Origin of the sequence: Sinosporangium siamense (assembly GCF_016863435.1) — a bacterium.
Taxonomy (GTDB): domain Bacteria; phylum Actinomycetota; class Actinomycetes; order Streptosporangiales; family Streptosporangiaceae; genus Sinosporangium; species Sinosporangium siamense.
On record NZ_BOOW01000028.1, the window covers coordinates 1 to 53,982 of the forward strand.

At 69.7% G+C, this 53,982-nt stretch carries 58 protein-coding genes and 4 pseudogenes (1 of these 62 only partly in view); 29 read left to right on the forward strand and 33 right to left on the reverse strand.

What is annotated here, in order from left to right:
* Positions 1-164: 164 nt before the first annotated feature.
* Entirely contained in the window at positions 165-1,304 is a 1,140-nt protein-coding gene (locus Ssi02_RS20835; protein ID WP_204027949.1) for a cytochrome P450 family protein, read from the reverse strand.
* 111 nt (positions 1,305-1,415) lie between these two features.
* Here Ssi02_RS20835 and Ssi02_RS20840 point away from each other — a divergent pair, with 111 nt between their 5' ends.
* Positions 1,416-1,892: a MarR family winged helix-turn-helix transcriptional regulator gene (locus Ssi02_RS20840; protein WP_204027951.1), complete on the forward strand. Its 477-nt coding sequence runs from the start codon at positions 1,416-1,418 to the stop codon at positions 1,890-1,892.
* Between the two features lie 15 nt (positions 1,893-1,907).
* On the opposite strand, the gene Ssi02_RS20845 is transcribed toward Ssi02_RS20840, so the two are convergent.
* Complete coding sequence (locus Ssi02_RS20845; protein ID WP_204027952.1) at positions 1,908-3,230, reverse strand: erythromycin esterase family protein; 1,323 nt, start codon at positions 3,228-3,230, stop codon at positions 1,908-1,910.
* A gap of 61 nt (positions 3,231-3,291) precedes the next feature.
* Here Ssi02_RS20845 and Ssi02_RS20850 point away from each other — a divergent pair, with 61 nt between their 5' ends.
* A complete protein-coding gene (locus Ssi02_RS20850; RefSeq protein ID WP_239129233.1) occupies positions 3,292-3,873 on the forward strand; it encodes a helix-turn-helix domain-containing protein in 582 nt (193 codons plus the stop codon).
* Between the two features lie 214 nt (positions 3,874-4,087).
* On the opposite strand, the gene Ssi02_RS39845 is transcribed toward Ssi02_RS20850, so the two are convergent.
* Positions 4,088-4,300 (reverse strand): ABATE domain-containing protein, encoded by a 213-nt coding sequence (locus tag Ssi02_RS39845; RefSeq protein ID WP_204027955.1) that lies wholly within the window; start codon positions 4,298-4,300, stop codon positions 4,088-4,090.
* A 40-nt stretch (positions 4,301-4,340) separates the two neighbouring features.
* On the opposite strand from Ssi02_RS39845, the gene Ssi02_RS39370 reads away from it, so the two are divergent.
* The 5 genes from Ssi02_RS39370 to Ssi02_RS20880 all read left to right on the forward strand — a co-directional run bounded on the left by Ssi02_RS39370 (position 4,341) and on the right by Ssi02_RS20880 (position 8,806).
* On the forward strand, positions 4,341-5,006 hold the full coding sequence (locus tag Ssi02_RS39370; protein WP_204027957.1) for a TetR/AcrR family transcriptional regulator: 666 nt from the start codon (positions 4,341-4,343) through the stop codon (positions 5,004-5,006).
* On the forward strand, positions 4,999-5,922 hold the full coding sequence (locus tag Ssi02_RS20865) for an ABC transporter ATP-binding protein (RefSeq protein ID WP_204027959.1): 924 nt from the start codon (positions 4,999-5,001) through the stop codon (positions 5,920-5,922). The genes Ssi02_RS39370 and Ssi02_RS20865 overlap by 8 nt, the downstream gene beginning before the upstream one ends.
* Positions 5,919-7,520 (forward strand): ABC transporter permease, encoded by a 1,602-nt coding sequence (locus Ssi02_RS20870; protein ID WP_204027961.1) that lies wholly within the window; start codon positions 5,919-5,921, stop codon positions 7,518-7,520. Before Ssi02_RS20865 ends, Ssi02_RS20870 begins: the two co-directional genes overlap by 4 nt.
* Before the next feature lie 85 nt (positions 7,521-7,605).
* Positions 7,606-8,091, forward strand: coding sequence for a class I SAM-dependent methyltransferase (locus Ssi02_RS20875; protein WP_239129236.1), 486 nt, complete (start codon positions 7,606-7,608; stop codon positions 8,089-8,091).
* A 409-nt stretch (positions 8,092-8,500) separates the two neighbouring features.
* Positions 8,501-8,806 (forward strand): hypothetical protein, encoded by a 306-nt coding sequence (locus Ssi02_RS20880; RefSeq protein WP_204027963.1) that lies wholly within the window; start codon positions 8,501-8,503, stop codon positions 8,804-8,806.
* A gap of 648 nt (positions 8,807-9,454) precedes the next feature.
* Here the strand turns inward: Ssi02_RS20880 and Ssi02_RS20885 are convergent.
* Both Ssi02_RS20885 and Ssi02_RS20890 read right to left on the reverse strand, forming a co-directional pair.
* The gene (locus tag Ssi02_RS20885; protein WP_239129237.1) at positions 9,455-9,907 is read right to left on the reverse strand and encodes a DUF6640 family protein; all 453 of its coding nucleotides are present in this window, start codon (positions 9,905-9,907) and stop codon (positions 9,455-9,457) included.
* A gap of 19 nt (positions 9,908-9,926) precedes the next feature.
* Complete coding sequence (locus Ssi02_RS20890) at positions 9,927-10,670, reverse strand: siderophore-interacting protein (protein WP_204027965.1); 744 nt, start codon at positions 10,668-10,670, stop codon at positions 9,927-9,929.
* 187 nt (positions 10,671-10,857) lie between these two features.
* Here Ssi02_RS20890 and Ssi02_RS20895 point away from each other — a divergent pair, with 187 nt between their 5' ends.
* Positions 10,858-11,580: a TetR/AcrR family transcriptional regulator gene (locus Ssi02_RS20895; RefSeq protein WP_204027967.1), complete on the forward strand. Its 723-nt coding sequence runs from the start codon at positions 10,858-10,860 to the stop codon at positions 11,578-11,580.
* 130 nt (positions 11,581-11,710) lie between these two features.
* On the opposite strand, the gene Ssi02_RS20900 is transcribed toward Ssi02_RS20895, so the two are convergent.
* Complete coding sequence (locus Ssi02_RS20900; protein WP_204027969.1) at positions 11,711-12,253, reverse strand: TetR family transcriptional regulator; 543 nt, start codon at positions 12,251-12,253, stop codon at positions 11,711-11,713.
* A 514-nt stretch (positions 12,254-12,767) separates the two neighbouring features.
* On the opposite strand from Ssi02_RS20900, the gene rsgA reads away from it, so the two are divergent.
* Entirely contained in the window at positions 12,768-13,853 is a 1,086-nt protein-coding gene (gene rsgA / locus Ssi02_RS20905) for a ribosome small subunit-dependent GTPase A (RefSeq protein ID WP_204027971.1), read from the forward strand.
* A 53-nt stretch (positions 13,854-13,906) separates the two neighbouring features.
* Positions 13,907-14,413 carry a GNAT family N-acetyltransferase gene (locus Ssi02_RS20910; RefSeq protein ID WP_204028568.1) on the forward strand — a complete coding sequence of 169 codons (507 nt, stop codon included), beginning with the start codon at positions 13,907-13,909 and terminating at the stop codon, positions 14,411-14,413.
* Between the two features lie 87 nt (positions 14,414-14,500).
* Here Ssi02_RS20910 and Ssi02_RS20915 read toward each other — a convergent pair.
* Positions 14,501-14,767 (reverse strand): annotated as a pseudogene (locus Ssi02_RS20915) (imine reductase family protein); the annotation flags it as partial.
* Between the two features lie 320 nt (positions 14,768-15,087).
* On the opposite strand from Ssi02_RS20915, the gene Ssi02_RS20920 reads away from it, so the two are divergent.
* Positions 15,088-15,780: a DNA alkylation repair protein gene (locus tag Ssi02_RS20920; RefSeq protein ID WP_204027975.1), complete on the forward strand. Its 693-nt coding sequence runs from the start codon at positions 15,088-15,090 to the stop codon at positions 15,778-15,780.
* Between the two features lie 181 nt (positions 15,781-15,961).
* On the opposite strand, the gene Ssi02_RS20925 is transcribed toward Ssi02_RS20920, so the two are convergent.
* The gene (locus tag Ssi02_RS20925) at positions 15,962-16,120 is read right to left on the reverse strand and encodes a hypothetical protein (RefSeq protein WP_204027978.1); all 159 of its coding nucleotides are present in this window, start codon (positions 16,118-16,120) and stop codon (positions 15,962-15,964) included.
* 97 nt (positions 16,121-16,217) lie between these two features.
* On the opposite strand from Ssi02_RS20925, the pseudogene Ssi02_RS20930 reads away from it, so the two are divergent.
* Positions 16,218-16,433, forward strand: a pseudogene (locus Ssi02_RS20930) (response regulator transcription factor); the annotation flags it as partial.
* An 18-nt stretch (positions 16,434-16,451) separates the two neighbouring features.
* On the opposite strand, the gene Ssi02_RS20935 reads toward Ssi02_RS20930, so the two are convergent.
* The 4 genes from Ssi02_RS20935 to Ssi02_RS20950 all read right to left on the reverse strand — a co-directional run bounded on the left by Ssi02_RS20935 (position 16,452) and on the right by Ssi02_RS20950 (position 19,451).
* Positions 16,452-16,808 carry an STAS domain-containing protein gene (locus Ssi02_RS20935; protein ID WP_204027981.1) on the reverse strand — a complete coding sequence of 119 codons (357 nt, stop codon included), beginning with the start codon at positions 16,806-16,808 and terminating at the stop codon, positions 16,452-16,454.
* The gene (locus Ssi02_RS20940) at positions 16,805-18,082 is read right to left on the reverse strand and encodes a PP2C family protein-serine/threonine phosphatase (RefSeq protein ID WP_239129240.1); all 1,278 of its coding nucleotides are present in this window, start codon (positions 18,080-18,082) and stop codon (positions 16,805-16,807) included. The genes Ssi02_RS20935 and Ssi02_RS20940 overlap by 4 nt, the downstream gene beginning before the upstream one ends.
* Complete coding sequence (locus tag Ssi02_RS20945) at positions 18,082-18,915, reverse strand: alpha/beta fold hydrolase (protein ID WP_204027985.1); 834 nt, start codon at positions 18,913-18,915, stop codon at positions 18,082-18,084. Before Ssi02_RS20945 ends, Ssi02_RS20940 begins: the two co-directional genes overlap by 1 nt.
* A 107-nt stretch (positions 18,916-19,022) precedes the next feature.
* Positions 19,023-19,451 carry an MFS transporter gene (locus tag Ssi02_RS20950; protein ID WP_204027987.1) on the reverse strand — a complete coding sequence of 143 codons (429 nt, stop codon included), beginning with the start codon at positions 19,449-19,451 and terminating at the stop codon, positions 19,023-19,025.
* A gap of 17 nt (positions 19,452-19,468) precedes the next feature.
* Here Ssi02_RS20950 and Ssi02_RS20955 point away from each other — a divergent pair, with 17 nt between their 5' ends.
* Positions 19,469-20,023: an Lrp/AsnC family transcriptional regulator gene (locus Ssi02_RS20955; protein ID WP_204027989.1), complete on the forward strand. Its 555-nt coding sequence runs from the start codon at positions 19,469-19,471 to the stop codon at positions 20,021-20,023.
* A gap of 7 nt (positions 20,024-20,030) precedes the next feature.
* Here Ssi02_RS20955 and Ssi02_RS20960 read toward each other — a convergent pair whose 3' ends face one another.
* Genes Ssi02_RS20960 through Ssi02_RS20975 form a run of 4 tightly spaced genes read right to left on the reverse strand, consistent with a single transcriptional unit; the run spans position 20,031 to position 23,551 of the window.
* Entirely contained in the window at positions 20,031-20,894 is an 864-nt protein-coding gene (locus Ssi02_RS20960; RefSeq protein WP_204027992.1) for an ABC transporter permease, read from the reverse strand.
* On the reverse strand, positions 20,891-21,877 hold the full coding sequence (locus tag Ssi02_RS20965; protein ID WP_204027994.1) for an ABC transporter ATP-binding protein: 987 nt from the start codon (positions 21,875-21,877) through the stop codon (positions 20,891-20,893). The genes Ssi02_RS20960 and Ssi02_RS20965 overlap by 4 nt, the downstream gene beginning before the upstream one ends.
* On the reverse strand, positions 21,874-22,953 hold the full coding sequence (locus Ssi02_RS20970; protein ID WP_204027996.1) for a hypothetical protein: 1,080 nt from the start codon (positions 22,951-22,953) through the stop codon (positions 21,874-21,876). The genes Ssi02_RS20965 and Ssi02_RS20970 overlap by 4 nt, the downstream gene beginning before the upstream one ends.
* The gene (locus Ssi02_RS20975; RefSeq protein WP_204027998.1) at positions 22,937-23,551 is read right to left on the reverse strand and encodes a sigma-70 family RNA polymerase sigma factor; all 615 of its coding nucleotides are present in this window, start codon (positions 23,549-23,551) and stop codon (positions 22,937-22,939) included. The genes Ssi02_RS20970 and Ssi02_RS20975 overlap by 17 nt, the downstream gene beginning before the upstream one ends.
* 109 nt (positions 23,552-23,660) lie before the next feature.
* Between Ssi02_RS20975 and Ssi02_RS20980 the strand changes: the two genes are divergently transcribed.
* On the forward strand, positions 23,661-24,413 hold the full coding sequence (locus Ssi02_RS20980) for a class I SAM-dependent methyltransferase (protein WP_239129243.1): 753 nt from the start codon (positions 23,661-23,663) through the stop codon (positions 24,411-24,413).
* Between the two features lie 3 nt (positions 24,414-24,416).
* Here Ssi02_RS20980 and Ssi02_RS20985 read toward each other — a convergent pair whose 3' ends face one another.
* Positions 24,417-25,196: a class I SAM-dependent methyltransferase gene (locus Ssi02_RS20985; protein WP_239129247.1), complete on the reverse strand. Its 780-nt coding sequence runs from the start codon at positions 25,194-25,196 to the stop codon at positions 24,417-24,419.
* A 62-nt stretch (positions 25,197-25,258) separates the two neighbouring features.
* Here Ssi02_RS20985 and Ssi02_RS20990 point away from each other — a divergent pair, with 62 nt between their 5' ends.
* Positions 25,259-25,858 (forward strand): TetR/AcrR family transcriptional regulator, encoded by a 600-nt coding sequence (locus tag Ssi02_RS20990; protein ID WP_204028000.1) that lies wholly within the window; start codon positions 25,259-25,261, stop codon positions 25,856-25,858.
* Positions 25,859-26,085: 227 nt separating this feature from the next.
* On the opposite strand, the gene Ssi02_RS20995 is transcribed toward Ssi02_RS20990, so the two are convergent.
* Positions 26,086-26,628 (reverse strand): FAD/NAD(P)-binding protein, encoded by a 543-nt coding sequence (locus Ssi02_RS20995; protein ID WP_204028002.1) that lies wholly within the window; start codon positions 26,626-26,628, stop codon positions 26,086-26,088.
* A 103-nt stretch (positions 26,629-26,731) separates the two neighbouring features.
* Here Ssi02_RS20995 and Ssi02_RS21000 point away from each other — a divergent pair, with 103 nt between their 5' ends.
* Together Ssi02_RS21000 and Ssi02_RS21005 are read left to right on the forward strand one after the other, a co-directional pair.
* Entirely contained in the window at positions 26,732-26,959 is a 228-nt protein-coding gene (locus tag Ssi02_RS21000) for a response regulator transcription factor (protein ID WP_239129250.1), read from the forward strand.
* Between the two features lie 483 nt (positions 26,960-27,442).
* Positions 27,443-29,050 (forward strand): N-acyl-D-amino-acid deacylase family protein, encoded by a 1,608-nt coding sequence (locus Ssi02_RS21005; RefSeq protein ID WP_204028004.1) that lies wholly within the window; start codon positions 27,443-27,445, stop codon positions 29,048-29,050.
* A 200-nt stretch (positions 29,051-29,250) separates the two neighbouring features.
* Here the strand turns inward: Ssi02_RS21005 and Ssi02_RS21010 are convergent, their stop codons facing one another.
* On the reverse strand, positions 29,251-31,398 hold the full coding sequence (locus tag Ssi02_RS21010; RefSeq protein ID WP_204028006.1) for a TerD family protein: 2,148 nt from the start codon (positions 31,396-31,398) through the stop codon (positions 29,251-29,253).
* A 79-nt stretch (positions 31,399-31,477) separates the two neighbouring features.
* On the reverse strand, positions 31,478-32,485 hold the full coding sequence (locus tag Ssi02_RS21015; protein ID WP_204028008.1) for a helix-turn-helix transcriptional regulator: 1,008 nt from the start codon (positions 32,483-32,485) through the stop codon (positions 31,478-31,480).
* A 62-nt stretch (positions 32,486-32,547) separates the two neighbouring features.
* Here Ssi02_RS21015 and Ssi02_RS21020 point away from each other — a divergent pair, with 62 nt between their 5' ends.
* Positions 32,548-33,696 (forward strand): epoxide hydrolase family protein, encoded by a 1,149-nt coding sequence (locus Ssi02_RS21020; RefSeq protein WP_204028010.1) that lies wholly within the window; start codon positions 32,548-32,550, stop codon positions 33,694-33,696.
* On the opposite strand, the gene Ssi02_RS21025 is transcribed toward Ssi02_RS21020, so the two are convergent.
* The gene (locus Ssi02_RS21025; RefSeq protein ID WP_239129253.1) at positions 33,693-33,836 is read right to left on the reverse strand and encodes a hypothetical protein; all 144 of its coding nucleotides are present in this window, start codon (positions 33,834-33,836) and stop codon (positions 33,693-33,695) included. The genes Ssi02_RS21020 and Ssi02_RS21025 overlap by 4 nt on opposite strands.
* 238 nt (positions 33,837-34,074) lie before the next feature.
* On the opposite strand from Ssi02_RS21025, the gene Ssi02_RS21030 reads away from it, so the two are divergent.
* The 5 genes from Ssi02_RS21030 (at position 34,075) to Ssi02_RS38815 (ending at position 38,804) form a co-directional block, all read left to right on the forward strand.
* Positions 34,075-34,839 carry an ABC transporter ATP-binding protein gene (locus Ssi02_RS21030; protein WP_204028012.1) on the forward strand — a complete coding sequence of 255 codons (765 nt, stop codon included), beginning with the start codon at positions 34,075-34,077 and terminating at the stop codon, positions 34,837-34,839.
* Between the two features lie 2 nt (positions 34,840-34,841).
* Entirely contained in the window at positions 34,842-36,263 is a 1,422-nt protein-coding gene (locus Ssi02_RS21035) for an FtsX-like permease family protein (protein ID WP_204028013.1), read from the forward strand.
* 76 nt (positions 36,264-36,339) lie between these two features.
* The gene (locus Ssi02_RS21040; protein WP_204028015.1) at positions 36,340-37,725 is read left to right on the forward strand and encodes a sensor histidine kinase; all 1,386 of its coding nucleotides are present in this window, start codon (positions 36,340-36,342) and stop codon (positions 37,723-37,725) included.
* Positions 37,722-38,420 (forward strand): response regulator transcription factor, encoded by a 699-nt coding sequence (locus tag Ssi02_RS21045; protein ID WP_239129255.1) that lies wholly within the window; start codon positions 37,722-37,724, stop codon positions 38,418-38,420. The genes Ssi02_RS21040 and Ssi02_RS21045 overlap by 4 nt, the downstream gene beginning before the upstream one ends.
* A 171-nt stretch (positions 38,421-38,591) precedes the next feature.
* Positions 38,592-38,804, forward strand: a complete 213-nt coding sequence (locus Ssi02_RS38815) for a multicopper oxidase domain-containing protein (RefSeq protein ID WP_239129258.1) — start codon at positions 38,592-38,594, stop codon at positions 38,802-38,804.
* Between the two features lie 92 nt (positions 38,805-38,896).
* Here the strand turns inward: Ssi02_RS38815 and Ssi02_RS21055 are convergent, their stop codons facing one another.
* The gene (locus Ssi02_RS21055; protein WP_204028017.1) at positions 38,897-39,172 is read right to left on the reverse strand and encodes a multicopper oxidase domain-containing protein; all 276 of its coding nucleotides are present in this window, start codon (positions 39,170-39,172) and stop codon (positions 38,897-38,899) included.
* A 55-nt stretch (positions 39,173-39,227) separates the two neighbouring features.
* Here Ssi02_RS21055 and Ssi02_RS21060 point away from each other — a divergent pair, with 55 nt between their 5' ends.
* The gene (locus Ssi02_RS21060) at positions 39,228-39,533 is read left to right on the forward strand and encodes a type 2 periplasmic-binding domain-containing protein (RefSeq protein WP_204028019.1); all 306 of its coding nucleotides are present in this window, start codon (positions 39,228-39,230) and stop codon (positions 39,531-39,533) included.
* A gap of 310 nt (positions 39,534-39,843) precedes the next feature.
* Here the strand turns inward: Ssi02_RS21060 and Ssi02_RS21065 are convergent, their stop codons facing one another.
* The 7 genes and pseudogenes from Ssi02_RS21065 to Ssi02_RS21090 all read right to left on the reverse strand — a co-directional run bounded on the left by Ssi02_RS21065 (position 39,844) and on the right by Ssi02_RS21090 (position 46,264).
* Positions 39,844-40,437, reverse strand: coding sequence for a YdeI/OmpD-associated family protein (locus Ssi02_RS21065; protein ID WP_204028021.1), 594 nt, complete (start codon positions 40,435-40,437; stop codon positions 39,844-39,846).
* 428 nt (positions 40,438-40,865) lie between these two features.
* On the reverse strand, positions 40,866-41,747 hold the full coding sequence (locus Ssi02_RS21070; RefSeq protein ID WP_204028024.1) for a phosphotransferase family protein: 882 nt from the start codon (positions 41,745-41,747) through the stop codon (positions 40,866-40,868).
* A gap of 117 nt (positions 41,748-41,864) precedes the next feature.
* The gene (locus Ssi02_RS39850) at positions 41,865-42,158 is read right to left on the reverse strand and encodes an alpha/beta hydrolase (RefSeq protein ID WP_373870184.1); all 294 of its coding nucleotides are present in this window, start codon (positions 42,156-42,158) and stop codon (positions 41,865-41,867) included.
* Positions 42,159-42,483: 325 nt separating this feature from the next.
* Positions 42,484-43,209: pseudogene (locus Ssi02_RS39855) on the reverse strand (alpha/beta fold hydrolase); the annotation flags it as partial.
* 68 nt (positions 43,210-43,277) lie between these two features.
* Positions 43,278-44,879: an FAD-dependent oxidoreductase gene (locus Ssi02_RS21080; protein WP_204028028.1), complete on the reverse strand. Its 1,602-nt coding sequence runs from the start codon at positions 44,877-44,879 to the stop codon at positions 43,278-43,280.
* A gap of 4 nt (positions 44,880-44,883) precedes the next feature.
* Complete coding sequence (locus Ssi02_RS21085; RefSeq protein WP_204028029.1) at positions 44,884-45,438, reverse strand: TetR/AcrR family transcriptional regulator; 555 nt, start codon at positions 45,436-45,438, stop codon at positions 44,884-44,886.
* A gap of 220 nt (positions 45,439-45,658) precedes the next feature.
* Positions 45,659-46,264, reverse strand: coding sequence for a TetR/AcrR family transcriptional regulator (locus Ssi02_RS21090; protein WP_239129260.1), 606 nt, complete (start codon positions 46,262-46,264; stop codon positions 45,659-45,661).
* A gap of 103 nt (positions 46,265-46,367) precedes the next feature.
* Here Ssi02_RS21090 and Ssi02_RS21095 point away from each other — a divergent pair, with 103 nt between their 5' ends.
* From Ssi02_RS21095 to Ssi02_RS21110, 4 genes are all read left to right on the forward strand, one after another.
* Complete coding sequence (locus tag Ssi02_RS21095; protein WP_204028030.1) at positions 46,368-47,150, forward strand: SDR family oxidoreductase; 783 nt, start codon at positions 46,368-46,370, stop codon at positions 47,148-47,150.
* A 60-nt stretch (positions 47,151-47,210) separates the two neighbouring features.
* The gene (locus Ssi02_RS21100; protein ID WP_239129262.1) at positions 47,211-47,846 is read left to right on the forward strand and encodes an acyl-CoA-like ligand-binding transcription factor; all 636 of its coding nucleotides are present in this window, start codon (positions 47,211-47,213) and stop codon (positions 47,844-47,846) included.
* A gap of 5 nt (positions 47,847-47,851) precedes the next feature.
* On the forward strand, positions 47,852-48,097 hold the full coding sequence (locus Ssi02_RS21105; protein ID WP_204028031.1) for a hypothetical protein: 246 nt from the start codon (positions 47,852-47,854) through the stop codon (positions 48,095-48,097).
* A 426-nt stretch (positions 48,098-48,523) separates the two neighbouring features.
* On the forward strand, positions 48,524-49,510 hold the full coding sequence (locus tag Ssi02_RS21110) for an NADPH:quinone reductase (RefSeq protein ID WP_204028032.1): 987 nt from the start codon (positions 48,524-48,526) through the stop codon (positions 49,508-49,510).
* 38 nt (positions 49,511-49,548) lie between these two features.
* Here the strand turns inward: Ssi02_RS21110 and Ssi02_RS21115 are convergent, their stop codons facing one another.
* Positions 49,549-50,010, reverse strand: a complete 462-nt coding sequence (locus Ssi02_RS21115; RefSeq protein WP_204028033.1) for a DoxX family protein — start codon at positions 50,008-50,010, stop codon at positions 49,549-49,551.
* 150 nt (positions 50,011-50,160) lie between these two features.
* Here Ssi02_RS21115 and Ssi02_RS21120 point away from each other — a divergent pair, with 150 nt between their 5' ends.
* Complete coding sequence (locus tag Ssi02_RS21120; protein ID WP_204028034.1) at positions 50,161-51,030, forward strand: sigma-70 family RNA polymerase sigma factor; 870 nt, start codon at positions 50,161-50,163, stop codon at positions 51,028-51,030.
* Between the two features lie 18 nt (positions 51,031-51,048).
* On the opposite strand, the gene Ssi02_RS21125 is transcribed toward Ssi02_RS21120, so the two are convergent.
* From Ssi02_RS21125 to Ssi02_RS21135, 3 genes and pseudogenes are all read right to left on the reverse strand, one after another.
* On the reverse strand, positions 51,049-51,396 hold the full coding sequence (locus Ssi02_RS21125; protein ID WP_204028036.1) for a VOC family protein: 348 nt from the start codon (positions 51,394-51,396) through the stop codon (positions 51,049-51,051).
* A 195-nt stretch (positions 51,397-51,591) separates the two neighbouring features.
* Positions 51,592-51,723, reverse strand: a pseudogene (locus Ssi02_RS21130) (VOC family protein); the annotation flags it as partial.
* Positions 51,710-53,982 carry the 3' portion of a M28 family peptidase gene (locus Ssi02_RS21135; RefSeq protein WP_204028038.1) on the reverse strand. It continues 136 nt past the right edge of the window, so only the last 2,273 of its 2,409 coding nucleotides appear in the window; its start codon lies beyond the right edge, outside the window — the gene reads right to left on this strand; its stop codon occupies positions 51,710-51,712. The gene Ssi02_RS21135 and the pseudogene Ssi02_RS21130, both read right to left, overlap by 14 nt.

Below are 53,982 nucleotides of genomic sequence, written 5' to 3' on the forward strand. Positions count from 1 at the left end.
ACCTCACACTCTAGCAGCGAGATCAGCACAGGTGTTCGAAACTGCGTTTCGCCTGGCGGCGAAACGCCTGCCCCTGCCCTGCTCCGCAGGGGTCCGATTCCTCCCCCGCCTGAAGGCGGGGGTCTCCTCGGAGGTATCTGATGAAACAGACCGCCCCCGGTCGGCTAACCCAGGTTGACCGGGAGGGCCGTCAGCCTGCTGCCGAGGATGCCGCCGTAGTCCGTCTGGCGGAGAGCGGAGTACGGCACAGCCAGGCGGGCGTGTGGATAGTCGGCTTTGAGCACCTCGACGACCACGCGGAGCTCCAGCTGGGCCAGGTGCGCCCCGGTGCAGTAGTGAGGGCCCGCGCCGAAGACGAGGTCGGGGCCGATTGAGCGGCCGGGGTCGGTGTTGATGCCCTGGATGTCGATGAGGATCGGGGATCGGGCGGGCAACCGTACTCCCGCGAACTCGATGTCGGTGCTGGTGAAGCGCCACAGGGAGAAGGGCGCGGGGGAGTGGCGGCGCAGGGTGTCGCGCACGAGCTCGTCGGCCGGGACACCGGGCTCGGGGCCGAGGACGCGGGCGAGGAGGAAGCCCAGGGCGGGGTCGGTCGTCAGCTGTGCGGCGTAGATGAGGGTGAAGAGCAGGTAGTGCATCTGCTCCTCGGTGACCTCGGGCAGGCGGTCACGGAGTTCGGCGGCCAGGCCGTGCCGTCCCTCGCCGAGTGCGGCGGCGGACAGGTCGGCGAAGGCCGCCATGGCCTGGCCGACCTGTTCGGGCTCGTTGGCGTACATCCCCCGGCAGGCTTCCATGGCCTCGTCGACCCGGTCGAGCGGGACTCCGAGCAGGTCGCAGACCACGGTGAGGGGGAAGCGGGTGGTGAAGTCGGCCATCAGGTCGATCGTCTCGCCGGTGGCGGTGCACCGGTGGAGCAGGTCGCGGGCGATGGCCCCGATGCGCTCGGTGTAGCCGCCCATCCGCCGGGAGGAGAAGAGCGGGCTGTGCGCCTGGCGCAGGCGAGTGTGGTCCGGGCCGTCGGAGGTGGTGAGGGAGAGCTGCGCGTCGGCGGTGGGCTCGAGGCCGACGATCCTCGGGTCCCAGGAGGTCGGGGCGTAAGCGGTGTCTTTGACGATCTGGGGGTGAACGAGGGCCTGCCGGGCGAGGGTGTCGTCGGTGACGATCCACACCGGACCGCCGCTCGGGGCCTCGGCGCGGACGAGGGGACCGGCGGCCCGCAGGCCGGCGCGAGCGGGGTGGGGCTCGTCGACTCCGCGCGTGTGAGCGGCGAACGGGTCGACGGTGACCTGGGGAGCTGGGGACATGGGCCCTCCATGGGGTAAAATAACTGTGTCACGCATTTTCTGCGCAACACAGCAAAGCTACCTCATAATTCACTGCGTGGCGCAGCTACTTTGGATAAGGCGGGTGTCATCGTGACGAAGGCGGACCAAGGGCGGGAGGAGCTCCTCAGGGAGGTCGTCGGCGTCGCCGTGCCGAACTGGGCGATCCGCGTGGTGCAGCTCAACAACGTCGTCGCGACCCGGCTCGGCGTCACCGACACCGACGTGCAGTGCCTCCACGCGCTGGACCGGCACGGCCCCGCGACCCCGGGCGAGCTGGCCAAACTCGTCAACCTCACCACGGGGTCGGCCTCCCGCATGATCGACCGCCTGGTGGCCGCCGACTGCGTGCGGCGCGTCCCCGACCCGACGGACCGCCGCCGCGTCCTCATCGAGCCGACCCAGCACGGGATCGACCGCGTCGGCCAGGCCTATGCCGGACTGATCACACGCACCAGGGACGACCTCGACGACTTCACCGATGACGAACTCCGCGTCGTGCTGCGCTTCGTGACCGCGGCCGAGGAGAGCACGGCAAACGAGGTCCACCGCCTCCAGACCGGCCCCTGAGACCCCGGCCCCCGGCTATCCGGCCGCCGCCGAGAATGCCTGCCGTACATCGTCGGGGGAGTAGCTGAGTGCGGCGCCTGCGGGGGCGGCTTCCGTGACGTGCGGGAGGTGGACGACGATGTCATACGCGTCCAGCGGGCTCTGCTCGGAGTAGAAGGCGCCGACTCCCGCACGCTGCCGGGTGGCGGCTCGCACGGCGTCGGCGTCGGCCGGGGACAGGCGCCGCAGATCAGTCGCGAAGGGGCCGTCGTGGCTGGTGTGCATGAGGGCGTCGATGCTGCCTGGCTCGGGTGCTTCCATGTCCGTGAAGAGGGTGCCGGTGTAGAAATCGGTGCCGGTGTTGAGGGTCCGGCCGGTCCCCGCGGTCGTGCCGATGACGAGATAGTCATCCCCGAGCCGGTCGGCGAGGTGCATCCCCATCGGGGTCATCGGCTCCATACCGGGGAGGGTGCCCGGCCGGCGCTGGATGTGTCCGTTGTGGGCGGCCAGGACGATTCTGTGCTCTCTCCGCAGAATCCATTCGACCGTGTCGGCGATCGCCACGTCGCGGTTGTTCATCGCCGTCCACTGGTCGCCTCGGGTCACCGTACGGACGACGGTGTCGAGCGTGGCCGTGAGCCGCGCCGCGTGGAGCGCACGCTCGTAGTCCTCGACGGTGGTGTGCCGGAGGCAGTCCAGCCGGCGGCCCGCCATGCGCGCGGTGAGTTCGGCGAGACCCGCCGTCAGCGCGTCCTTGGCCTCGGTGGGCAGCTGAGTGTAGGCGGCCACGGCCGCGGGCGCGGAGAGCGCCGACGGCACCGCGAACGCCGAGACGGTCTCCCGGATGCGCGGATCGACCTCGAACCCAGGGTCGGCCCGCGCGAGGTAGGCGAGTACGGCGTCCAGGCCGGGCAGTGGCGACACATTCGAACCGCCCAGGTCGATGCCGTAGAAGCCGAGGGAACGCGCGGCGGTTTGGTTGTGCCGGCGCATCCACTCCAGGTGGGCGGCCATCTGCTCCCACAACCCCATCAGCGACGTGATGCCGTGAGCCATCACCTGTCCGAGCGGGGCGTCGCCGCCTCGGACCCAGGCGTCGGCCTGCCATCCTTCGGCGAATCCGGTCTCCATCGCATAAGCGCTGAACCCATGACGCTCGGCCAGATAACGCAGCAGGCGGTGGCGGAGTTGGTAGAACTCACGGTTGTAGTGCGCGCTCTCTCCAATGGCCACCACACGGGCGTTTCCGATCGCCTCGTCCAGCCATCCGAGGTCGTCCAGCGGCGCAGCCGGGTCAAGCGTGCGCAGCGGGATGACCGCCTCGTCGCTGAGCCGTGCGATCTCGGTCGGCATATTCATGACCGCGTTCCTCCATTTGTCTCAGTTTTGGGAACAGTATCAGATGTGAGAACATTGGTTCGTGGACAAGCTTGACCTCCTTCTGCACCCGGTCCGATTGCGCATTGTGTGGGCGATGTACGGCGGGCGCACCCGCACCACGTCCGACCTTTGCGAGAGCCTGCCTGACGTCCCCAAGGCGACCTTGTACCGCCATGTCGCCCTGCTGGCCGAGGGCGGACTGCTGGAGATCGCCGACGAGCAGCGGGTGCGCGGCGTCGTCGAGCGCCACTACCGGCTAAGTCGTGACGGCATGGCCGTCGACGCCGACGCGGCCAAGTCGATGTCCCTGGAGGACCATCGTCACGGCTTCGCCGCCGCGATGGCCGCCCTGCTCGCCGAGTTCAACGCCTACCTGGACCGCGACGGCGCCGACCCCTTCGCCGACGGAGTCGGTTACCGGCAAGGCCTGATCTGGCTCAATCCCAACGAGCACGCCGAGATGATCGGGGAACTGCGCCAGATCCTCGCCCCCCGCGCCGCCAACGGCCCCGCCCCGGGCCGCCGCCCCCACCTGGTGAGCGCCATCTTCTTCCCAACCGAGGAACCATCCGGCCTTGACCTGGGAAACCGCCCGGCGGGGGAGTCGGCGGAAGGCGGTTAGCCGTTCCGGACCGGGTGGACCCGTCTCCAAGTACCCCGGCTCGTGAGCGGTGTTGCGGGAGGGTGTCCGTGATGCCGCAGACGACGAGCGCCCTGCGGCGGATTCGCGTCCCACTGCACGCCATGCCCATCGGCAGCGTGGTGATCTCGACGCAGCCGGGGAAGTCAGCGGCTCACGCCCGCGACAGAGTGCATCGTGGCACGAGCGGATGGCGTCAGAGGCCGAACATCGGGCGGTGATGCCGTCGGCGGCGAGTGCGGGGGTCAGCGGCGGCGCGGTTGACTGTCGCGACCGCTCTAGCGGGAAGCGGGCGACCCGCCGCCCGGGCGTGGGCCGCCTCCCAGATCGCCTGGCGCAGGGTGACGCTACGCGTTACGCGTCTGGAACACCGATGGTGGGCTATGCAAGCGCATAGTATGCTTCGCAAGTGAGCAACTACCTATGCGATTGAATAGGAGCCCTCGACAGTGACCACACCAGGACCCGACCCCGAGGACCTGACCACTCGGGCGCGGATCAGAGACGCGGCCTTGCGGCATTTCGGGGAGCACGGCTACGAAGGGGCCACGACCCGGGCGATCGCCGAGACCGCGGGGGTGTCCCCGGGGCTGCTGCGCCATCACTTCGGGTCCAAGCAGGCGCTGCGTGAGGCGTGCGACGCCCACCTGGTCAAGCTGATCACCAGGATCAACGAGCAGGTCGGCGCCGAATCGGAGGCCACCGGGGTGAACCACCTCGCGATGTCCATGGCCGCCATCGGGCCCTATCAGCGATATATGGCGCGTGCCCTGACCGAGGGGTGGGCCGAGCCGGTGTTCGACGCGATGGTCCAGATGGGTGAGCAGTGGCTCATAAGGCTCGACGAGCGCCGTTCCGATCCGCCCCTCGCGGACCGCAGGTCCAGGGCGGCGGTGGGCACGGCGATGGCGTTGGCGGTTGGGCTGCTGCCGAAGCACCTCTCCCGGGTGCTCGGTGTCGACGTGGCCGACGAGAAGGGCGCCCACCTGCTGGCTCTTGCCGTACTCGATGTCTATTCCCACCCGTGGCTCAGCCTGGAGGAGGCCGCCGCGCATCGGGAGGCACTTGACAAGACCCGGACAGTGCGTTCAAGCAAGGAGAAGTCTGATGAGTGACGCGATCTCGGTGAGCGGGTTAGTCAAGACGTACGGCACGACCCGCGCGCTGGACGGCCTCGAACTCGCCGTCGGCACCGGAGAGGTGCACGGATTCCTGGGGCCCAACGGCGCGGGCAAGAGCACCACGATCCGCATCCTGCTCGGCATGCTCCGGGCGGACGCGGGCACCGCCCGGCTGCTCGGCGGCGATCCGTGGGCCGATGCGACCGCGCTGCACCGCAGGCTGGCCTATGTTCCCGGCGATGTGACGCTGTGGCCGCACCTGTCCGGCGGTGAGGTGATCGACCTGCTCGGACAGCTCCGCGGCGGGCTCAACAAGCAGCGCCGCGCCGAGTTGCTGGAGCTCTTCGACCTGGACCCCCGGAAGAAATGCCGCACCTATTCCAAGGGCAACCGGCAGAAGGTGGCACTCATCGCCGCGCTGGCCGCCGACGTCGAGCTGCTCATCCTCGACGAGCCCACCACCGGCCTGGACCCCCTGATGGAGGAGGTCTTCCAGGAGGCGGTGCGCGAGGAGCGCCGCCGCGGAAACCGCACCGTGCTGCTGTCCAGCCACATCCTGGCCGAGGTCGAGGAGCTGTGCGACCGGGTCACCATCATCAAGGACGGGCGCACGGTCGAGAGCGGCACCCTGGCGGACTTGCGCCATCTCACCCGCACCTCCATCCAGGCCGACCTGGCGGCGCCGCCGCGCGGTCTGGCCGATCTGCCCGGCGTGCACGGTCTGCGCACCGAGGGCAGCCGGGTGTGGTTCGACGTCGACGTCGCCGCCCTGGACACCGTGCTGCGGCATCTCGCCGAAGCCGGAGTGCGCGGTCTCGTCAGCCGGCCCCCCACGCTGGAGGAGTTGTTCCTGCGCCACTACGACCGCGGCGCCACGGGCAACGGGCGGCACGCGGGAGCGGCACGATGAGCCCCCTCACCGGCACCGGCCGCCTGATCCGCCTGGCGCTGCGCCGCGAAAGGGCGATCGCCCCGTGGTGGATCCTGTTGATCGTGGCCTTGGCCCTGACGATGGTCAACTACATCAACACGAATATGGCCACCTATGAGCTGAAGTTGGCGTACACCGTCGACATCATCCCCGGCAGCCCCTTCCTCCAAGGGCTCGGCGGCAGATCCGTCGAACCCCGGCTGGAGGTGCTCGCCACGTGGCGCAGCGGCGGGTTCCTCTACGTCGCGAGCGCGTTCGCAGCCGTCATGTCCGTCGTCCGGCACACCCGCAGAGAGGAGGACGCCGGACGCAGCGAGCTGGTCCGCTCCTCCGTGGTGGGCCGCCACGCTCAGCTGACCGCCGCCCTCCTGACGGCGGCGGCGACCAGCCTGGTCGGCGGCTTGGTGACGGCTCTCGTGCTGATCGGGATCGGGTTCGAAGCGCCCGGATCCTTCGCGTACGGCGCAGCCATCACGATGGCGGGCTGGGTGTTCGGCGGCATCGCCGCCGTCGCCGCCCAGCTGGCGCGCAACGCCCGCACGGCCACCGCGATCGGTCTGACCGTGCTCGCCGTCTCCTACGTGCTGCGCTACGCCGGCGACGCGACCGGGCGGGAGTGGCTGAGATATCTGTCCCCGATCGGCTGGAGCCATCTGGTGCGGCCCTACCAGGACGAGCGGTGGTGGATGCTCGGGTTCTCGCTCCTGGCCGGCGCCGCCCTGGTCGCCGTCGCCTATCGCCTGCTTGGGCGCCGCGACCTCGGTGCCGGCCTGCTGCCGGAACGCCTCGGGCCCGCCACCGCCCCGCACCTGCGCGGCCCGATCAGCCTGGCCTGGCGGCTGCACCGCGGCCTGCTGGTGAAATGGTCGGTCGCGATCGCGTCCTTCGCGGCGGCGGCCGCCGCGTTGAGCCCGCTGGTGCGGGACCTGCTCTCACGGCCGAGCGCGCTGGTCGACAACATCAGAAACACCCTCGGGATGACCGCCGACGACACACTCGGCGGCTACTCCTGGTACATGATCTTGATTCTCGCCTACGCCATCGCCCTGTACCCGGTGCTCATGACGCTGCGGCTACGCTCGGAGGAGAGCTCTGGCCGCGCCGAAGCCGTCCAGGCGACCGCGGCGACCCGGCTCCGGTGGGTGACCGGGCACCTGATCGTGACCGGGCTCGGCACGGCGGCGCTGCTGGTTGTGGCCGGGCTCGTGTTCGGCACACTGTTCTCGGTTCTCGTGGGCGACCTCGCCACCGACCTGCCCCGCTTCCTGGCCGGCACGCTGAGTGCCGTGCCGGCCGCATGGTGCGTAGGGGCGGTGTGCGTCCTCGGCTACGGCTTGCTGCCTCGGGCGAGTGTCGCGATCTCCTGGGTCGTGTGGATCGCGACCGCCGGGCTCGGGCAGGTCGCCGGGCCCCTCTACGGGAACTGGGGCGGCAGTGCGCTGGAGCCGTTCCATTACGTTCCCAATCCCTTCACCCCGGGCTCTCTGGCGGCCGGACCGATCCTGGCCCTGCTCGCCACCACGGCCCTCCTGCTGGGCGGCGGCCTGCTCGCCCTTCGCCGCCGCGACTTCGGGTAGGGCTCTGCCCGTGGGCTTCGCGGCCGACGATATCCCCTGTGCGCGGGACGAAATCATGTCGTAGCCGCCGGGCACACTCGGTGTCATGACGACCTCTGCCGCCATCGCCGCCTACTGGGACGCCGCAGCCTCCGCATTCGACGACGAGCCCGACCACGGGCTCCGATCGGCGCGCATCCGGGAGGCGTGGTCGCGCTCGCTGGCCTCCTGGATGCCGCCCGCTCCGGCGACGGTGCTGGATGTGGGCTGCGGCACCGGCTCGCTCTCCCAGCTGCTCGCCGGGGCCGGGCATCGTGTGACCGGGGTGGACCTTTCCCCGCTGATGGTCGAGCGGGCGAGTGCCAAACTCTCCGCCGCGGGTCTTTCCGGGCGTTTCCTTGTCGGGGACGCGTCCATGCCGCCCACTGGGGACGAGCGATTCGATGTGGTGCTTTGTCGGCATGTGGTGTGGACGTTGCCCGACCCGGTCGCCGCGCTGGCCCGGTGGGTCGGGTGTTTGTCCTCCGGCGGCACGCTTCTGCTGGTCGAAGGGCGGTGGGGCGTTGCTGTGCCGTACGTCCCCGGGGCGTAGACCCTGCCCTGGCAAGGGGGTGTCATCGCCGGCGAGCTGGCGGCGGCGGTGCGCCCGCTCGTGACCGAAGTGCGTGTCGAGGACCTCACGGGCATGCCGGACCTGTGGGGTGGGGTGGTGAACGACGAGCGTTACGCCCTCATCGCCCGTCGTTGAATGCGCAGGGGGTGTTTGCCTTGGCGCGGAAGAGTCTAACAAGAACTCTTATCGTGCTTACGGATCGATGAAATGGGCCTTGACTGCTCTTTCGGCGCAGTATCTACTGATCAAGGAAGCTTCCCCGATGGATCGCTCCCGGAATTTGCTTGGGAAATAGGGCCTGCCGGCGGCTCGCCTTCCTCAGGCGGCGGGGGTGTTGAAACCGAACCACAGCGTGTTCCCCTGACCTGACCACAGTAAGGAACCTCGCGTGAAAACGAAGAAATTGGCTGGATTCATCTCCGCCACCACACTCGCCGTGACGGCCGCCCTCCTGGGTTCGGCGGCACCGGCGCAGGCAATCCCCTTCGGCTGCTCCTCTACCCAGACGAGCATCGGCTCGGCCTACAGCTCGTGCACAGGTGGCACCGGATATCACCAGGTCGTGGTTACATACCGGCCCACGGGCGGGACGGGCTTCCTCAATGCCTACGGTCCCACCGCGAGCCCGTTCGGCACGTCCTCTGTCACCGTCAGCGGCACCATCATCTCGCACAGCGTGAGCAAGTGGGACTGACGCTCCGCGACTGACCGCACCCCTGGCCGAGCACACGCACCGCGGTGAGCTTAGGCATCATTCTCATTCATTCAGGCTGGCCACCCCGTTTTCCCGGGAAGACGGGGTGGACAGTCGATGTAATGTTGTACATTGACTGAATTGCAATGTCGGCGCCACCCGCAGGTGCGGTGGAATTTCGGCGAACGGATATGGCGGCGCCTATGGGGTGCGCGGCTTTCACATCACCGCCAGGGGCAAAATCGAGCGTCCTGTCCCTTCAAGAGGCAGGATCTGGATCCGCCTTGTACTGGTTTCATCTAACGCAAGCGGTCACCTGCGGGGGGCGTGGCTCCGCCGTACTCGGCCCCGGTCGCCGACACCTGAGCGAGGGCACGGCCAGGAGTGGTTTCGGTTGGCCGGACCCGCCTCTGGGCCATCCCGATATCGTTCGTTGTAAAACGAAAGAGGAGGGACCGTGACCCCGACCGGCAAGACAGAACCCTGCCGAGCCGCGCACCGGATCCCCCTCCCGGGCCCTCACGTTCTCTTGTACACCGGCGGCGTGTTCGAGAACTTCGTCGAAGAACATTCCACCACCGCGGACGGATCAGAGCGGCGGTGAGCCCACGACCTCGTGTCCGCTCTGCCGCGCCCCCAGGTGCGACGTCATGATCGGGTGGGGGAGTCCACGGGTATGCGCACGGTCGCCACTGTCACGACGAGCAGCGCCAGGAGCAGGACGATCGCCATGAAGACCTGCCCGTGCAGGCCGAGGACGAAGACGGTCCGGTCGGCGAACTCCGGGTCGTAGGTGGCGGTGCCCGGGAACAGGAGCGCACCGATCATGCCGAGCCACGGGGTGGCCAGGATGGCGGCGGCGTGCAGCAGTGCCGTCCGGCTTGGCCGTGTCGCGAGGACCAGGCCGGTGAGGCCGAGGAGCACGGTCATCACCATGTACTGAGCGTCGTGGAATTTGGCGTGGGGCGGCCAGGCCGGGTTGAAGGCGTGTTGTGCAGCCAGGTCGGGGATGACCAGGTCGGCGAGTACGGCACCGGCCGTCGTGATCGCCGCGACAACGATGATCACGATTCGTGGGAGAGACATCGGATCGACTTTCATGTGCGCGTCTCCTTGACGTTCAGTGCAGGCCGCGCTTGCCTGGGGCCCAGAACGGCTTGGTCTTGATCGACGTCCGTGGCCAGTTGCGCTCGCGCATGAGGTAGTCGCGGACCAGCCGGCAGGTTCCGGCCTCGCCGGCCACGTAGGCGGCGCCGGCGTTGCCGGGCAGGTCGAGTTCGGCCACGGCGGCGAGCAGGACCTGGGAGGCGACGGCGGGTGCGCCGTGGCGGTGGACGCGGCGCAGCGACGGTGCCCCGGGCATGGGCAGGTCGTGCTCGGGGGACTCGCCCTCCAGGACGCCGTACACCTGGGCCGACGCTCCCAGTGCTCTGATCATCGGCCCGAAGGCGGCGCCGGCGGTCTCCTCGCCGACGAACACGTGATAGGCCGCCTCGCGGGGGAAGAAGTCGCCTTGCGGCCACCAGAAGGTCACCCGGTCCCCGGGCCGGGCCGTACGCGCCCACTTCAGGCCGATGCCGTCGCCCGCATAGAGGTGGACGCGCAGTTCGATCGCCGTTCTGCCGGGGTCGAGGTCCCAGATCGTGTAGGTGCGCAGCGTCTCGGACGGGCGCAGGATGCCCTGCACCGACAGTGGGTCCATCAGTTGGATCCTGATGTGCTGTCCGGGGCTGTAGGGGAAGGCGATGGGCTGGTCGGTTTCCAGCCGGATCCGGCGCATGGCGGGGGTGACCTGATCGGCGACGGTGATCGTCGCCTCCATGGCGTACTTCCCGAACAGGCGGTCGCGCATCGTGCGGGCCATGTCAGGAGTCCTCGTGTTGTCGGATGTGGGCGGATCGCGACCTCCGCCACCACGCGGCAGCGAGAGGGGTTGACGACGGGAGTTCCACAACTCTCCTTAGAGCCTATAGATTCCTTAGAGGCATTAAGGAAACATAGATGCTCTAAGATGTCAACGACGACAAAGGAAACCGCACGAAAGGGTGGGGATGTCCGCACACACCAGCAGGCGGCAGAGGCTGCGCCAGGCCACTCTGGAGGAGATCCACGCCGCCGCGCGCAAACTGCTGGTCGAACAGGGGTCGGCCGCGGTGACCGTCAACGCCGTCGCCCGGCAGGTCGGCATGAGCGGCCCGGCCCTCTACCACTACTACACGGGCCACGACGAGCTGGTCGGCGCGGTGACCGCCGGCTTCATCCGCGAACTGGCCGCCGCGATGGAGCGGGCCCGCGACGCCCAGGCCGGCGCACCGGTCGGCGACCGCATGTTGGCGGCCTGTCGCGCCATGCGCACCTGGGCCGTCGCCCACCCGGACGAGTTCGGGTGGATCTTCGCCAGCCCCGTCGCCGCGCCGAACCGGCGTCCTGGCTCGGTGCGCCACGAGGCCGCCCTGCGCTTCGAGCACGTCCTCCTGGATCTGACGGCGGAGTTGTGGCGGACACGCCCGTTCCCGGTGCCCGACCCGGCGAGCCTGCCCGCATCCCTCCGGGATCAGCTGACCGCCTACTCCGCCGCCATCGAGGGACAACTGCCGCCCGAGGCCGCGCACGTCTTCCTGTCGTGCTGGATCAGGTTGTACGGGCTCCTGTGCATGGAAATCCTGCACCAGCTGGACTTCGCCTACACCGACCTGGAACCCGTCTTCGAAGAGTGCCTCCGCGACCTGTCCACCACCCTCGGCCTCGATGTCACCGCGAAGGAGGCGCACTAGCAAAAGGGGATCCCGTCCCCGATCCGCCGGCGCTTGCGGCTACTTCAGCACCCGATAGAGAAGATGTGTGGCTTCACGCCGCGCCGCCGGGCTGTGCCGTACGGCATGAGCCGGGTGAGCGATCGGGGGCTTATGGGCCGGGTGCCAGCATGGTGAACGCGCGGTCGACCAGTTCGCCTCGGTCGTCCGTGCCGTCGTGGCGTAGCCATTCGCGGGTGGCGGCGTCTATCGCGGCGGCGGCGCAGGCGGTGAGCAGGTCGGCGGTGAAGGTGTCGAGGCCGGTGCCGGGGCGTTCGCGGAGCGCGGTGCTGATCCGGTCGCGCATCCCGTCGCGCCGCTGGTGGAGGCGGGCGCGCAGTGCGGGGGTCGACTCGATCAGCCGCAGTGCCGCCATGTCCCACTGCGCGGCGTGGATCCTCGCCTCCCACTCGCGGAGGACGGCGTGGAGCACCGCCCACGGCTCCTCCCCGGCCGGGCGGGCCCGGACGGCGTCGGCGACGCGGTCGGCCAGGTCTTCGACGTCGCCGAACAGCACGTCCTCCTTGGACGGGAAATAGCGGAAGAAGCTGCGCTTGGACAGCCCCGCCGCCGCCGCGATGTCCTCGACCGTCGTGTCCTCGTAGCCGCGTTCGACGAACAGTGCCAGCGCCAGCTCCGCCAGCTCGGTCCGCACCGCGCGCCTCGTCCGTTGCCGTAGTCCCTGCCGTTCCGCGCTCTCCACGCATCGAGGATAGGTTATGGCACCAAATGACGTACATGTCACTCGATGACATATGCTTTGCCGTACCGGCCACAGAAGGAGGCAACGGATGCGTGGCAAAACCGTTCCGGTGACGGGCAGCACCGGGGGACACCCTGAAAGTCGGCTGTGCCGTACGGCGTGAGCCTGCTCTGCCGAGGTGCTATGGTTGCAGTCGTCAACGTCGGACACGTGATTGAGAAAGGGAGGTGAGGTTGAATGATCGCGGTGAAGACCGCTGCTCTGCGCAGCGCCCGGACTTTCCTCACGTCCCGGGCTCCGGTCTGACCACTTCCGCCATCCTGTCGCGAGCCGTTCGCTCACGCCTGCCGTGAGCTGTTCGCCGATGTCGGCCGCCAGCCGCTTGTTCACGCTTGGCGAGCCGCCTGCTCGCAGGACGGGTGACGCCTGAGTTCCGCCGGGGTCCCTTCCCGCAAGGTGTCTCACGTTGAATCATCCGTTTACGGATCAATCCGACGTCCCGCTGTCCCGTTACGGCTGGACTCCCACACTCGATCACCTCTTCACCGACCACCGCGCCGCCGGACTGGTGCCCGCCCGCATCGTGCGGGTGCACCGGGGCTCGTGTGACGTCATCACCGGGCACGGCCCCGTCCGGGCGACCGTGCCGGCGCCGCGGCACGCCGACCCCGAGGCCGCGCCGTGCACCGGCGACTGGGCGGCGCTCCGCCTCGGGCAAACCCCCGAGGTGGCGGCGCTCCTCCCGCGAAGCACCGCGATCGTCCGCTCGACGGCGTCACGCACCTCCCACGGGCAGGTGCTGGCCGCCAACGTCGACACGGTCGTCATCGCGGTGTCCCTGTCCGTGCCGTTGAACGCCGCGCGGCTGGAACGTTTTCTCGCCCTCGCCTGGGGGAGCGGCACGCGGCCGTTGATCGTCCTCACCAAGGGCGACCTCGCGGCCGACGCCGACGCCGTGCAGGCCGAGATCACCACACTCGCGCCCGGTGTCGACATCCTCGTCACCAGCGCCGCGACCGGCGACAACGTCGACATCCTGACCGCGCTGCTGGGCGGCGGCACCACCGTGCTGCTCGGGCCGTCAGGCACCGGCAAGTCCACGCTCGCCAATGCCCTGCTGGGTGAGGACGCGCTGGCCATCGGCGATGTGCGGGCGCAGGACGGCAAAGGCAGGCACACCACCGTCCGCCGCGAGCTGCTGCCGCTGCCCGGCGGCGGCGTGCTCATCGACACCCCTGGCCTGCGCGGCATCAGCCTGCACGACGCCGCCGACGGCCTGGAGCAGGTCTTCGCCGAGATCGAAGAGCTCGCCAGGGACTGCCGCTTCGACGACTGCGGGCACGACGGCGAGCCCGGCTGCGCCGTACGGGCCGCCATCGAGGCGGGCGAGGTGGCCGAGCGCCGCCTGGCCGGCTATCGCAAACTCCAGCGTGAGGCGGCCTTCGAGGCTTCCCGCACCGACGCCCGGCTGCGTGACGAGCGGGTCAACCGGCAGAAGTCCATCAGCAGCCACCTTCGTGCGACCTACAAGTTCCGGGATCGGCAACGGTGAACGAAACCCGCCGCCACCACTCGACGACCACTGAAACGGACTCTCCCGCCATCATGGACTGGATCACCCGCTCCGAGACCGACGCCGACCACGCCCGGATCCGCGAGATCAACCTCGCCGCCTTCCCCACCTCGCACGAGGCGGACCTGGTCGAGGCTCTGCGCGCCGACCCCGCGGCCTGGCTGCCCGGTCTGTCGTGGCTGGCCCAGAGCGCTGACGGCACCCTCACCGGTTTCGCCCTGTTCACCCGGTGCCACGTCGACGACGCCCCGGCCCTCGCGCTCGGCCCGTGCGCCGTCCTGCCCGAGGCACAGCGCCTCGGCGCCGGCGGGGCGGCCATCCGCGCCGGGCTTGAGGCGGCCCGGGAAATGGGGGAGAACCTGGTGCTGGTGCTCGGCCACGCCGAGTATTACCCGCGGTTCGGGTTCACGCCCGCCTCGGGCTTCGGCATCCGGCCGCCGTTTGAGGTCGAGGACCGCTACATGATGGCCCTCGCCCTCGACCCCACCCGTCCCGTTCCGAAGGGCGTCATCCGCTATCCGGCGGCCTTCGGAGTCTGACCGTCGCGGGCGCCCGGCTCCGGGCGGTCCGTTAGTTTTCCCGCCGGGCGGCCCAGGCCGACCTGGGCTGCCCGGCGGGACATTCCTCTACGCGCGGCCGCGGAAGACCTCGATCAGACTTGTGTAGCTCGTGCCGGTGTGGCCGGCGTTGCGGGCGCGTTCGGTCAGGGACTGGATGCGGGCGGGCCAGTCGGTGTCGATGCCGGCGGCGGCGCTTTCGCGAACGAGGTATTTCATGGTGGCCAGGTGGGTCTCCAAGGCGGTGTCCTCGGCGGGGTAGGCGCCGCGGTCGGTCTGCTCGGCGTAGGCGGTCATGAAGCCGGTCACGCTGCCCACCCACTGGGTGGCGAACGGGGCGAAGGCGCGCCATGATGGCGCCGTCCAGGTAGTCGCCGGCCCACGCCGCCGTCTCGCCGGCCTCGTCGGACGTGCCGGAGGTCAGGTTGACGAGGGTAGGGCCGGCGAGGGCGGCCCGGTGCGGGCTGCGCTGGATATGGATCGGCACGTGGCCCGACGTGTTCGCTGCGGGCCCGCCTTCCTTTATCGTGATTCAGCACCTATCCACTGAAAGGTGGGCCTGAGGAGATCATGGGCTACGCTTCCGGAGGCAAGCGCCTGGACGAGGCCGGAGACGACCTTAGCAATGTCTTCTCCTGCTCGGGTGGTCGCCGCCCATGACGGCTGAGGAGTTCATCCGCCGCCTGACCGCATTGGCGTCCGCGGTGGAGCGGGAAAAGATTCAGCGCTACTTCAAGGGCGGCGTGAGCGGCGCCATAGGTGTGCGCATGCGGGAGGTGACCGACCTCGCCAAGGAGTTCGTCGGCCTGCCGCGCGCCGAGCTGAACACCCTGCTCGACTCCCCGATCCGCGAGGCCAAGGTCGGCGCTCTCAGCGTTATGAACACAGAGGCCCGTCTGAAGCGCACCAGCGAAGAGCGGCGCAAAGAGCTGTATGACCTGTACCTGTCGCGAATGGACGTCATCGACAACTGGGACCTGGTCGACCTCGCCGCCCCCTGGGTCGTCGGCCGCTATCTCGAAGACAAACCCCGCGACGTCCTGGACGTTCTGGCCCGCTCGGCCAACCCCTGGGAGCGCCGTACAGCCGTCTATGCTTCCCTTTATTTCACTCGCATCGGTGACACCGACGATATCTACCGCCTAGCCGAGCTGCTCATCGCCGACCCGCATGATCTCGTCCAGAAGGCCGTCGGTGCAGTCCTGCGTGAAGCCGGCCGGAAGGACCGGCCCCGCCTGCTGGCATTCCTCGACCGACATGCTGCCGCTATGCCGCGGACCATGCTCTCCTATGCCATTGAGCACCTGACCGCTGACGAGAAGGCCACCTACCGAGCGAAAAGGCGGTAGCACTGCCCTGATCGCCGGGGCTCCGGCCGCCTGTCGTCTGCCGGCTGCGCGCCACCGCCCCGCTTGGGCCGAGGAGCAGTGCACCGCTCTGCTTATTGGCCCTGGAGACGCGGGCCGACACGACGACACCGATTTGTCGGAAACCCGATACAGCACTCCACCGGAACAGCCCGGTCAAGGGTCAGTCCTTCGGAGGCAGCGTTCTCGTGAGCGAGTCGATGCGCCGGCCCCGCCCGGGTGCCAGATGCGCGAACACGTGGACCTCGATCTCCAGCGACTTCTCCCTCCGCATGAGAACCCGCATCGTGTAGCGCGCGGCAGCCCGGTCTCCGTCGATCACAACGTCGTGAAGCTCGATGTCCAGCTCACGGGCGTTCTTACGGGCGGGACGCGTGTGGTCGATCAGCAGCCCCTGGGCCCCGGCGCCCGCGGAGGCCGACCGGCTCACCCGGCGTGAGCGCGAGGTGACCGCGCTGGCCGCGCACGGGTTGTCCAACGACGAGATCGCCGCCCACCTGGTGATCAGCCCGGCCACGGCCAAGACCCACATCAGCCGGGCGATGTCCAAGGTGCACGCCCGCGACCGCGCCCAGCCGGTCGTGTTCGTCTACCAGTGCGGCCTGGTCGACCCGGACGGCAAACCGCGTCTATAAGCTTCAATGCGGAGCCCGTCAAGACGGCACTGAGCCTCCTGCTTGAGCGGCCGCCTCGACGGTCGGGTAGGCGTCCAGGATCCGGTCCAGCCCGGTCAGCCGGAAGGTTCGGCTCACGACGTGGGGCACGGCCACCAGCGCGAGCGTGGTGGTGGCGGCTATGGCGTGGTTGCGGGCGGCGATCAGGGCCGCGATGCCGCTGGAGTCGCAGAAGGTCAGCTGATCCAGGTCGAGGATGAAGGGCCGGTCCCGGACGAGCGTGATGGTCTTCAGCTTCTCCAGGACGAGCGGGGCGGTGTGGTGGTCCAGTTCGCCGGACAGCCGCAGCACCACGGCGTGCTCGACGGTGTGGAGGGTGAGGGCCAAGGGTGTCATGGTGCACCGCGCTCGGCCGGGCGCTCGGTGACCGGCACGTGAAGGGCCAGGAGGGCGGTGTCGTCGTCCAAGCCGGCGCCGAAGCCCCGCAGAAGGTCGGCCAGCGCGGCCACGGCCTGCTGCGCGGTGGTGGGGGCCAGGGCGCGGGCGAAGGCGTGCAACGCCTCGTCCCCGTAGCGGTCGTCGTCGACTTCCGCGTTCAAGGCGCCGGTGGTGCGTGCTTCGATAAGCCCGTCGGTGTAGAGAAGCAGGGTGTCTCCCGGCGCCAGGCGGATCGTGGTCGCGGTGAAAACGGCGGGACTGAGCATGCCGATCAGCATGCCGTTGGGGGTGTGCTGGAAGTCGGCGGTGCCGTCGGCGCGCAGCAGCAGGCACGGCGGGTGGCCGCCGCCGGCCAAATCGATGGTGAAGCCGTCGCCGTCCCGGGTCAGAATGCCGAAGATCGCGGTGCAGTAACGCGGATCGTCACCGCGGTACTCGTGCTGCATGACGGTGTTGAGGGTCTCAAGGACGGTCACCGGGTCGGGGTCGTAGACCGCCGCCGCGCGCAGCGTGTAGCGGATCAGCGAGGTCACCGCCGCGGCGGCGGCGCCCTTGCCGCACACATCGCCCAGGAAGAAGCCCCACCGCTCGCGACTGAGCGGGAACAGGTCGTAGAAGTCGCCGCCGACCTCGTCGCGGGAGGCGATGTGGTAGTACGCGGCGGACTGCAGGCCGTCCACCTCAGGCAGGGAGGAGGGCAGCAGGCTGTGCTGCAAGGTGGCGACCAGCCGCTGCAGCCGATCACGCTCGCGGTCGGCTTCCTGCCGGGCGCGCAGTAGTTCTTGTTCGTAGGCGCGCCGGTCGGACGCGTCGAAGATCGTGGTGCGGATCAGCTGCGGTTGCCGGTCGGCGCCGTACTTGATCGTGGACGTGACCAGGACCGGCAGCCGCTCCCCGGCGGCGGTCCGCAGCTCCAGCGCCACCCCGCCGACCTCACCCTGCATCATCAGCAGCGGTGCGAAATGGGTCTCGTGATAGAGACGGCCGCCCACGGTGAGCAGATCGGAGAACGTCCGCAGGCCCACCAGTTCGTCACGCGTGTAGCCCAGCCAGCCCAGCAGCGTATTGTTGATCTTGGCGATCTGACCGTCCAGCAACGTGGACAGATAGCCGCACGGCGCGTTCTCGTAGAGGTCCTCGGCGCTGTCTTCCAGCAGCGCCGAAAACAGCGCCCGTTCGCCGCCGCCCTCACCCGGCGTCGGGGAGCCCGCTTCCTGGCCTCTCGCGCTCATCATCTCGGTTCGGCGGAGTGATCGCCGGGTTCGGCGGCGAAGGCGGCGATCGCCCGGACGGTGGCCTCCGGGGCGCTCAGCTGCGGGCAGTGGCCGGTGGCCGCCAGCGTGATCAGCCGGCTGCCCGCGATCTGAGCGTGCACGAACGCGCCCACCTCAGGCGGCGCGATCACATCCTGAGCGCAGTCGAGCACCAGCGTCGGAACCCCGACCTTGGCGAGTTCGGCACGGTGATCGGACAAGAACGTCGCCCGCGCGAACGACCGCGCGATGAGCGGATCGGTCCGGCAGAAACTGTTGGTCAGCTCCTCACCCAGCTCCGGACGGTCCGCGTTACCCATGATCACCGGAGCCATGGCAGCCGACCAGCCCAGATAGTTGCTGTCCAGCGACTCCAGCAACTCCTCGATGTCGGCCCGGCTGAACCCGCCGCGATATCCCTCATCGTCGATGTAGCAGGGCGAGGGCACCAGCAGCACCAGCTTGGCGAATCGTTCCGGCTCCTGGACGGCGGCCAGCACCCCCATCATCGCGGCCACCGAATGCCCGACGAACACCACCTGGCTCAGGTCCAGCTCGCGGCAGATCTCCAGCACATCGTCGGCGTAAGCCTGCAGGTCCGCATAACGATCAGGAGAGTAGGCCGCCAGATCCGAGCGGCCCGCTCCCACATGATCGAAGCACACCACCCGGAAGTCGCGGGCCAGCTTCGGAGCGACCAGGCGCCACATGTTCTGATCACAGCCGAATCCGTGGGCCAGCATTACCGTCGGACCGTCGGGCCGACCACTGACCACCACGTTGTTCCTGACAACTACCTCGACATCACCCATGGTCGTTCATGTTTACACTATCTACCGCAAACGACGACAGCCGCTCCCCGGCGGTGGTCACCCGGGTTGCCACCGCGACAGGCGGGCAGTGAACGAGGGTCCCGCCGTCACCGCCGGGCCTGACTGCCTTCCGGCTCAGCTCCGGCCGGGCGTCGTCCGCGCACGACCGCGAGCACGAGCAGCCCCGCGAGCACTCCCGAGACGGCGCTCGCCCAGTAGACCTCGTTCAGCCCCGACGTCGGAGAGCCCGCCGCCGACCCGGACTGAAACAGGATGCCGACTACGGCGATGCCGAGGGCGTAGCCGAGTTGCCTGGCGGTGTTGACGGCCCCCGCCGTCATGCCCGCCCGCCGCGGCGGCGCGTAAGCCATGGCGGCGGAGGTCAGTGCCGGAACGGCGGTCCCGACACCGAGCCCCGTCGGGATCAGGCCGGGTGCCAGTGAGAGCCCGGTGGAGCCCGCGTCGAGTGTGCCCTGCGTCAGCGCCCCCGCCCCGATCAGCAGCAGCCCGGCGCCGACGGTGAGGCGGGCGGGCACCCGGGCGAGCAGGCTTCGTGGGCGGGCGCACCGGCTGGGCGGGCCTGGCCGTACTCTCACTCGCGCAGGTGGCGGAGCTGATCTCCGAGCAGGAACACGGCACGGGCCCGCGGAGCGGGCGTCTCACGTTGAGCCCGGCCGACGAGGCGCTGCTGGCGGAGCTCTCGCGCGACGGCCGCGCGGGCTACGCGGAGCTGGCGGCGGCCACGGGCTGGTCGGAGTCGACGGTGAAGCGCCGGGTGGAATATCTCTGCGCGACCGGTGTGCTCTACTTCGACCTGGATGTGGTGCCCGATCTGCTCGGCTATCAGGTCGAGGCGCAGTTGTGGATGTCGGTGCCGCCCGCCGATCTCGACGCCACCGGCCGGGCGCTGGCCGGGCACCCCGAGGTCGCCTTCGCCGGGGCGACCACCGGCACGACCAACCTGATGGCCACGGTGGTGTGCCGCGACGACGCCGAGTTCTACCGCTATCTGACCGAGAGCCTGGGCGCCCTGCCGGCCGTCCGGCACATCGAGACGGCCCCGATCCTCCGCACGGTCAAGCGGGCCGGGGCCGTACTCGGCATTTAAGCGGTCGTCACAGATCGCGGCGCCGGAAGGCCAGTGCCGCGAGCCCCAGTACGAGGGCGATCCAGAAGCCGGTCCAGGTCAGGTAGGCGGCGGTGAGCGGGGCGCGGCTCAGGAACGGGAAGCCGCCCTGCATCGCGGGGCCGCCGAACTCCGCCAGCGCGGACGAGTCCTGGAAGGCGTGCATGGCGCCGCGCCAGAGACCGTCCGTCGGCAGCAGCACCTGGGACACGGTGCCGACCTGGGCCAGGCTCTCGTTGCCGAGCCCGTGGCCGACGCCGCCGACCACACCCGCGATCCAGGTGGCGCCGAAGAGACCGACCGCCACCACGCCCGACGCCATCGGCGAGACGGCGGTGGACAGCAGCAGGCCCAGGGTGAGCAGCACCGCCGTCTGCGCCGCGAGCAGCGCCAGCCCGATCACCGGCCGCGGCGGCCAGTAGTCCACGGTGCTCCACACGATGACGAACTGCGCCAGCCCGGCCACGGTCACGAAACCGCCGCCGAAGACCACGAGCCCCAGCCACTTGCCCAGCAGCACCGTCGATCGGCGAATCGGGCGCGCCATGACCGACAGGGCGATCCCCGACTCGATCTCGCCCGCCAGGGTGGGCCCGGCCAGAAAGGCCGTGCCGAGCGCGGCGATCAGGCTGAGGCCGAACATCACCAGATTGAGCACCTGGGAGGCCACCAGCCGGAGCTCCCCGGTGGTGAACGTGCCGCCCTCGAACTCGATCGAGATCAGGTTGGCGAACCCCCAGGCGCTGAGCGCGAGCAGCGCGAGGGTCAGTACGGCGAGCGCACGCAGCACCTTGCGGCGGGCGGCCTCCTGAAGGGTGAGGGCGGCGACGACGAGCACGATCCTGGCGGTCACCGGCGGTCACCGCCTTCGGCGCGAAGGATGTCCAGCAGCCGTTCCTCCAGGCTGATCCGCCCGGGCTCGACCGCGTGGACCCGCACGCCGAGGCCGACCAGGCCGGCCACGAGGTCCGGCACGGTGGTGGAGTCCGGGGCGGCGGGCAGCGCGACGGTGAACAGGTCACCGCTGCGGGTGAGCGGACCGGCGGCGGCCAGGCGCGCCTCGGCCTCGGCGTTCACCTCGCCGAGCCGCAACCGCAGCTCGCGTCCGCCGAGCAGCTCCGCCAGGGTGCCCGACGCGGCGACCCGGCCCTTGTCGAGGATGACGACCCGGTCGCAGACCCGTTCGACCTCGCCGATGAGATGCGAGTTGAGCAGGACCGCGACCTCGCGCTCCCTGAGCGCCAGGAGCAGGTCCCGGACGTCGGCCCGGCCGATCGGGTCCAGAGCGCTCGTCGGCTCGTCGAGGACCACGAACTCGGGGCGGGCCACCAGCGCGACGGCCAGGCCGAGGCGCTGCTGCATGCCCTTGGAGAAGCCGCCCACCCGGTCACCGGCGCGATCGGCCAGGCCGACCGCGGCCAGGCACTCGCGCCGCTCGCCGACCGGCACCTCGACGCCCGCGAGCCGCACATGCAGGGCCAGGACCTCGGCGGGGGTGAGCCACGGCTGGTACCGGAAGAGCTCCGGCAGATAGCCGACGCGGACCCGGGAGCGCGGGTCGCGCGCCGGCCGCCCGAGCAGCAGCACATCCCCGGCGTCGGGCCGGACCAGACCCAGCAGGATCTTGATGACGGTGGTCTTGCCGGCACCGTTAGGTCCGAGCAGGCCCACGATCTCGCCGCGGCCGACGGTGAAGGACACGCCGTCCACCGCGGTCCGCCTGCGATACTGCTTGCGCAGGCCGGAGCACCACACCGCCGGTGCGGGCGACGCGAGCGCTTGCACGTCGGCGTCGAGGAGGGGCGCGCCCGGCCGGGCGGCGGTGTCCCGGGTCATCGCGTCCTCCTCAGCCCGCGTGCCGTCGCCAGCGCCTCACCGGTGCTCAGCGAGCCGGCCACCGCGGTGACGACTCCGCCGTCCATCCAGATCACGGCTGCCATCGTGCCGTCCCGTCTGGCGAGCACCGTGGCCGGCAGTCCGCCGACGTCGGAGGTGGAGGTCGACATCCTGTCGGTCGATGTGAACAGCGGCAGTGTCATCCCGCCGACGCCGGCGAGGCCGCTGAGCTGGGCGGCGACGTTCTCCGGCAGGATCCGGAGGGACAGCAGGTAGCCGCGGACCGTCTCGAAGGGCACGGTCGAGGCATATGCGGTGAGCGCATTCGCCCGTGCCACGATCAGGGCAGGCATGGGGCGGCCCGCCGACCAGACCGCGGCGACCCCCGGGCCGGCGACCAACCGGAAGCGGCTGCCGTCGAGTCCCGGCGGCGCCGGCGGCAGCGTCACGCCCGCCGCCGCGGCGGTCTTGGCGGTCTTCTCGATCGAGAAGGTGAAGTCCCCGCTCACCCGGCCGACGACGTGATAGGCGGGATCTCCCGTCACACCGCGGGGCAGCGTGCCCACCTGCGGGACGGTGAGACCGGTGGCCTTCTCCGCGGCGGAGGCGCCGGCGACTTTGCGCATGTCGATTTTCTCGGTCACCTGGAGCTCCCCGAAGTCCGACAGGTCGGGCAGCTTGATCAAATCGGCCTTGGGGGCGGTGACCGGGATGATCTGCTCGGCCCGGAAGATCTGCAGCCAGTCCACCGCGGCGGCGGCACCGGCCCCGGCCAGCAGCACGACGGCGCCGAACACGGCCACGACCGGGCTGCGCAGTACCGCACGCCTGCGTCGCGGGGGCGTGATCCCCGGCCCTTCGGCATCGGCCGCACGAGACAGGCGCCGCCACCCCGCATCCACGTCCACGGCGCAGTCGGCACTCAAAGCCGCGGCGGCGAACGCGGCGTCCTCCCGGGCCGCCGCCACTCCGGACAGGCACGCCGGGCAGCCGGCGACGTGCTCACGGTCGGCGTCGGCGACACCGGCCGGCTCGTCGAGGAGCCGGCGCAGTGTGCCGTCAGTCGGATGACGCATGACGGTTCAACTCCTTGCGCAGGGCGGACTCGGCGCGGCGTACGGTGGTGCCCACGCTGCCGGGCGAAAGATCGAGAGCGGCGGCGACCTCGGCGTAGCTGAGGCCGCTGTGCCGGAGGACGAGGGCGACGGCCTGCCTGCGCGGCAGCCGCGCCAGTGCCGCCCGCACGAGGCGGCGCTCGTCGCGGGTCACGACCGCGTCGGCGACATCCGGGCTGACGGCCCGGCCGCCGTCGGCGGCCTCCTCGCGTGAGGCGCGGCGGCGGCCGGAGCGCAGGAGGTTCAGCGCGGTATGCGCAGCGGCGACGCACAACCACCCCACCGCCTCCCCGGCGGGCACCGACGAACGCCCGAACGTCAGGAACACCTCCTGTGCCACGTCCTCGGCCTCGTCCCTGGCGCCGAGCACCCGCGCGGCCACCGCGACGACCCGCGGATAGGCCGTGCGGAAAACCTGCTCCAGGTCGCCTCGGACGGCCCCGCGCCCCGGCGGACTCGACACCACCACGCCGCCCTTCCGCCCGGCCACCTCACCACGCCCGTCACTGGGTCCGTCACCGGACAGGGCGGCAGGCGGCGCGCCGCCCGGTGGGTTCACACCATGCACTACAACGTCCACATTTGTAGAGCACCGCCGACGCCTCGCATGTGACACCCGGGGACGTCGGCGTGCGCGGTCACCTGGCCGGGCTGGCAGGATCACGAGCGTGAGCTATGACGACCTTGTGGGAGAAGCGCTGACCGTTCCCTTTGAGGGGTGGGACTTCGGCGTGTTCCGCGGTCGCATGATCGAGGAGTCCGGCGCGTTGCCGTGGAGCTATGAGGAGATGGTCAAGGAGCGCCTGCCGTACGCCGGCTCGCTCCTTGACCTCGGGACGGGTGGCGGCGAGTTGCTGGCGTCGTTTGCCCCGCTTCCGGAGGGGACGGTCGCCACCGAGGGGTGGGCGCCGAACGTGCCCGTGGCCAGGAAGCGTCTTGAGCCGATGGGTGTGCGTGTGGTGGAGGTGGGGGACGACGACCGGTTGCCGCTGCCGGACCGGTCGTTCGAGCTGGTCGTCAGCCGGCACGAGTCCTACGACCTGGATGAGTTGCGGCGTGTGCTCAAGCCCGGCGGGACGTTCGTCACCCAGCAGGTGGGCGGGGCGGACCTGGCCGAGATCAACACCGCATTGGGGGCGGAGCCGCACGAGTACGCCGGCTGGGATCTCGCCAGTGCCGCCGCGCAGCTGACCGAGGCCGGATTCGAGGTGTCCTGGCGGGGGGAGGCAAAGGTCGCGACCGTGTTTCACGATGTCGGGGCGTTGGTGCTGTTCCTGCGCATCACGCCGTGGCACGTTCCCGGCTTCGACGTCGAGCGGTACGGTGACCGGCTGCGGGCGTTGCATGAGGAGATGCGGGCAGGGCGGCCGTTGACGGCACACGCCCACCGGTTCGCCCTGATCGCCCGTCCCGTTTCATAGGGCTCAGCAGGCGGTCGTTTTCGTGGTGGTGCACACCAGCGTGGTGTATTGCATGGTGAAGCTGCCGCCCACCGCGTCCAGGGCATCGCCGGCGCCAGCCAGCACCTCGTCCAGCGTGGCCTGGGGGAGCCGGGTGAGGAGGCCGGAGGTGGGAAGCTGGTCCAGCCACTCGTCCCTGGTATAGGAGTGTTCCCACTCATATCGCCATAGCTCCGGCTCGCCGAACACCCCCGTCTGCCGCATTCCGTCCGCGGCTTTGGCATGCAGCGGCTCATATCCATCGGCGTCGGGGGCGGGGGAGCCGGGCATGACCCGGCGGTAGACCGCGGCGAAGGCTTCCGCCAGGCCGGGCGGGGGACGGAAGGTGTTCCAGAACACCGCGAGCCGCCCGCCGGGCCGGAGCACCTCGGCCGCCTTGGCCGCTCCCGCGACCGGGTCGATCCAGTGCCAGGTCTGCGCGGAGACGACGGTGTCGAACGTGCGGCCGGCCGGGTCCCAGGTCTCGAACGCCGCCACCTCGACCTCGATGCCGCCGCGCCGCGCCAGGTCTGCCATCCGGGCGTCGACGTCGACGCCGAGCACCCGGCAGCCCGCCGCACGGAACTGCCGGGCCGCGATGCCGGTGCCGACGCCGACGTCGAGCACGTCGAGGCCGGGGGCCTCCGCGACGGCCCGCACCATCGCGTCCGGATAGCGGGGGCGGCTGCGGTCGTAGCGTTCGGGGTCGACGCCGAACGACTCCGCCATCTGCCGATGCCGATGGGGCTCGGGTATAGTGGGCATGCGCCCACTATGAGTGGGCGTGTGCCCACTCGTCAAGCGGGCACGGGAAGGAGAGATGCACGGTGCCGACGGGAGTGGCCCTCCGCGACCCGCGTGAGCAGTTGTTCGAGGCCGCCGAGCGCATCCTGCTGCGGGACGGGCCGAGCGCGCTGACCAGTCGTGCGGTCACCGCCGAGGCGGGCTGCGCCAAGGGTGTCCTGCATCGGCACTTCGCCGACTTCGACGCCTTTCTCGCGGAGTTCGTGATGGAGCGCGTCGGCCGGATCGCCCCCCAGGCCGCCGCCCTGCGCGACGCCGCCGGGACCGGCACCGTCGCGGGCAACGTCACCGATGCGCTGACCGCCCTGTTCGAGTCGGTCGCCGTGGCGGTCGTCGCCCTCATCACCTTCCGCGATGAGTTGCGCGCCCGGCTGCGCGACACCTGGCCGGCCGGTGTCCCGGTCCTGACCGAGGCGGTGACCATGATCGCCGGCTACCTCGCCGCGGAACGCGACCTCGGCCGCATCGCGGCCGGCGCCGACGTGGACGTGCTCGCGCCCACGCTGATCGGGACCGCCCACCTGCTCTTCGCCGACCGCACGGGCCCCCCGCCCCAGACCGCCGCCGTCCACCGCATGGTCAGCTCGGTCCTCGCGGGCACCCTGCAAGCCGCGAAGCGGTGAGCGGTACGGCGGAGCCACGCGGTTCACCCGGCTTTCGCCAGCCCGTGACCTCGACACCTTCCGGCTTCCAGCTGGTGCTTCCGTACCGGGTCATCCGGACGGGTGCCTCCGCGGAGCGGCTGGAGTGCCGACGGGCCCGGCTTCCGCCGTACCGGGTCATCCGGACGGGTGTCTCCGCGGAGCGGCTGGAGTGCCGGCGGGCCCGGCTTCCGCCGTACCGGGTGTGCTCAGGTCAGCGACTCCGCGGCGCGGACCGCCTGGGCGGCGATGCCGGCGATGCTGGAGGTGTTGAACGAGCCTCCTCCCGCGAGGTCTCCCACCACGGTCAGGCGGGGGTCGGCGGCCACCAGCCCTCCCGACGGGTGCGGCGTTGCCGGCCCGCCGGACACCAGGGACGCCACCAGCGGCCCCGCGGCGGACGGCACCGCCCGAGGGGGAGGGTTCACGGCGTTGATCACGGTGTCCGCGCGCAATTCGGTGTCACCGCAAAGCACCCGGAACCCGCCGTCTGACATCTCGATCCCGCGCACGCCCGAGGCCACGGTGAGCTGCCCGCCGTCCAGCAGGCGCATCAGGATCGACGCGTTGACCGGCACCATCGGTGAGGCCAGGCTCGCGGCGAGGCGTGTGTGGCGGCGCAGCCGCTCCCGGTCGGCTTCGCCGAGCAGCCGCCAGGCATAGGGGCCGATCGTGTGTGCGGTCTCCTGCAGGACACGCCGTCCGATCGCGGGGTCGCCGACGGCGGACAGCTGCCGCCGCAACCGCCGCACGGGGTCCTCGGCGTGGGCGGCCGGCAGGTCGGCCGTGAAGGCGCCGAAGTCCTCCCCGGCCGCCGAGAGTTCGGCCCGCAGCAGACCGGTGAGGTGGTCGAGGGTGAGCGTGCCGTCCGCGCGGTGGAGCGTGGCGATGGTCGCCCAGGCATACGGGTTGACGGCACGTGAGCTGGAGGTCGCCCACCTGGTGGCCCGGGGGCTGCCGACCGGTGAGATCGCCGCCGAGCTGTTCGTCTCCCCTCACACCGTGCGCGACCACCTCAAGGCCGCCTTCCGCAAGACCGACGTATCCGTCCGGGGCGAACTCGTCGCCCGCCTGTTCGCCTGACCGTTGAGCCGGCTTTCCGTGGACGCCGAGCGGCTACCTGCCGCAGAACCTCGCCCTCGACACCGCGCTCCGCGCCGGCCAGGCGCTGGGCAGGCACGGGAAGTGGTGTCGCGCACCGGGACCACCCCGCTTCGTCCGCGACTGTCGTGAAATTTTCCATGTGCGGATAGGAAATTGATTCGGCTAGCCTCGGCCGCGAGCCTGGCATCACCTACGGGCCGGGGTACGGCAAAGCCCTGGCCGAGCACATCGTGCACGGCACGAGTGACCTGACATCGTTGGACGACTGGCGCCCGGACCGCTTCGGCGACCGGTTCACCACCCAGCGCCAGGTGGCCGAGGCCCTGGACACCGCCTGACCTTGACTGAGGTCTTGGGTGGCGAGCCCAACGGGGAGGGGATCGCTTCGGTTGCCGCGACGATGTGCCGCGGCGCGCGAGGCACGAGAATCCCGGGTGGCGCAGCGAAGAAAGGAAGGCTCGTATGCCCAGCACGCTGATCATCCGAGGGGGAACGGTCTATGACGGGACCGGCACCCCTGGGCGTTTGGCCGATGTCGCGGTTGAGGGGGACCGGATCCTCGGAGTCGGTCACATCCCCGACTCGGAAGGGGCCGTGGTGCTTGACGCGACGGGGTGCGCTGTCGCCCCCGGGTTCATCAACGTGCTGAGCCATGCCTACTTCACGCTTCAGCAGGACCCGCGCGGACTGTCCGACCTCTACCAGGGCGTGACGACTGAGATCTTCGGCGAGGGACTCTCCATGGGGCCGGTCGCCGGGCGCATGCTGGAGTCGGTCCCGGTCGGCAAGGTCGAGGCCGACGGCACGCAGCTCGGCTGGCCGAGGCTTGCGGACTTCCTCAACCACATGTCGTCTGCGGGGGTCGCTCCGAACATCGCCAGCTTCGTCGGGTCGCACAACCTGCGCATGCTCGGCGCCGGGAACGACCACCGGCCGCTCACGCGGGCCGAACTGGACGCGGCGGCGGCCCTCCTCGACGAGGAGCTCTCCGACGGGGCGCTGGGTGTGGGCTCGGCGCTCATCTACCCGCCGGACAGCTACTCGTCCACCGAGGAACTCATCAGTCTCATGCGCGTGCTTGGCCGGCACGACGCCCTCTACATCTCGCACATCAGGAGCGAGGCCGATCGCCTGGTCGAGGGCATCGAGGAGATCCTGCGCATCGGCCGCGAGGCCGAGACACGCGTGGAGGTCTATCACCTCAAGGCCGCAGGCCGCGACAACTGGCACAAGATGAAGCTCGCGATCGACCTCATCGACGCGGCCCGTGCGACCGGTCAGCCGGTGACCGCCGACCTCTACCCCTACGAGGCGGGCAGCACCGCGCTGGCGTCGGTCATCCCGCCGCCGTTCCACGCGGGCGGCCAGGACCGGCTGCTGGAGCGGCTGCGCGACCGCGGGGCCCGGGAGGAGATGAAGGCCGCCATCCGCCGCCCCTCGGCCGAGTGGGAGAACCTCTACCTCGTCACGGGCGGGCCCGACCAGGTGCTGCTGCTGTCCAACGCCGCCGACGGCTCACCCACCGCGGGGAAGACCCTGGCCGAGGCCGCGGCCCGCGCCGGGGTGGACGACCCGGTCGAGCACCTGCTGGACCTGGTGCTGGGCAACCCGGAGATGATGGCGGCCTACTTCATGGGCCACCAGGACAACATCCGGCTGGCGCTGAGCCGCCCCTGGGTGTCGATCTGCTCGGACTCCGAGTCGGTGCCGGCCGAGCCGCCGTTCTCCGACCTGCCGGTGCATCCCCGGGCATATGGCAGCTTCGCCAAGATCCTTGGGCAGTATGTCCGTGACGAGGGCCTGCTCACCTTGGAGGAGGCTGTGCGCCGGATGACCTCGCTTCCGGCAGACACCCTCCGGCTGGCGGGGCGCGGACGCATCGCCTCCGGCGCCTACGCCGACCTCGTCGTCTTCGACCCGGCGACGATCCGCGACCACGCGACCTACGAGGATCCCCATCAGTACGCGACCGGTGTGCGCCACGTGGTGATCAACGGAACCGCCGCCCTGCGGGACGGCACACCCACCGGCGCCCTGCCAGGCCGCGCGCTGCGTCGTGGTCAGGGCTGAGAGCCGGGACCGGTTGTGAGGAAGGCTCGGGGGCTAATAATCGCCGGCTAGGCCCTTTCAGGCCCGCCTGGAGTCGAACCAGGAGAAGGAAGCCCTCGAATGGCCTCACAACCGGAACGCGAGGAAAGCGGAGAGACTAAAACAGTCTGTGCAGAGATGAGAAGGAAGCCGTCTCCATGGCCTCGCGCGGCTTCACCGTATCAGGCGGGGATCAGTTCGTGCAGCGTCCCCGGCGTGTAGATCCGTGACCCCGGGGGCAGGTCGGCCGGGGCCTCCAACCCGATGTAGGTGGTGTGCCCGGCCGACGGGCTCTTCGCGCGCAGCAGGCCGGCCAGGTAGCGGACGCCCAGGTAGTCGCGCTCCACGATCGAGCGCACCAGCAGGGAGGTGGTGACACGGTGGCCTTCCACCTGGTTGAAGCCGGGATGTCCCTTGAGGTAGAGGTGCAGCCACTTGACTCGCCACCCGCCGGCACGTTCTCCTTCATCGTCACCCTCGCCGTCACTGTCACTGTCGCGGAGGAAGACAAGCGGCAGGGCCACCCTGCCCGACCCGCGCAGGTCGGACTTCATCCGCACGGTGCGCGGCTCGAACGGCCTGCCCTTCTGCTCGGTCTCCCTGCTCATGTACCCGAAGAACGCCTCGGCCGCCTCGTCGAACCGCTCCCCGGCATAGATGTCGACCTGGGGAATGATGATCGTCCGGGTCGCGTCGGCCAGGCGGATGTCGATGAACTCCGACGCGCCGCGGGCCGCCTGCGTGAGGTCGCCTGAGTAGGTGGCGAAGCCGTTGCCGTGGTTCGTCCACGAGACATGCTCGGCGTCGCCGTACGAGTCGTTGAGCATGAGCGCCGACAGGTCGTAGTCCGTGCGCCGCTCGGCCTGGCGCCAGTGCACGAAGAACCTGAGCAGTTCGCCCTCCACTGCGGAGATGGATCCGCGGGGCAGCACACCGAGCCCGGGTGCGACGGCCTTGCCGGAGAGCGGCAGGGCGACGCCGAGCACATCGGGGTCGACGATCAGCTCGCCGGGGTCGGGAAGGCGCCGGGTGATCTCCTCGTCCAGCATGGTGAGCGCCTGCTCAAGGACCTCCTTCTCCAGAGGCGACCGGGTGTCGGCAGCCGCCCACGCCCTGCCCTGCCGGTTGGCGAAGACGCGGCCGGCGGCGGGGGAGAGGCGGTTCTGGAGATGTTCGCGGAGGGACAGCAGCACACGGCAGGAGGCACCCCCGGCGGCTCGTTCCGCGGCGTCGAGTACGGCGGAAGCCGAGTGGCCGATGCGCAGCAGATGGTCGAGGCGGCGCAGGAGGGCACCGGGCGCCTTTTCCAGCAGCGCGACGGCGTCGCCCGCCCGGCCCTCGCCCAGCGCGGCCTCCACGCGGCTGTCGAGACCGGCGGCCCGGCGTGTGCCCCTGGCCACCTCGAAGACGTGGGCCGCACGCGGGAACCGCGGATATTCGTGCGGGTGCAGCCGCTCGCCGAGCCTCTTCCACTGCTCCCGGTGGCGTGGCACGTCCCCGAGCCTGGCCGCCCCGGCGACGCCGTCCAGCGCCGCCAGCAGGGCGCGGCGCTCGGCGCGGCGGAACGAGCGGAACCTGGTGCTCTCGGCCAGCGTGACGTCCCCGCCGGAGGCGCCGCAGGCGAGCCGCAGCACGTCGGTCACCGTGTCGACGAGCAGCGGACGACCGGCGGCCAGCCGCGCCTCGTTGACGACCGCGCGGTTCTCACGCACGGGGATGCGCTCCGGCTCGCCGGCGCAATACAGCGCCAGCCCGCGCAGCACCACCAGGTCCTCGGCGGCGAGCGGCGTCTCCGAGCCCGCCAGCGAGAAGTAGAGCTCACGGGCCTCCGACTCCAGGCTTCCACCGAGGCCGAGTACGGTGACCCGATCGCCGGCCAGCGGGATCAGCTCGGCGTGGGCGGCCAGCAAATCGGTGTAGGAGTGCTGGTAGCTGCCGTAACCCGGCAGGGTCAGCAGGTCGAGCGTCGGCGTCGGCACCTGGTCCGCGGAGGTGTCGCCGACCATGGTCTTCCGCATCAGTCCCGCCCAGAACTCCACGGTGTCTGGCACGTTGGCGGGGAAGTCGATGAAGTAGGCGTTGTGCTGGACGTGGTCGCCCACCAGGGTGCGGACGGCGGCCAGCACCCGCACCCCCAGATCCACCACGTCCTCGCCCGGCAGCTTCGCCAGGCGGTCGAGCAACTCCGCCGAGCAGGTGAAGCCGACGCTCAGCAGCGCGGCGTCGAGCTGGCGTGCTGCGACCTCCCCCCACCCCGGCGTCGAGCCCTCAAGGGCCTCGACGGGAACGCGAAGCCGTCGGGAAATGACGAGGCTTTCCAGATTCTTCACGAGCGCACCTTATAAGCGAATCATGCCGGGATTCTGCGGGTTTTCCGAACGTTTCGATCATGGAGTGCCCGGGGCCGGTTCAGAGGGGGGAGCCGACGGCGCTCAGGTAACGGGCGCCGAGTGTTCGCAGGTGGGTGACGAGGCCCGGGGGAGAGGTGACGCGGAAGTCGAGGCCGAGCATGCCGATGTAGACGGCTATGGTCTCCAGGCTGTCGCCGCCGGTCACAAGCACGCAGGTCTCGTCGTCGAGGGGTTCGACGACCCCTACGGCGGCGTGGATGCGGGCGAGGACCTCGCCGGCGGGGGCGAGGACGGTGATGCGGGCGTGGACCTTCCAGCCGGTCGCGGCGACGTTTCGCAGGACGAAGGCCGTGTAGTCCTCGTCGGGCAGGGGACAGGGGGTGAAGACGCGACCGGTCGGGCCGAGCGGGGTCGTCCAGTCGACGCGGTAGGCGGCCCATGTCGCGTCTTCCGGGTCGCGTCCGACGAGATACCAGCGGCGGCGCCAGTTCACCAGGCGGTAGGGCTCGACCAGCTTGCGGCCCGAGGGTGCCGAGGGTGTCCCGTCGAACGCGTCCTCCGCCTCGGTGGGGACGAGGTAGTCGAACCGCAGCCAATGGCGGTCGCGGATCGCCGAGGCGATCGCGGTGAGGCTCGTGGTGTCGACCTCGGGATCGTCGACGTTCGTGTCGAGGTTCTCCGGCGCCTTCGAGGTGGAATCGTACAAAGCGGCGATCTGGCGGCGCAGCCGGTGCGGCAGCATCTGGTCCAGCTTGGTCAGGGCACGCGCGCTGCTCTCGGCGATGCCGCTGACGCCCGTCCCCGCCCGCAGGCCGATCGCGACGGCGACGGCCTCCTCGTCGTCCAGCAGCAGCGGCGGCAGCTTCGCGCCGGGGCCGAGCCGGTAGGCGCCGGTGGGGCCACGTCCAGCTTCGACCGGATAGCCGAGTTCGCGCAGCCGGTCGATGTCGTTGCGGATCGTGCGGGTGCTCACTCCGAGGCGTTCGGCGAGTTCCCGGCCCGGCCAGTCGGGCCGGGACTGGAGCAACGACAGGAGAGCGAGCAGCCGGGAGGACGTTTCCAACATTGCTTGAGTATGGCGTGAATAGCGGAATCAAGTCTTCCTATATGCCTCCTACCTTGGGTTTCATGACGAAGACGCAGAACCCCGCTGAGATCCGCCCCTTCCACATCGAGATCTCCGAGGCCGAGATCGACGACCTCCGGCACCGCCTCGCCCGCACCCGGCTGCCCCGCCCGTCGGCGGCGGACGACTGGGCGCTCGGCACCCCGAACGGGTATCTGCGCGAGACCGTCGAGTACTGGCGTGAGTCCTTCGACTGGCGCGCGCAGGAGGAGCGCATGAACTCGGTCCCGAACCACCTCACCGAGATCGACGGCCAGACGATCCACTTCGTCCACGTGCCGTCCGCGGAGAAGGACGCGACGCCGCTGCTGCTCCTGCACACCTACCCGGGCTCGTTCGCCGACTACCTCGACATGATCGCCCCGCTCACCGACCCGGTCGCCCACGGGGGCCGCGCCGAGGACGCCTTCTCCGTCGTCGTCCCCTCGATCCCCGGCTTCGGCTTCAGCACCCCGCTGGAAGGGGCAGGCTGGACGCAGGAGAAGGTCGCCCGCACGCTCGACGTCTTGATGCGGCGCCTCGGCTACGACTCCTACGGCGTACACGGCAGCGACATGGGCGCGATGATCGCGCGGGAGTTCGGGTTGTGGAACCCGCCGGGGTTCCTCGGGCTGCACGTGCTGCAGTTGTTCTCGTTCCCGTCGGGCGACCCGGCGGAGTTCGAGGGGTTCGGGCCGAAGGAATATGCGGCGCTGGAGCACATGCAGTGGTTCCAGTCCGTCGGCGGCTACAACACGATGAACGCCTCCCGACCGCAGACCGTCGCCGCCGCGATCGCCGACTCTCCTGTAGGCCAGCTGGCCTACAGCGAGTTGTTCAACTCCTTCGGCAACGGCACCAGCCTGGTCACCCGCGACCAGATCCTCACTCAGGTCTCGCTCTATTGGTTCACCAACACTCAGGCGACGGCGAGCCGGTATTACTACGAGCAGGCCCGCGCCGAGGTCAAGCACGAGGTGAACTCCGCCCCGACCGGCGTCGCGGTCTTCGCTTCGGACTTCCAGACCGTCCGGGCCTTCGCCGAGCGCGACAACAGCGACATCGTGCACTGGAACGAGTTTCCCGAGGCCGGTCACTTCGCTGCGATGGAGGCGCCCGAGACCGTCGCGGGGGACATCCGCGCCTTCTTCGCCGGCCTGCGCTCCGCCTAGGAAGTCTTAACCTTCGGGGTCGGGACCGGCGCCAGGGCCATCGCCTCGACCTCGACGTCGATACGTGCCTGATCGGCGTCCACCTTCAGGAACACGTCGCGGGCGCGCAGGGTCGCGCGCTCGGAATGGGCGACGACCATTTTGACCTCATTCATGGGCGAGTAATGCCGTCTTCTGCTGCGTGATTACGCAGATTCAGCCTACGCCTTCGGACCGGACTGGTATCGCGACCCGCTACCACCGCCACTGGCGGGCTGACTGTCATCGCGAGGTGTCAATCCTTCCTCCAGCGTGGTGACTCCTCACGGCGGGCGGTTGTCTGGAAAGTGCCCGCCGCAGATCGCCGCGGTGGTGGCTGCGATGGAAAGGGTCGTGCGAATGACAGATCAGGTACAGGTCGATCCCGTCTGGGCGGGTGGGCTCAGTCAGCGGGCTGGGGTCTCAGGCAGTTCGGGTGACTGGATACTCCGGGATTGCTCGCTAGCGCTTCCGCGGGCCGCGCTCACCGCGATCGTGGGACCGAGCGGTGCCGGGAAGACCTCGCTGATGTACTGCCTGAGTGGTCTGGATCGTCCGGATGAGGGCCGCGTGCTGCTCGACGGGACGGACATCTACGGGCTGGGCCGAGAGCGGCGAGCGAAGTATCTGCGCAACACCGTCGGGTTCGTCTTCCAGCAGTACAACCTGATTTCGTACCTCAACGTCGAGGAGAACGTGCTGCTGCCAGAACAGCTCGCAGGTCGCCGGGTGCCCCGTGAGCAGGTGACGGCGATGCTGACCCAGTTCGGGCTGCAGGACAAGCGCAAGACCGTGGCGGGTGCGTTGTCCGGCGGTGAGCAGCAGCGGGTCGCTCTCTGCCGGGCGATGCTGTTGCGTCCGTCCATCGTCTTCGCGGATGAGCCGACTGGAGCGCTCGACAGCGCGAACTCGCAGTTGGTGCTGCGGATCCTGCGCGATCTGACCGTCCAGGGAACGACCGTGGTGATGGTCACGCACGATATCGACGCGGCAGCGTTGGCGGATCGGGTGGTGTTCATGCGTGATGGGTCGATCACGGGTGTTGCCGGACGTCTCGACGGCGATGCGATCCTTGCCCGGATGCGTCAGCTTCCGGTTGCCGGCGCTGCGTCGAGAGGGAACTGATCGTGCTGAAACACGTTCTTCGGATCTTCCGCAGCGACTTCTGGAGCTGGGTGCCGGCCATGGTCGTGATCGGGCTGGTGACCATGTTGATCGGCGCGTGCATGAATCAGTTCGTCTGGACGAACAGCGACGGGTTCGTCACCGCGGCGACGGATGCCGGGCTCGATCCGGCGGCGTTCGGAATTGTGTCGGTCACGATCTACGTCCTGGTAGCAGTCTTGTCGTTCTTCGCGCTGACGGTGGTCGGCTCGGCGACGGTCGAACGCACCCGCAACACCTTCGCGCAATGGCGGTTGGCCGGTGCGAGCCCACGCCAGATCCGCGTGAGCCTCTGGTCACTGGTCGGCCTGGCGAGCGTGGCCGGGGCGCTGCCCGGATCGCTGCTGTCCATCGGCCTCAGCGTCGCCGCTATTCCACTGTTCAACCAGATGGCAGCAGTGAGCTTTCCGGGCGGGACCGGCGGTTTCGAGCCGCCGGCGTTCCACCCATCGGCCCTTGCCTGGGCGGCCTCGTTCTCGCTCGGAGTCGTCACCTGCATGCTCGGAGCATTGCTGCCGTCGAGGCGTGCTGCCGGCGTCGAGCCTGTCGAAGCGGTGCGCGGCCTGGTGACGCGCAGACGCCGTGGAGTGTGGGCGCGCTGGGTGCTCGGCGGTCTGCTGCTCGCGGTCGCGTTCACGCTGGCGTTTGCGGGCGCGCTCGCCCCTGCTCACCCCGAGGTCGGTGTCGAAGCCACCGGAATGGTGAACGCAGCGATCCAGGCCGGCCTGTTCGCCGCCGGTGGCGTTTATGTGCTCGGAGCCGAACTCGCCCCCGCCGTGCTCGCGCTCGCCCGAACACTCCTGCGCCCGTTCCGAAGCGCCGCCGTCGGAGTGCTGGCCACCCGCTCTGCTCGGGCGAACGTCGACACGAACGCGAACATGATCGCACCCCTCGCAGCCGCGATCGGACTCGCCGGCGTGATCTTCAGCGTCGTCCAGTCTTACCAGGTGACAATGCGCGAAGCAGGGTTCCCGCAGTCATCTTCCAACTATTCCGACACCGTCGTCATGACCGCGTTGTTTGGCTTCGTCTGCTTGCTGACGAGCGTCGCCGTCATCACCCTCTCGGGCCGGGATGCCGTCCGGGAACAGGCGCTCCTGCGCACCGCAGGCATGACACCGCGACAAGTCTTCGCGCTGACGGGCTGGCAAAGCTTCCTGCTTGCGCTCTGCGCGGCCGTGTTCGCGCTCGTTCCCCTCGGCATCGCGGGCATCCTGCTCATGTCACGCTCGAACCTGCTCGTAGGGCATCCGGTCCTCAATGTCCCCTGGATCGGGCTGACCCTCGCCGTGCTCGCCTGCTGGGGCACCGTGTTCATCGTCCAGTGGGTGCAGATCGCCTCCTGGGTGCGCCGAGAAAACGCCCTCAGTCTCAGGAGGGCCTAGCATGTCCAGCTACGAAATCGGACCCCGGCCGAATGACACTAATCGCAGGAAGGAATGGTTGCATGGGAGGGGGGAAATGAGCGAACAGACCAGACGCACACCGCGCAGCAGCGTGCAGACCCTCTGGCCGTCGCTCGGTGACTGGGTGCAGCAATCCACCCTCGCTCCGGCACGCCCGACCATCGGCGCGATCGTCTCCGTCCTGCTCTGCACCAGCTATCAAACGCTCCTAGCCACCCGTCTCCTGTTCGCCGGAACCACGCTCGACGGAAACGCCTACACCTACACCCGCGTCTGGTACGGGGCCCTGATCGTCGCGTCCATCACCATCGGCGCGGCAGTGCTGCTGATCTGGCGATCCCGGCAGCCTCTGGCGGTGCTCCTGATCGAGTGCGTGCTCTATGCCACGGCCTCGGCTGTCGGGATGAGCAACTACCTGCTGTTCCCGCTCCTGTTCGCTCTGTTCAGTTGCGTCGCCCGTCCAACTGCGTGGCAGGTAGCCGCCGGGCTCGGATCGGTGTGGGCGGTCATGACGTTCAGCGCATTCGCCTCCCCGACGTCTGCAGGCTTCGCCCTGGAATACCTGGGCCAGCTCCTCACCGCGCTCGCGACCACTGCGATGGCCGTCGCGGCCCGGAGCGTGCACAGTTGGCAGCGCTCCCGGAAACACGTCCTGGAAGGAGAACGCCGCTCTCAACGGCTCGCGCGGCAACGGGATCGAGCTGTGTCCCGCACCCGGATCGCCGCCGAGCTGCACGACAGCGTTGGTCACGGCCTGACGACGATCATTGCCCTGGCCGAGGGGCTAGCCGGCACGACAGGCGACCCGGATGTCGACGAAGCTTTGGCCGGGATCAACACGGTGGCCAGGGAGAGCTTGGAAGACACCCGGCACGCGGTCCGGGCACTCGCGGACACCGAGGACGAGGGTGAAGAAAATGCCGGCAGTGAACTCGCAACTGACCGGAGTCCATCCGGCGATGCCCCCCGCGGTTCCGTGACGTCGCTGCACAAGTGGGCCGAGATCCTTCCCATGCTCGGGCGTGTTCGTGCTCTCGGTGTGACCGTCGTCTTCACTGAGACCGGCCGACGTTCACCGAACATGTGCCACGCTGATCTGTGCTTCGCCGTCACGCGAGAGGCCGTCACCAACGCGATCCGCCACAGCGACGGACTACGGCAGCTCGCCGTGTCCTGGGACCACGAGGCCGACCGCGCGACAACCGTGACAGTGCGCAGCATCGCCGACCCACCGGCCAAGACGACCGGCTGTTCGGCTCCGTCTCCACCAGGCACCGGGCTGCGCCGATTGCAGCTCGCGGTCGAGGAAACCGGCGGCACCATGTCCTACGGGCAGGCGACAGACGATGAGTGGGTCGTGAGAGCGGTCGTGCGAGCCGCAAGCGACACCGCTCTCGCGGCACCGCCGAACCGCTCCGACCTTCGGGAGGAGAACCCGTGACCAGTCCCATCGAGACAGGCACTTCCCGGATCAGCGTCATGCTGGTCGACGACCAGCGCCTGGCGCGCACAGGGTTCGCCCTCATGCTGCGAAAATCACCCGACATCGACGTCATCGCGGAAGCAGGAGACGGGCAGGAAGCACTCGACATTCTCGCGCAGCGAGCAGACGAACGTCACAACCTCCCCGACGTCGTGCTCATGGACGTGCGGATGCCCCGGATGGACGGCATCGAGGCAACCCGCCGGATCGCCGCCACGCACCCGTCGGTCAAGGTTCTCGTGCTCACCACCTACGACGAAGACGACTATGCGTTCGGCGCTCTCGCCGCGGGAGCCTCGGGCTTCCTCCTCAAAGACGTGCGTGCGCCGCAACTCATCGCTGCCGCCCACTCCGTGGCGCAGGGCGACGCGATCCTCACGCCCAGAGTCACCAGGCAGGTCATCGAACGCGGTGTGCCACGCGCACTCCCCGCGGCTCAACGCGAACGCATACAGAAGCTCTTTCGCACTCTGAGTCCGCGTGAAACCGACATTGCGCGGCTGATCGCAGACGGCTTCTCCAACGCAGAGATCGCCGACCGCCTCGTCATCCAGCAAGCATCAGTCCGCCGCAATGTCAGCAGAATCCTCGCCAAGCTCCACCTCCGAGACCGCGTGCAAATCGCCGTCGCGTGGTACAAGAGCGGCATGTAACAGGAAATCGTGGACGCTCCATCCGAGCGCCCTTCTACAAGAAGCCGAGCACCCCCGTGGAGGAGCGAAAGTAACTGCGTCCAGATCCGTTGTCTCCTCGCGGTTCTAGCGTACCGAGGGGGTCCACACAGGCGATTCAGTCGCTCCTATCAGTCTTCGGTATCCAGCGCAGTGCGAGCACGTGACCGTGGTGGCGAGCAGCAGCGCGAGCCCTGCGGCCATCGCGACCACGACGCGGGCCTCAAGGACACCGTCTCCCTGCTTCCTGGCGAGTCGGCGGAGATCATCACCCGGTTCGACGGCTATCGGGGCCGCTATCTCTTCCACTGCCATAACGCCGAACACGAGGACATGGGCATGATGGCCAACCTCGAAATCGTCTGAGGACGTCTATCTCACGGGCATCTACCTGCGATCCGACCTCGGCCTCTCCCGTGCTGAACGCCGCGCTGCTCGCTCTGCCCGGTGCCGCGGTGCTACGGGGCGCCGCCGCCGCCGAAGTGGCACGTCACCAGTGCCGCCGTCGTCCCGATCCGCTCGATGATCGCGGGTGTGATGACGCCGCGCGAGAGCACCCGGAAGCCGGCCAGATGCAGGTGGACGGGGTGATGGACCTCGGCGATCAGCCGCCACACCTCGACGTCGCCGAGACCGGTGGTGACGTCGGAACGGGCCGGGTCGAACGGCAGGCCGCCGATCAGCAAGCCGTGACCACCGTGCATGCGACCGGTGCGGAAGGCGAAGTCGCGCACCCTGACAGCCTCCGACCGGCGCCAGGACGGCACATCGTCCGAGAGAGTGCGGGGGATGCGGCTGTCGTCGGTGGCCTTGCGCGCCACCCGGAAGGCCATCACGTCGCGGGTGCGCCCCGAGCCCAGCGCCATCAACGCCCTGATCAGCGCGGGCCTCGGCGTCGGCCTCAGCCCCGACATCGCCCGGCACGCCGCCGGCCAGATCCCCACCGCCTGGATCGCCGTCGAGCACCCCGACTGCCGCCGCATCCTAACCCTGCTCTGGGGCGCCGGCAACCACCTCTCAACCGCCGCTCGCCTGATGCGCACCACGATCATCGACTGGAACTGGAACAACGGCTTCGCACAAGCGAAACGATGACGTCCCTGGCCCGCTATGCCCGCGTCTCTCCTGAGGCGCCGGCCCGCCGACAGGAAGGCCGCGACCCTGCCGGTCGCAGGCGGTGAGCGTCGGGCGGGGCACCTCCGCGGGCCCGCCTACACGAGGCCGGCTCCGCCGATGGGCGGGCAGGTGGTCAGTGCCAGGTCTTGATGCTCTGGGCGAGTGGTTCGGTCGGGTGGCCGAGGAGCCATCGCACCCTGAACACCGAGCCGGCACCCGATCCCACCATGTCCTGACACACCCTCACCCGACAAGTCGACGACGCCACTCAGAGTCTTCGCGTCCGAGGTCAGCCCCGGGCTCGCCGCCCGTTCGCCGCCTCGGCGACGACGGTCGCGATTCGGCCGGCCCGCGTTGCCGGCCGCGCCGCGCTGACGATCCACCACAGCATCTGCTTGCGGGCGCCCGGGGGGAAGCGGTCCCAGTTGGCTCGTGCCTGAAGGTGTTGGTCGAGCGAGGTGGCGAGGTCGGCGGGTTCTTGAAGGTCTTCGACTTGGTCGGAGATGATCCACCATCCGTTCGCCTTCGCCGCGTCGATCGCAGCTCGCCCGGCATCCGTCATGAGGCCGCGCCGTTCCATTTCGGCGGCACGTTGGCGGTTGAGCCGGGACCAAGGGCTCTTGGCTTTTCTGGGGGTGATCAGCTGGAGGCCGCGGTCGTCGTCGAGGAGGGTGTCGGTCGAATCGATCCACCCGAAGCAGATCGCTTCTTCGACTACTTCGGGGTAGGGGCATCGTGGTCGGCCGGTGTCGGTGCGCCACGAGCACAGCCACACGCCGCGGGTCGACGTGTGGTTTTGCTCGAGCCACGATCGCCATTGCGGCCGAGTCTCGACGTGGTAGATCGGGTAGTCGAACTTCCACGTGGCGGGGTGCTCGGACACCGGCGGTCGGGGTTGCGCAGAGGTCACGTTTGTCGTGTGTCGAGCGGAACAGCCACTTCCCGAATGGGAGTCTGTCATATCGCGGTTCATATCACGGCCAGGTGGCATCCTGCTGTTCCAGCCACTTCGAAATCGCTTGGTTTGTTTCTTCCGGCTTCTGTTATGGCCAGTTCGCTGTCGCTCATGATGGGCTCACCGAGTGGTGTTTCCGCTGACCGGAATAAGAGTGGGCGTGGGGAAGTCATATCGCTTTTCCAGTCTATCTTTTCTGAGTGATCGAGCGACAAGGGTTCCCGAAGACAGCGTCGGCGCACCCCTGATAGGCCGAGGGGTGTTCGCCTGCGGTCGACCTCGTCGGTGAGGTCATGCCACCATCTTGCCGACCGAAACTGGTCATTTCATGACCGGTTTTATTTTGCGCACTTACTTCAGAAACCCCTTGGGCAGTTCGCCCGGGGTCGCCTGGTGACCGTGTCGAGTGTCGGCCAAGGAGGACCCTCGCGCAGCGAGCGCAGGAGTTCCTCTGCGAATCGCCTCCCGTTCGGAAGCTGGTCGCCACGTTTCCAGCGCCAGGCTGCGACCATCGCGAGAACGAGCTGCCGGCACTCGTCCAGCAGTTCCTGGTCGACGTTCGGATAGTGCTCGCAGACCGCCTCGGCGACATGGGCGAGATCGAACTCGACGGGTCCACGGCAGCACGTCTCAAGGTCGATGAACAACGGGCCGTTCCTCGTGCCGAGCACATTGCCGGGATGCGGCTCGCCGTGGAGCAGCTGCTCCACGGCGCCGCGGTCCTCGATCGCCCGTCGCAGGCTTCCCAGCCTGCCGCTGAGGAACGCGCGGTCCGCGTCGGCGAGCTCCGGCGAGAGGTTCGGGTTGGCGACGACGGCTTCCGCCTCCGCGATGCGATCGGTGAACCGCGGGCTGGGCACGTCAACCTCGCGCATGCCGGCGTGCAGCCGCTCCAGCGCCTTGGCGTAGTCGACCGGTGAGGTGTGAGGTGTCACGGGTTCGTAGTAGGTCCACAGCGTCACCGCGAAGCCATCGCGCGTGCGCACAAGTGGGTCCACCCGGGGTTCCAAGAGGCCCGTCGGGCATCCGACCTGGGCGAGCCGTTCAGCGAGCTCGACCTCGAACTGTGCAGCTCCATGCCCCACAGGGGAGACCCGGGCCAGGACGTCGCACGGCGTCAGCCGCAGCGCCAGCCTGTTCGAGTTGTGGAGAACGATCGCGTCGTCGGCCGGCAGGCCGAGCGATGCGGTGACCGAGGTCGCAGCCGCGATCGCGCGAGTGATGTCGGTCGTCTCCACCCTCGAATCCTGGCATAGACGCACGAGGGCCGTGCCGGCCGGCGTGGCCAGGTGCGAACTATTGCGGCTCGGCACAGCAAGGGGACACGTGACCGCCGCACCGTCGATCTCCGGTTGCTACCGTACGGCGGGGCAGTGGGTGCCGCGCGGCGGAACCGCGAGCTCGGTGAGGTAACGGTCAACGGTGTTCTCCATGCAGGGTCCACTGGTGACGCTGCCGTGGCCCCAGCCGTTGTACGTCAGCAGCACGCCCTTCCGCCCGAACTGGCGGGCGACGGACGCGGCCCATCGGTGCGGCGTCGCCGGGTCGTGCAGCGCGTTCGACAGCAGCACGGGCGGGGCCTGGCGCGCCGTCGGCTTGAGGTGGTGCTGGGGGTTGGCGGTCGGCGCGCCGATGCAGGCGACCACCATCCGGAGTGGGCAGCAGGTATGGCATGTCAGGGGCGGCGGCGTTCATCCGCCGCACCAGGGATGTGTACTCCCGATGGTCCCGTAGGGGGAGGCGCCAGTCCGAGCAGAAGATCGGAGCGGCGGGCGGCAACGGGGACAACCTCGGCGCCGGGCCGTTCACCGGTGCACTCTTGTCCATCGTATCGATCTCCTTGGCCAGCCCCGTGAAGTCACCCTCATAGAACCGCCGGAAGGCGATCGCGTTGACCAGGTCGATCGACGACACGGTGGGGCCAAGCCTGCGCACCAGGTCCGGCGGGGTGGCCAGTCTGCCGCTCTCGGCGCGGGCCAGCAGTCCCTTCCAGACGGCTCGTACGTCGCGGCCATGCAGCGCACACCCGGCGTTGCTGCCGCACCACTCCACGAACTCGTCGAAGAGGTCCTGAGCGGCGGCCGCCCCGGTCTCCAGGAAGGTCCCCGTGCGGGCGACGCTGTGGTCCATCACGCTTTCCAGAACCATGGCCCGGACGTGACGCGGATATGTCTCGGCGTACTGGGAGCCGAGCATCGTGCCGTACGAGCTGCTGTGGAAGGTGAGCTTTTCCTCCCCGAGAGCCACACGAAGGGCCTCCAGGTCCTGGATCGACTGTGCCGAGTCGAGGTGGTCGAAGATTCCGTTCGGGTCTGCTGACGGCACTCGTCGCGCAGCTCCCGGTTGTACTTCACGGTGGCCTCGAAGTCGGCCTGGCTGGTCAGCTTCGGCGACGGACGGGCCGCGAGTTTCTCCGGTGGGCAGGTCACGGGGTTGCTGCCGCCGACGCCGCGGGGATCGAAGCTGACGATGTCGAACCTGCGGCGGACCTCGGCGCTGAAGCGCGTGATGCCGGTGCCCACCCGTTCGACGCCCGAGTCGCCGGGTCCGCCCGGGCCGAAGACCAAGGTGCCGACGCGCGTTTCCGGGACGGTCGCTGTGCGGCGGGCAACCTTGAGATCGAAGGCGGGCCCGTCGGGACGGGACCAGTCGACGGGCAGCCGGAGGGTCCCGCACTCCGCCCCCTTCCACGCCGCCCACTCTGATCGAGGACGCGCCGGGGAAGGCTCATTGGTTAAAGCGTGGAAGACAGGCAGGGCGGGGTACGGTCACCCGGTGGCGAGCAGGTCCCGGCAGGCCTCGCCGAGGACCTCGGAGGCGTGGTGACCCGCCGACTCGGGGGAGCGCCAGGTGATGAACCCGTCCGGGCGGATCAGAACCGCTCCGGTGCCGGTGATGCCGAACGCCGACATGCAACGTTTCTCGCGATCGACCAGGAACGACGACCCGCCCGCCGTGTCGTCCTCGGCGAGCCGGTATGCCGTGAGCGGCAATCCGTTGCGCTCGGCAACGCGGGTGGCGGCCTCGGTCCAGTCCGCGCCGTCGGGGCCGGCGATGAGCACCGGCCCGCCGGCCCACAGGTCCACCGTGGACACCCGCTCGCCGTCCCGTTCCAGCCACACATGCGCGGCCCGGCTGCCGGGGGTGCCGCTCGGGTGAAGCGGGTCCTCGACGGGCTCGCCCGGGCCGTAGCGGTAACCGAACTTCACCGTCACCTCGGGCAGCGGTTCGATCCTCCCCACCTCGGGAGGCAGCTCGGCGCCGAACCAGTCCCGGCCCGCGGCCAACGCCTGATCCACGGTCAGCCGGGCGACCGGCCGCCGCTCGGCGTCGTAGGTGTCCAGCAGCGCCGGGCCCGCCCAGCCGCGCAGGACATAGGCGAGTTTCCAGGCGAGGTTGGCGGCGTCCTGGATGCCGGTGTTGGCGCCATAGGCCCCGGACGGCGGCATGACGTGAGCGGCGTCCCCCGCGAGGAAGACCCGCCCCACGGCGAACCTGTCCGCCACGGCCGCCCTGACCTGCCACGGCATGACGTCCAGCGGCTCGACCGCCAGATCGGGCACACCCGCCGCCGCCCTGGCCAGCTCCACGCATCGGTCCGGGCCGAACTGCCCGGCGCTCTCCCCGCGGTCGGGGTGGTAGGACACGTGCAGCGCCATCTTGTCGCCGACCACACGCACCATTCCCGAAAAATCAGGGTTGTTGACCTGACAGATCGCGAAGCTCTTGCCGCTGAGCGCATCCCCGAGGTCGGCGCGGACCATGATGCCCACAACATGCTCCAGCACACCGGCACCGCTCATGGCGAGCCCCAAACGGGTGCGAATGGCACTGCCCGCGCCGTCGGCGGCGATCAGATAGTCGGCACCGACCGCCGTGCGGGTGCCGGTGGCCCGGTCCAGCAGGGTCGTCCGTACGCCGTCGGGCTCCTGCTCGAACGACTCAAGCTCGGTCCCGAAACGCAGGTCCGCGCCGAGCGCCTCCGTGTGCTCGCGGAGCACCGGCTCAAGCACGTCCTGCGACAGGACCGCGTCGTCGCAGGGGCTGACATCGGAGAACCCGTCCTCCGTGCCACGCGTGCCCGGCGGGGACAACCAGCGGAAATTCTCACTGGTCAGGCTTTCCGCCCACAGCAGCCCGGTGCCGGTGAGCCGCCAAGGGCCGGCCGCGCGCACGGACTCCTCCACCCCGGCGGCCCGGAACAGCTCCATGGAACGGGCGTTGTAGCCGGGGGTGCGCGGATGGATCGACGTGCCGGTATGGCGTTCGACCAGTGTCACGTCCACGCCGTGGCGGCGCAGGAACAAGGCGGCGGACAGTCCGACCAGGCTTCCGCCGACGATCAGTACTTGCGTGCGCTCTTCGGTCATGTCGTCAATCCTTTGGCTCGAAGGCGGCCAGCAGCCGGTGGAGCTCCTCGCTGAGACGGTCCTCGGCGCCGGCGGGCAGAGGCGGCCGGGTCACCATGCCGAGCACGAGATAGATGATCATCGTGGCCACGGCACCGGTGTCGAGATCGCTCCGCACACGCCCGTCGCGTTGAGCGGCCCGCAGCCAGTCGCCGATGGCGCCGTGCCAGCCCTCGTGCCAGACGGCGAGCATGGCCCGGAGCGTCGCGTCCTCGCGAGCGGCCCAGGTCATCTCGTTGAGCAGCCGGTAGTGCCCCGGCTCCGCGTCGGCGTGGCGGGCCAGCCCGGTGATCATCGTCTCCAGCGCGGCCAGCCCGTCGTCCCAGTCGGCGTCGAGCCGCAGCGGTGCCAGCATCTGCTCCTGAATCGTGTGCTCCAGCACGGCCCTGACCAGGTCGTCCTTGGTGGGGAAGTAGTAGTGCAGGGTGGCGACGGTGATGCCGGCCTCACCTGCGATGTCGCGGGTGCGCGCTCCCTCCAGACCGGAGCGGACCATCGCGCGATAGCCCGCTGCGATCAACCGCTCACGTTGCCTTGCCGATCGCGGCCCAGGTCTGGCGCGTTTGGCCGTCATGCGTCCGCCTCCACGTTTTCTATCACTTGATAGAAAAGTAGGGCGAGTAGGCCCACATGTCAATCAGTTGCTAGAAAACAACCTCTGACCTCGCGGAACGCCGCTCGCAGGGAGGTACGGCACAAGCCGGATCAAGCAGGCAACCGGGCGTCCTGACCGCGCCCGGTCACGCGAACCGGGAGTCGGTTCCGAGTCCTCGCAGCAGGGTGTCGACGATCAAGGTGGTCAGGGCGTCGACGTCACTCTCGGGGGAATGGCCCTGCGTCACCTCGTGAATGAGGGCGTAGTAGCAGCGCCGGGCCCACTCGATGTCGACGTCGGGCCGCAGCAGCCCGGTGGCCTGCGCGCGGCGGAAAAGCCGGTCGCACTTCTCCAGCACGTCGGCGTGCACCCGGGCGATCTCCGGATCCGCCGAGCCGGCGGCCCTGGTCATGGCGAAGCCCCAGCCGATCTTGACGCGGAGGACGTCGGCGGTCACCCGGTAGAGGACGACCGCGGGCGGCGCGGCGTCGGAGATCGCACCGTCGACGGCGGCGGCGAACTGCCCGGTGGCCCACCGGGTCAGGGCGTCGAGGAGTGCCTCACGCGTGGTGAAGCGCCGGTGGACGGTGGTGCGGGCGACACCGGCCGCCTCGGCGATCTGCTCCATGGTGGCCGTGGGATCGGCGGAGAGCACACGCTCGGCGGCTTCCAGGATCGTGCGCACCGTCCGCTCGGCGTCGGCGCGGAGCGGCTTGCCGCCTATGAGCAAGCGTTCATGCTGCGTCGTCACAGCCAAACACTACATCAAAGTGGCCATATCGGCCCGACTTGCGTCATCGTTGTCGCAAGTTATAGCTTTGCTGCATCACGAACGACGCAACGAGGAGATGGATATGGACTTGCGGCTGAACGGGCGGACCGCCGTGGTGACCGGAGCCGGCCGGGGGATCGGGCTCGCCACCGTCACCGCGCTGAGAGGCGAGGGCATGCGTGTCGTCGCGGCGGCGCGGACGATCACGCCGGAGCTCAAGGAACTGGGCGCGATCGGGATCCCGGTGGACCTGGGGGTGGCCGGCGGGCCGGAGCGGCTGATCGAGACGGCGCTGGCCGAGCTGGGCGAGCTGGACCTGCTCGTCAACAACGTGGGTGGGGGTGACGGCGGCGCGGTGGGCGGATTCCTGTCCTTCGACGACGACCAGTGGGCCGGGATGTATGGCCTGAACCTCTTCGCGGCGGTCCGCACGACCCGCGCCGCGCTGCCCAGCCTGGTGCGGCGGGGCGGCGCCATCGTCAACGTCTCGTCCAACACCGCTAGGCTCCCGCATGCCGGGCCCGCGCCGTACACCACGGCGAAGGCGGCGCTCACGGCACTCGGGAAGGCCCTCGCGGAGGAGTTCGGCCCTCAGGGGGTGCGCGTCAACACGGTGTCGCCCGGGCCGGTGCGCACCGCCATGTGGGAGTCGCCCGACGGTTACGGCGCCGAGCTCGCCGCCTCGCTCGGGCTGGAGCGTGAGCAGCTCGTGGCCGGGCTGCCCGGGGCGATGGGCATGACGACGGGACGGCTGGTGGAGCCGGAGGAGGTCGCCGCGTTGATCGCCTACCTGGCCTCACCGCTCGCGGGGAGCACCGCGGGCGCCGATCACGTCATCGACGGCGGGGCCATCAAGACGGCGTGACGGATCGTGGGCTCTGCCGTACAGGCGCGGGGGCGAAACTTGCGGGTCGCGCATCTTTTCGTGACACGCAAGTTTTGCTACCATCATCCTATGGGGTTGCGTGAGCGGAAGAAGGCCGAGACACGTGCGGCGCTGAGCTGGGCGGCGCTCCGGCTGACCGTCGAGCGCGGGTTCGGCGAGGTCAAGGTGGAGGACATCGCCGAGGCCGCCGGTGTCTCACCGCGCACGTTCAACAACTACTTCTCCAGCAAGGGCGAGGCGATATTCGCCCGCCACCTCGACAGGTGCCTGCGTGTCGCGGAGGCGCTGCGCGAGCACCCGGAGGAACCGCTGTGGGATGCGATCGCCCGCGCGGTCCCCCTGCAGTTCGAGCCGAACGCCCCGGGGCAGACCCACCCTGTCCTGGACGCGGCGCGCTGGGGCGCGGGCGTGCGCATGATGGTCGCCGAACCGGCGCTCCAGGGGGAACTGCTGCGGGCCGGGGCCGCCGCCGAGGCCGGGATCGCCGCCGCCGTGGCCGAGCGCACCGGCACCGACCTGGAGCGGGACCTTTATCCCCACCTCGTCGCGTCCGCGATCACCTCCGCGGTGAACGCCGCCATGGCACACAGCCTCCGGGCCGACCCGCCGGAGCCGCTGGCGCCCCTGCTCGCCGACGCCCTCGCCCAGCTCAAGGCGGGGCTGCCCACTCCATAGAACCCGTGGGCGGGCCGCCTGCCCCGAGAAGGGAACGCATCGCGATCGACGTCGTCGTCGCGGGCGTCGGCCCCAACGGCCTGATGCCGGCCTGCGAACTCGCCCTGGGGTGTCGGCAAGACTCGTCCAGTCAGGATGTGGGCGGATATGGCGAGGGCGCCCGCGTCGTCGAGGATGTCGGCGTCGGTGGCGACTTCGTCCATGAGTTGGTCGACCGCCCGGGCCGGACAGGCGCCCCCCGCGGCGGTTGAGAAACAGCGCCGGGATGTCGGCGCCGGGCCAGGAGGCGTGGCCGGTGCGCCACTCGGTAGCGGATTGAACTTGCCGCAGGTGAGGTGCTGTTGGATCGGCTCGGCTGTCCGGCCAGGGACAGCGATGCGCAAACGCAGCCGGAGGCCCGATCTTGTATCACCGTTCGCAGTGGACTTCTTCGCGTATCCGCTCAGAACCGCGCTTCTGCTCCGCCCCGGCTGCGGCGTCGCCTGGCAGCGCACCACGGCAGACGGCCTCCACGCTGCGCTCGGCGCCTGGTTCGGGAGCGGTCTGAGCGCCACCGCGGTCTTCTCCGTACGCCGCGGGCCCCGTGGCCGGGGCCGCCCCGCTGATCGCGCCACATCTGCTCGACCCGCCCCTGACCTGCGGCGGCGCGGCGAGGTGCGATGAAAGACTGCGTTGTCATGCGCGCAGCCTTCATCAAGACCCTCGGCCCGCCGGAGAACATCCGCTACGGCGAGTTGCCCACCCCCGAGCCGGGCCCGACCGACGTCCTGGTCGACGTCACCGCCGTCGCGGTCAACTCGGTGGACACCTTCGTGCGTTCCGGACTTTTCCGTACGCCGATCGTGTTTCCGTTCGTGGTCGGCCGCGACCTGGCCGGCACGGTCGCCGCGACGGGGCCGGGCGCGGTGGGGTTCGCGGTCGGCGACCCCGTGTGGTGCAACAGCCTTGGACACGGCGGACGCCAAGGTGCCGCCGCCGAGCGTGCCGTGGTCTCGGCCGACCGCCTCTACCACCTTCCCCAAGGGGTGGACCCGGTCCGCGCGGTCGCCGTGGCGCATCCGGCGGCCACGGCCTACCTCGCGCTGTTCACCCACGGCGGGCTTCGGGCGGGGGAGACGGTGCTGGTGGCCGGCGCCGCGGGAAACGTCGGCGGCGCGCTCGTCACGATGGCCCGGGAGGCGGGCGCCCGCGTGATCGCCGTAGCCGCCGGGCACGACTTCGACCACTGCCGCGCGCTGGGGGCGGACGTGGTCGTCGACTACCGGGATCCCTCCCTCAACGAGCACATCAAGGACAGCGTCCCCCACGGCGTCGACCTGCACATCGACACTTCGGGGCGGAACGACCTCACCGCCGCCGTCGACCTGTGCGCGCCGCGCGGCCGGATCGTCGTGCTGTCCGGCGCCCGCTCACGGCCGGTGTTCCCGGTGGGGGCGTTCTACATGAAGGACTGCACGATCAGCGGCTTCGTGATCTCCCACGCGACGGTCGCCGAACTCGCCGAGGCCGCCGCGACCGTCAACCGGCACCTGGCGGCCGACCGGCTGCACCCCCGCCACGTCGAGACCCATCCGCTGAGCGCCACCGCCGACCTCCACAGCCGGATGGAACACGGCGAACTCCACGGCAGGCGGGCGGTCCTGCGCCCGGACCTCGACACGTGACACGATGGTTGGTGTACGTCCCCGGCTCGGCAGCGGCATCATGCCGAGATCCGGGACTTCTTCCGGCGCTCTGTCGGTTCGGCGTTCAGGCGGTCGCGTTCCCCGCGCAGCAGGTCCCGCCAATCGGCCGGCCAGTTGATCAGGGCGAAGACGAACATGATCACCAGGTTGACGGGGGCGGCGACGCGTTCGTAGAGCTCGCTGCCGACCACGATGTGCGTCGTGGTCGCGGCGGTGAGGAGCAGGATCAGGGCCGTCGCGCCGATGAACTTGAATCGCCGGCGGGGAACGACCAGCAACACGGCGCACACCCCCTCAATGGTCCCGACCACGAACCTGAACCAGGACGGATAGCCCCACTCGACGAACTTCACCGAATACGCCGGCCCGAAGAACGTGGGGCCAGGCCAGTACTTCGTGACGAAGCCCATGAAGAACGTGAACGCCACGAACCAGTAGAAGGCCGTGAGCAGTCGTCGTGGCCACACGCGGGTGGACATGATGGTTTCCTCCGAAGTAACTCGACTGCGAAAACGGATGCCGCAAGTTCAGGCCGGCTGGATGGGGAGCTGCTCCTCATGTGTGCCGGTCACATCGGCGAAGGCCGACGGGTCATAGACATGACACGACCCGACGAAGGAATGTGACCGATGGGTGACCACGAGTTTCCGGCCGACCGATTCGAGGGGCATCGCCGTCACCTGCGAGCGGTGGCCTACCAACTGCTCGGGTCACAGAGTGAGGCCGACGACGCCGTCCAGGAGGCGTGGCTGCGGTTCAGCCGCTCAGACACCGGCGAGGTGGAGAACCTGAGGGGGTGGCTGACCACGGTCGTCGCCCGGATATCGCTGAACATGCTGCGCTCGCGCACCACTCTGCGCGAGGACCCCTTGGAGGCCGTGGCTCAGGACTCAGCCGGCGACGGCGGGAGCGATCCGGAGCAGGCCGCGCTGGTGTCCGACTCGGTCGGCCTGGCGATGCTGGTGGTGCTGGACATGCTCACTCCCGCCGAGCGGCTGGCCTTCGTCCTTCATGACGTCTTCGCCGTGCCGTTCGAGGAGATCGCACCGATCGTGGATCGCTCCCCGGCCGCGGCCAGGAAGCTCGCCAGCAGGGCCCGGCGGCGGGTCCAGGGGGCGGACCCTCCGTCCGATGCCGACCTGCTGCGGCAGAAGGAGATCGTCAGCGCCTTCCTCGCGGCCTCGCGGGGCGGCGACTTCAGCGCCTTGCTCACGCTGCTCGACCCGGGCGTGGTGCTGCACGCCGATCGTGCGGCCGTGCTCACGGGGGCGTCCGGGCGGCTCCGCGGCGCTTCGGCGGTGGCCGAAACCTTCTGCGGCCGTGCCCAAGGCGCGCGACTGGCGCTGGTCGACGGGGCAGCCGGAGCCGTTTGGTCAGCGGGCGGGCAGCCGCGCATGGCGTTCGACTTCACGATCACGGCGGGGCGGATCACCGAGATCAACCTGATCGCAGACCTCGACCACCTGCGCGAACTCCACCTGCAGGTCATCGAGAACTGACAAGAGCGCCGCGCGACGTCAGCCCTGCAGGGGGGCGCCGCCGAACCCGATCTCGTTTCCTTCGGGGTCACGGTAGACGGCCTTGCGCACACCGTTGGCGTAGGTCTCCCGCTCCGCGGGGGCGAGCCCCCGTTCGGCGATCTGGGCCACGAGTGTGTCGAAGTCGTCGACGAAGACCGTGTGCAAGGCGTTGCCGGCCTTCTCGGGCAGGTGCTCGATGAACAAGGAGCGATGTTCCGCGAGCTCCCACACCGCTTCGGTGTCGCTCGCGACGAAAGTGGGCGGGGATCCGAGCAGCTGTTCATACCATTTCAGCGCCGCGGGGTAATCGGCGACCGGGATTCCCGCATATAGGTCAAGAGCCATGCCACGATCCTAGGAGTTCACATGACATGCGGCTTCCGCCGTACTCACCAGCCGGCGGTTTCCTGCCCGCCCACGTGAGTGCAAGGCGGGCAGGAAACCGCCGGCGAGCCTCGTACGGCGAAGCCCGCCTCTCAGACGGCGAAAATCTGAGCGTCGTCCGCAAACGCCTTGAACTCCAACGCGTTACCCGCCGGAATCCACCCAGCTCTTCGCACTCCGGCCTTGCTCCAGTCCGAGCACCTCACCGTAGAAGTGGCGGGCGGCGTCCAGGTCGTCAACGGGCATGGCCAGGTGAAATCGCGAGATCCGGGGGTCAATCGTGGTCATGATCGCCTTCCTGAAAGCCCCCATTAAGCGGTGGAGGTGAGTCGACTTTAGGCGAGCCACCCCGAGGCGCATCCGTCCTGGTCAGGTTGTAGGTGCGGGTGACCGCGGTGAGGTCGCCGTCTTCCCTGGTGGCGGCGACCAGGTTGGGCGGTCTGGGGACGAAGCCGGAAACCGCGGTTAGCCCGTCGGTCTCGGCGATTGCGGTGAGGTGAATCCGATCCGTTTCCGGGATACGCACGGTGATCTGGGCGCCTTGGGCGGGGATGCCGCGAAAGCGGATCTCCGAGGGCCAGGTGCCCCTTCGGGTGCCGGTGACGGGCACGCTCGCCGACCCGAACCGGCCGGTAGATGCGGTGGCCTGGGTGATCGGTTTGTCGAACCGTAGTGTCACCGAGCGTGTGCCCTTCTCGACGGTTAGGTGCAGCTTCAGTGTGTTCCCGCTGTGGGCCAGGACGGTGGCTCGCGGGCCGTCGGCGGCGATCGCCGGTGCGGGGCCGGTCCGGAGCGTGCCCCGGGCGTATCCGGCGGGCAACGCGGAGGTGTCGTGGCCCGACACGTATCGCCTGGTCCACTGCGGCGGGGCCGTGTCGGCGCTGACCCAGTGGGCGGTGCGGGTGTCGGCGTCCATGACGTATGCCAGATGCGTGCGCCGGGGGCGATCGGCGTCGAAGTCGTCCACCACGAACCCGGTGGCGACCAGCCCCGCCGTGAGGAGAAGGGCCGTCAACGGCACCGCGAGGACGACTGCACGCTTCGGCCGGGTGACGGGATCGGGCAGGAACAGTTCCGCGACCGGCACCACGATCAGCCCGAACAGTGCCAGCACCAGCGCGCTCACCCCGCCCAGCGCCAGCCCCATGCCGTCGAAGACGTCGCGGGCCAGCGACGGCAGCAGCATCGCGGCCGTGATCGGGCCCAGCATGGCCACGGCCGTCCGCGCCCAGGCCGGGACGGGGAGCAGGAGTGCGCCCAGCCAGCCGAGCGCTCCCGCCAGTGCCGGCAGCGTGAACAGGAAGGACGCCCCGGGAGCGACCTGGGCGCACAGCAGACCCAGCCCGGCGAGCCAGCTCAGCGCCCCGACCGCCAGGGCCGCCGGGCCGAGCCTGCGCCGCAGGAGCAGATACCAGCCGAGGACGGCCAGCGCGCACAGGAGCGCGATCGCGGCCTGGTAGGCGCGCGGGCGGTGCAGCAGACCGCCCATCAGGTCGTAGGCGGGCCTCCAGGCGACCAGCAGTTCCCACAGTCCCTGCGCCGCGGCGGCCGACACCAGCAACGGCACCACGGTGGAGAGCGTCGCCGCGATCAGCCGGGGCAGGCTCAGCAGCCGCCTGACGCGCGCCATCAGCGCCAGGCCCGCCACCGCGAGGACGCCCAGCACCGCCAGCGGCCAGACCAGCTGACCCGGATATGTGATCGTGGTGCCGAGTGCGCGGAAGTAGGTGGCGTCCTGATCGGAGGTCATCGTCCGCAGGTCCGCGTCGCCGAGGGCACGCGCCAGGGCCAGCATGTTGGAGCCATGGTGTTGCAGGCTGCCCGGGGTGAGGTTGGCGATCGAGTCGCCCGCGGTGTGATACAGCGAGGAACGCTGGATGTAGGCGAAGTTCATGCCGGCGAAGCCGGCCTTGGTCAGCGGGGTGAAGTCGGTGTTGTTGGGCAGTTGCCGATACAGCTCCGCCATGGCCGAGTGACCGCGCGGCGCGGGAACGGCGTTGACGAAGGTCTCGACCAGGCGGGCGTTGTTCACGGAGGTCTCGAACATCAGCGAGGGACCACTGACCCCGCGGGCCTCCCAGTTCAGCAGCACGCCGCCGGCTTTACCCAGCGGGTGCTCGCGGACGAACGCCTCGGCGCCGAGCACGCCGTCCTCTTCACCGTCCGACATGAGCAGCACGATGTCGTTGCGCAGGCCGGGACCGGTGCGCAGCGCCCGAACGGTCTCGATCATCGCGGCCACCGCGGCGCCGTCGTCGGAGGCGCCCGGCCCCATGGCCGCGGAGTCGTAGTGCGCCGCGATGAGCACGGTGCCGGTCGAGCCCGTTCCCCGCAACCGGCCCACAATGTTGTCGACCTGGCCGAACGTCGCCAGCCCGGCCGAGGACCAGGCGCCGACCGCGCGCTGGACCTCGACCTCCAGTCCTGCCGCGCGCAACTGCCCGGCGAGGTAGGTCTCGGCGCGGTTGTTCGCCGGGCTGCCGATGGGCCGCGGTTCAGCGGCGAAACGCTTCAGGTGAACCATCGCGCGCTCGGCGCTGAACTGCT

Bases quoted from the DNA above. Each gene is read 5' to 3' on its own strand.
- Ssi02_RS20895 (WP_204027967.1), top strand. From the start codon at position 10,858: ATGTCCGCACACACCAGCAGGCGGCAGAGGCTGCGCCAGGCCACTCTG.
- Ssi02_RS21030 (WP_204028012.1), top strand. From the start codon at position 34,075: ATGACAGATCAGGTACAGGTCGATCCCGTCTGGGCGGGTGGGCTCAGT.
- Ssi02_RS21040 (WP_204028015.1), top strand. From the start codon at position 36,340: ATGAGCGAACAGACCAGACGCACACCGCGCAGCAGCGTGCAGACCCTC.
- Ssi02_RS20985 (WP_239129247.1), bottom strand. From the start codon at position 25,196: ATGCCCACTATACCCGAGCCCCATCGGCATCGGCAGATGGCGGAGTCG.
- Ssi02_RS21020 (WP_204028010.1), top strand. From the start codon at position 32,548: ATGACGAAGACGCAGAACCCCGCTGAGATCCGCCCCTTCCACATCGAG.
- Ssi02_RS21005 (WP_204028004.1), top strand. From the start codon at position 27,443: ATGCCCAGCACGCTGATCATCCGAGGGGGAACGGTCTATGACGGGACC.
- Ssi02_RS21025 (WP_239129253.1), bottom strand. From the start codon at position 33,836: ATGGTCGTCGCCCATTCCGAGCGCGCGACCCTGCGCGCCCGCGACGTG.
- Ssi02_RS20920 (WP_204027975.1), top strand. From the start codon at position 15,088: ATGACGGCTGAGGAGTTCATCCGCCGCCTGACCGCATTGGCGTCCGCG.
- Ssi02_RS20945 (WP_204027985.1), bottom strand. From the start codon at position 18,915: ATGGGTGATGTCGAGGTAGTTGTCAGGAACAACGTGGTGGTCAGTGGT.
- Ssi02_RS20870 (WP_204027961.1), top strand. From the start codon at position 5,919: ATGAGCCCCCTCACCGGCACCGGCCGCCTGATCCGCCTGGCGCTGCGC.
- Ssi02_RS21115 (WP_204028033.1), bottom strand. From the start codon at position 50,010: ATGTCCACCCGCGTGTGGCCACGACGACTGCTCACGGCCTTCTACTGG.
- Ssi02_RS21125 (WP_204028036.1), bottom strand. From the start codon at position 51,396: ATGGCTCTTGACCTATATGCGGGAATCCCGGTCGCCGATTACCCCGCG.
- Ssi02_RS20890 (WP_204027965.1), bottom strand. From the start codon at position 10,670: ATGGCCCGCACGATGCGCGACCGCCTGTTCGGGAAGTACGCCATGGAG.
- Ssi02_RS20970 (WP_204027996.1), bottom strand. From the start codon at position 22,953: ATGCGTCATCCGACTGACGGCACACTGCGCCGGCTCCTCGACGAGCCG.
- Ssi02_RS20885 (WP_239129237.1), bottom strand. From the start codon at position 9,907: ATGAAAGTCGATCCGATGTCTCTCCCACGAATCGTGATCATCGTTGTC.
- Ssi02_RS20935 (WP_204027981.1), bottom strand. From the start codon at position 16,808: ATGACACCCTTGGCCCTCACCCTCCACACCGTCGAGCACGCCGTGGTG.
- Ssi02_RS39850 (WP_373870184.1), bottom strand. From the start codon at position 42,158: ATGGTGGTCGCCTGCATCGGCGCGCCGACCGCCAACCCCCAGCACCAC.
- Ssi02_RS21015 (WP_204028008.1), bottom strand. From the start codon at position 32,485: ATGTTGGAAACGTCCTCCCGGCTGCTCGCTCTCCTGTCGTTGCTCCAG.
- Ssi02_RS20845 (WP_204027952.1), bottom strand. From the start codon at position 3,230: ATGAATATGCCGACCGAGATCGCACGGCTCAGCGACGAGGCGGTCATC.
- Ssi02_RS20865 (WP_204027959.1), top strand. From the start codon at position 4,999: ATGAGTGACGCGATCTCGGTGAGCGGGTTAGTCAAGACGTACGGCACG.
- Ssi02_RS21095 (WP_204028030.1), top strand. From the start codon at position 46,368: ATGGACTTGCGGCTGAACGGGCGGACCGCCGTGGTGACCGGAGCCGGC.
- Ssi02_RS21060 (WP_204028019.1), top strand. From the start codon at position 39,228: ATGCGGCTGTCGTCGGTGGCCTTGCGCGCCACCCGGAAGGCCATCACG.
- Ssi02_RS21080 (WP_204028028.1), bottom strand. From the start codon at position 44,879: ATGACCGAAGAGCGCACGCAAGTACTGATCGTCGGCGGAAGCCTGGTC.
- Ssi02_RS20835 (WP_204027949.1), bottom strand. From the start codon at position 1,304: ATGTCCCCAGCTCCCCAGGTCACCGTCGACCCGTTCGCCGCTCACACG.
- Ssi02_RS21110 (WP_204028032.1), top strand. From the start codon at position 48,524: ATGCGCGCAGCCTTCATCAAGACCCTCGGCCCGCCGGAGAACATCCGC.
- Ssi02_RS21120 (WP_204028034.1), top strand. From the start codon at position 50,161: ATGGGTGACCACGAGTTTCCGGCCGACCGATTCGAGGGGCATCGCCGT.
- Ssi02_RS20875 (WP_239129236.1), top strand. From the start codon at position 7,606: ATGACGACCTCTGCCGCCATCGCCGCCTACTGGGACGCCGCAGCCTCC.
- Ssi02_RS20965 (WP_204027994.1), bottom strand. From the start codon at position 21,877: ATGACCCGGGACACCGCCGCCCGGCCGGGCGCGCCCCTCCTCGACGCC.
- Ssi02_RS20910 (WP_204028568.1), top strand. From the start codon at position 13,907: ATGGACTGGATCACCCGCTCCGAGACCGACGCCGACCACGCCCGGATC.
- Ssi02_RS20940 (WP_239129240.1), bottom strand. From the start codon at position 18,082: ATGAGCGCGAGAGGCCAGGAAGCGGGCTCCCCGACGCCGGGTGAGGGC.